Below are 57,316 nucleotides of genomic sequence, written 5' to 3' on the forward strand. Positions count from 1 at the left end.
CGCGTCGGTCGCCGTGTGCGTCACCACCACGAGCACGGCGTCGTTGCCGCGCCCGGACTGCTTCACCGTCGAGATGCTCACGCCGTGCCTGGCGAACACCCCGGCCACGGCGGCCAGGACACCGGCCTTGTCCGCCACGTCCAGGCTGATGTGGTACCGCGTGACGATCTCGCCCATCGGCTGGATGCGCAGGTCGGCATAGCTGGACTCGCTGCGCGCGCTGACCCCGGCGATCCGGTTGCGCGCGACGGCCACGATGTCACCGAGCACCGCCGACGCGGTCGGCGCGCCACCCGCGCCCCGGCCGTAGAACATGAGCTGCCCGGCGGCCTCGGCCTCGACGAAGACGGCGTTGAACGCGTCGCCCACGCTCGCGAGCGGGTGCGTCGAGGGGATCATGGCCGGGTGGACGCGGACGGCGACGCCGTTCTCGGTGCGGTCGGCGATGCAGAGCAGCTTGACGACACAGCCCATCGCGGCGGCGCTGGCCACGTCGGCTGCCGTGACCTCGGTGATGCCCTCGCGGTACACGTCGGCGCCGGTCACGCGGGTGTGGAAGGCCAGGCTGGCCAGGATCGCGGCCTTCGCGGCGGCGTCGAAGCCCTCGACGTCGGCCGTCGGGTCGGCCTCGGCGTACCCGAGGGCTGTGGCCTCGTCGAGCGCCTCGGAGAAGCCGGCGCCGGTCGCGCACATCTTCGACAGGATGTAGTTGGTCGTGCCGTTCACGATGCCGGTGACGCGGGTGATCGTGTCGCCGTGGAGGGACTCGCGGAGCGGGCGGAGCAGCGGGATGGCTCCGGCCACGGCAGCCTCGTAGTACAGGTCGGCGCCGCTCTCGGCCGCCGCGTCGTGCAGGGTCGCGCCGTCCTCGGCGAGCAGGGCCTTGTTGGCCGTCACGACGCTCTTGCCGGAACGGAGGGCCTCGGTCAGCCAGGTACGCGCTGGTTCGATGCCGCCGACCACCTCGACGACGATGTCGACGTCGTCGCGCTTGACCAGGGCGAGCGGGTCGGTCGTGAAGATGCTGTCCGGTACCGGGAGCTCGCCACGGTTGCGGCCGGGGCGGCGGACGGCGATGCCCGCCAGCTCCAGCGGGGCACCGATCCGGGCTGTGAGGTCCTCGGCCTGCTCGTGCAGCAGCCGGACGACCTCGCCGCCGACCACGCCGCAGCCCAGCAGCGCCACCTTGAGGGGCTTGTTCCCGCGATTGCTCATCCCACGTCCAGCCGTAGTAGGTCGTCCTCGGTCTCCCGCCGGACGATCACCCTGGAGGACCCGTCCCTGACCGCGATCACCGGCGGCCGGGGGGCGTGGTTGTAGTTGCTCGCCAGGCTCCGGCAGTACGCGCCGGTGCCGGGGACGGCGAGAAGATCTCCCGGGGTGATGTCGGATGGCAGGAATTCATCCTTCACCACGATATCCCCGGACTCACAATGCTTTCCCACAACGCGGGCGAGCATGGGCGGTGCGGTCGAGGTACGCGAGGCGAGAGTAGCGCTATACGCGGCGTCGTAGAGAGCGGGGCGGATGTTGTCGCTCATGCCGCCGTCGACGGAGACGTATGTCCGGATTCCGTCGACGTCCTTGATCGTGCCAACTTCGTACAAAGTGCACATCGCCGGGCCGATCAGCGCCCGGCCGGGCTCGATCGACAGGTGCGGGACGGCCAGGCCGAAGCCGGCGCACTCGTGCTCGACGATCTTGCGCATGTTGGTGGCGAGCTCGTCCGGCGGCAGCGGGTCGTCCTGCGAGGTGTACGCGATGCCGAAGCCGCCGCCGAGGTCCACCTCCGGCAGTTCGACGCCGTGCGCGGCGCGGATCTCCGCCACCAGGCCCAGCAGCCGCTTCGCCGACACCTCGAAACCCGACGTGTCGAAGATCTGCGAGCCGATGTGGGCGTGCAGGCCGCGCAGGTCGAGTACACCGTCATTAATGATCTTGTCTGCGGCGGCGCGGGCGGCGCCACCGGACAGCGAGAAACCGAATTTCTGGTCCTCGTGGGCCGTCGAGATGTACTCGTGCGTGTGCGCCTCGACGCCCACCGTGACCCGGACCAGGACGCGGGGCCGGACGCCGCGCGCACGGGCGATCTCGGTCAGCCGGTCGATCTCGAAGAAGGAGTCGACGACGATCCGGCCCACGCCGGCCTCGACGGCCCGCTCCAGATCCGGCACCGACTTGTTGTTGCCGTGCAGGCCTATCCGGGCGGGAGGCATGCCGGCCGCGAGCGCCACGGCCAGCTCACCGGGCGAGCACACGTCCATGCACAGGCCCTCCTCCGCCACGATCCGGACCACGGCCTTGGAGCAGAAGGCCTTGCCGGCGTAGTACACGTCGGCGTCGTGGAAGGCCGTCCTGAAGGCCCGGCAGCGTTCCCGGAAGTCATGCTCGTCGAAGAGGTACGCGGGGGTGCCGTGCTCGGCGGCCAGCTTGCGGACGTCGACCCCGCCGAAGCTCAGCGAGCCCTCGTCCGTGCGGTGCACAGTGGCGGACCAGAGCTTGCCGAGCAGCGCGTTGACGTCCTCCGGCTCGCGGAGCCATTCCGGCCCCTGACGGCCAGCCTCGGCGTGCAGTGCACCGGCCTCGTGGGCGCGCATCGTCGCTTACATCCTCTCGGGAGCTGAGACGCCGAGCAGGCCGAGGCCGTTGGCGATGACGGTACGGGTCGCGTCGGTGAGCCAGAGCCGCGCGCGGTTGAGCTCGGTGAACGGCTCGTCGCCCATCGGCAGTACCCGGCAGCTGTCGTAGAACCGGTGGAAGGCCGGGGCGAGCTCCTCCAGGTACGTGGCGACGCGGTGCGGCTCGCGGAACGCTGCGGCGGTCGCGACGACCTCGGGATAGTCGCCGAGCGCCTTGAGCAGCTCGTGCTCCTTCGGGTGGCTGAGCAGCGCGGGATCGAAGTCCTCGCCGCGGCTCAGGCCGAGGTCCGCGGCGTTGCGGGCGATGCTGGCCGTCCGGGCCGCGACGTACTGCACGCGGTACAGCGGGTTCTCGTTCTTCGCGCGCGTCCACAGCTCGATGTCGAGGTCGATGTTCGAGTGGGAGCTGTACCGGGCCAGCGCGTACCGGGACGCGTCGACGCCGATCGCCTCGACCATGTCCTCGAGGGTGATGATCGTGCCGGCCCGCTTCGACATCTTCATCGGCTGGCCGTCCCGCACCAGGTTCACCATCTGGCCGATAAGCACCTCGAGCGTCTGGGCCGGGTCGTCGCCGAAGCAGGAGACCATCGCCTTGAGGCGGCCGACGTAGCCGTGGTGGTCGGCGCCCAGCATGATGACGACCTTGTCGAAGCCGCGCTCACGCTTGTCGAGGTAGTAGGCGCAGTCGGCGGCGAAGTACGTCCAGTCGCCGTCGGACTTGCGGATGACCCGGTCCTTGTCGTCGCCGTACTCGGACGTCCTCACCCAGAGGGCGCCGTCGCGCTCGAACACGTTGCCCTGGTCGGACAGCCGCTTCAGCGCCGAGTCGAGCTCGCCCTTGTCGTGGAGGTCCTTCTCGTTGAAGTACACGTCGAAGTCGACGCCGAAGTCGGCCAGCGACTGCCGGATCTCGGCGAACATCAGCTCGACGCCGTGCACGCGGAACGACTCGACGTCGTCGGCGGCCGGGTGCTCGGCCTTGACCCGGGCGGCGATGTCGGTGATGTAGTCGCCGGCGTAGCCGTCCTCGGGAGCCTCCTCGCCCCGGGACGCGGCCAGGAGAGAACGGGCGAACCGGTCGATCTGGGAGCCGGCGTCGTTGAAGTAGTACTCCTTCGTGACGTCGGCACCGGTCGCCTTGAGCAGCCGGGCCATCGCGTCACCGACGGCCGCCCACCGGACGCCGCCGATGTGCACGGGGCCGGTCGGGTTCGCGGATACGAACTCGAGGTTGATCTTCAGGCCGGCGAGTTTGCCCGTCTCGCCGTAGCAGGGGCCCGCGGTCACGATCGTGCGGGCCAGCTCGCCAGCGGCGGCGGCGTCGAGCCGGATGTTGATGAACCCGGGACCGGCGATCTCGGCACTGGTGATGCCGGGCGTCTTGGCCAGCTCTGCCGCCAGGTCGGTCGCGAGGTCACGCGGGTTGACCCCGGCCTTCTTGGCGACCTGGAGCGCGAGATTCGACGCGTAGTCGCCGTGCTCGGGGCTCCTCGGTCGCTCCACGGTCGCGCTGTCCGGCAGCAGGGACGCATCCAGGCCACGGGCCGCGAAGACGGCGTGGGCGGCGGACAGAACAACAGCGGCTAGCTTTGCGGGAGTCACCCGGACATGATACGGGGGGTAAGCTCGGAGCCTCGACGGCGACCTATCCAGGTATTCCACCTGGTGAGACCGCCGAGGGTCACCCCAGCGACCTCGCACACGACCCTGCACTGGCCACCCCTTCGACCCCCACACGAGGCCCTCGATGAGTTTTTCCACGCCCTCCGGAGCCGAACGCGAGCCGGGCAAGAACCTGTCCTCGACGCAGGGCGAGCCCGCGAAGTCGTCCGGCGGATCGGGTGACGGCGACACTCCGCCGAAGAAGAACACCCCGCCCCGCCGCTCGGCTGGCGCGCCGAAGAAGAACAGCCCCCAGGGCGGCGGCAAGGCCGGTACCGCTGGCAAGGCCGGTGTCACGGGCACGGGTAAGGCCGGCGGCGGCAAGAAGGGCGCCAAGGGCCGCCCGGTCGCTCCCGTCAGGGTCGCGCAGACCCGCAACTGGGGCAGCATCGCCATGTTCACCGTCGTCGGTGTCCTGTTCGCCGGGATCGTCGGCTACGGCGGCTGGAAGGCGATCGAGGGCAGCAAGACCTTCGAGGACCGGGCCGAGGAGATCTCCGGCGTGGTGAACTTCCGCAAGAGCCAGGAGAAGGTCCTCGCCGAGGGCAACGGCGACCACGTGCAGGGCAAGGTGCAGTACTTCAGCACCCCGCCGTCCGGCGGCAAGCACAACGGGCGCTGGCAGACCTGCATGGGCAACGTCTACGCCGGCCCGATCCCGAACGAGCACGCCGTGCACAGCATGGAACACGGTGCCGTGTGGATCACCTACGACCCGGCCAAGGCCTCCCAGGCCGACATCGCCGAGCTGACCAAGAAGGTCCAGGGCGCCGGCGACTACATCATGATGAGCCAGTACCCCGACCAGGGCAGCCCGATCTCGCTGCAGGCCTGGGGCTTCCAGCTCAAGGTCGACAAGGCCTCCGACGAGCGGGTCGACGAGTTCATCAAGACGCTCCGCAAGACGGCCTCGGTGGAGGCTGGCGCCACCTGCGCCGGCGGTAACGAGAAGACCGGTACCGAGGTCGAGCAGCCCAAGCCGCAGCCCTCGCCGAGCACCAGCGGCTCGGTCCCGCCGGCCTCCGCTCCGGCCCCGGCGCCTTCGGCTTCCAGCTGACGGCTGGTTCGAGACGGCCGGGTTGAGGCCGTTGGTTTGGGAAAGGAGTCGTACGGGCCGGTTGGCCTGTGCGGCTCCTTTCTGTTTGAGGTACTCCTTGGGGAGTGTGGCTGGCTCGTGGGTGGGTAACCTTGCGGACGGTTCTGTCTGGGTGACGTTCTTCGGACGTTCTTCGACCGGTGGTGACGAGAGATGTTCGGATCGGTGCGGTCCTGGTGGCTCGCCGTCGTGGCGGTGCTCGCGCTCGTCGCGGGGTTCGCGCTCGCCCAGTTCTGGCCGGGCGCGCCGGGTGACGACTCGGCCGAGGCCGGGTTCGCCCGCGACATGTCCAGTCACCACGCGCAGGCCGTCGAGATGGCGATGCTCGGCTACACCAAGGCGGAGAACCCGCGGCTGCGCACACTCGGCTACGACATCGCGCTGACCCAGCAGGCCCAGATCGGCATGATGGACGCCTGGCTGGCCGAGTGGAACCTGAGGCCGACCGGCAGCCAGCCGAAGATGGCCTGGATGCCGGACGGCAAGAAGACGCTGAGCCCCGAGGGGCTGATGCCCGGCATGGCCAGCCCGGCCGAGCTGGAACGGCTGCGCGCCGCCACCGGCAGGGACTTCGACATCCTGTTCAGCCAGCTCATGCTGCGCCACCACCTCGGCGGCATCCACATGGTCGACGCCGTCGTGGACCAGGCGGACGACAAGGCGGTCGCCGACTTCGCCGGCAGCATGAAGGCCGCCCAGCAGAAGGAAATCGCGATCTTCAACGGGCTGCTGACGGAGATGGGCGCCAAGCCGTTGTAGGGCTTTTTGCTGGTACTGGGGCCTTTGGTACCGGGTGCTTTCGTTGTACCGGTGTCTTCGGCGCGCTGGTTGCTGGGCGCTTTCCGGGTGTGACAGGTGCCGTTGCGCTCAGCGCTGTTTGGTTGCCGGGGCTGTGTGTTGTGGCGTGTACCGGGTCTGGCTGGGCGTCAGCGTCAGCCGAAGCGGCGGGCGTCGGAGCGCCGGGCCGCGCGGACGATGTCGGGTTCCGCGACGGGGGCTGGGGCAGCAGCCGGGGCTGGTACCGGGTTGCCGGTATGAGTGTGCGCGCCGGTTGCCCGGTTGTGCGGCAGGGTGGTTTGAGGGTGCGGCTCTGCTGATACCGGGGCGGGGCTGGGCTGGGCTGCCGGGTTCGCTGGGGTGGTTTCGCCGCGGTTGAGCATGGCGTCGAGCGCGTCGGTACCGGTGAGGACGGGTGGCCCTGTCCGGGCGTGGGGCGTCGGGCGGGGACGGGACGCCCCGGCGATCATGTCGTTCACCTTGACCACGGCCGCGACGGCCCCCGGCAGCACGAGAACCGCCCACCAGGTCACCAGCTCGGCCATCGCCAGCAGCAGTGACAGCAGGATCGAGCCCTCCAGGAACAGGAAGCACAGCAGGCTCCCCGGCCGGACGTACCGGAGGTCGAGCAGCCGGGCGTACAGCGGGCGCCGGTCGGCGCGCGGGCTGGCCGCGCGGGTACGGGCGGCGCGCTGGCGGGCGGCAGCCATCATCGGTTACCCCTGCGAGCCCTGGCGACAGCGAGCACGGCCCGCTCCAGGGCGTAGGCCCGATCCTCAGCCCCGCCCTTCACGGCCGCGTTGACCTCGGCGGCGGCGTGCATGGCCGTCACCAGGCCCTCGGGCGTCCAGCCCCTGGCCTGGCGCTGGGCCCGCTCCACCTTCCACGGCGGCATGCCGAGCGAACTGGCGAGCTGATAGCCGCTACCTGTCGTGCCGGCCACCCTGGCGACCGAGCGCACCCCGTCGGCGAGCGCGTCAGCGATGGGCACAGGATCGACGCCGACCGCGAGCGCCCAGCGCAGGGCCTCCAGCGCGCCGGGGACGTCGCCGATCACCGCGGCGTCCGCGACCGTGAAGCCGCTCACCTCGGCCCGGCCCCGGTAGTACCGCTGCACGACCTCGATCGTGATCTTGCCGCCGGTGTCCGTGACGAGCTGCGAACAGGCTGCGGACAGCTCACGCAGGTCGTTCCCCACGGCGGAGATGAGCGCGTCGGCCGTGTCCTCGGAGCAGCTGCCGCCGAGGCGGCGGATCTCGTCCCGGACGAAGGCCGTGCGCTCCCGGGCCTTGGTGATCTTCGCAGCTGGGATGATCTCCGCGCCGGCCGCACGCAGCCCGTCGGACAGCGCCTTGCCCTTCGCGCCGCCAGCATGCGCGACGACCAGGCTGACCTCGGGGTCGGGCGCCTTGGCATAGGCCAGCAGCACGGTGATCAGGTCCTTCTTCGCGTCCTGGCCGGCCCGCAGCACCAGCAGCCGCTGCCCGCCGAAGAGCGAGGGGCTGACGGCCTCGGCGAGCGCACCAGACACCAGGTCACCCGCGTCGAACTCACGAATGTCCGCACCCGGATCAGCGGCCTTCGCCGCCCTGATCGCCGAGGACACCGCACGGGCCGAAAGGAACTCGTCGTCGCCGAGAATCAGGCGCAAAGGTGCCGGTGTGGTGCTCACCCCGCCATAATCCCATGCCTGGTACCCGGCTGCCGAGCGTCGCCGGCGTAGTTCTTTCGGCTTTTGGCGGTGTCGCGGAGGCGCCCCGTGTTGGCCCGGCTCCCCACTGGGCCATACGCCCGCCGATCCCCTGGGGTGCCCCTCCGGGCCCGGGCCCGTCTGGTGCGCCTTTTTCCGCCTTAGTTCCAGCCGGGGGCGGGTGGCAGCGGCCAGCTGGGTACGGGCGGGAGTGGAAGGTCTGAGGTGAGCGGGGCGTTGGGGGCTCGGCCGCTGAGCCAACCGAGGAGCGCGTGACCGGGACCGGTGATGGCGGGACCGGACGGCGAAAGCACCCAGGTTCGGCCCAGGTCGGGGGCGGCGATTCGAGTGACGGGAAAGTCTCGTGCGTTCAACGCTGCGATTGTGTCGTCCAGTGCCCACGTCACGTACGTGGCGGGCCAGTCGGTGGTGCGGTAGCCGAGATTCAGGTCGACGTGATGCGTTTCGACCTCGCGCCAGCAGCGGTAGAGCGTGTACCAGGCCGGGTGCTTCCACCCCGCCAGTGCTGTAACCAGGGCGTCCCAGGTACCAGCGGGCATCAGCACAGCGTCTTCGCGGAGGCGCGCGAGACTGGTGCGCAGGTCGGCCGCGAGGTCGGGAGCTGGCCGGGCGGCGGCCTCCGCCAGGTCACGGGCGAGTGCCGCGGCGTCGGCGCGGGGAGCGGGCTCCGTGCCGGTGCGGGCCACGGCCAGCAGCCGCACGTATGCGTCCGCACTGCGGGCCACGTGGGTGATGACGTGGCCGCGGGTCCAGCCGGAAAGCAGCGAGGGTGCTCGCACGTCCGCCTCGGTCAGTGCGGCGACGGTGGCGGAGAGCCGGGCACCGGACCGGGCGATCTCCTCAAGGATGCCGAGCATGGCCGCACTGTAACGTCAGAGTTGGTCGCGAAGATCATCCACCTCGTTAGCGCACCGCGTGCCGGTAGTTCAGGTTTGGTGGCGGCTGGTCGTGGCGAGCAGGCCGCCGGTGCTTTCCGTGATGGCGATGTCGCCGGACTGGTCGGTGCGGAGTACCCGGGCGCCTTGGCGGTGCAGGTCAGCGATCAGTGCCGGGCTCGGGTGCCCGTACGAGTTGCCGGCACCGACGGAGATAACGGCGATGGCTGGGGCGACGGCGGAGAGGAACGCCCGGTCCTGGTACGCGGAGCCGTGGTGGGCGACTTTGAGCACCTCGGCCCGGAGGTCGCCCTGGCTGCCTGCCAGGGACTCCTGCGCTGCCGTCTCGGCGTCACCTGCCAGGAGTACCCGGAACCCGGGGACCGTGGCCCTGACGATGAGTGAGTTCTCGTTGGGATCGGAGCGGGTACCCGTGAAACGGTGCACCGGGCCGAGAACGTCCAGCCGGACCTCACCAGCCTGGTACGTGGCTCCCGCCTGGGCAGTCAGCACCTGCGCACCGGTCCGGCGGGCTGCGGCAGCGACCTGGGCGTGGCCGCCCGCGGGTTCCGGGAAGCCGGGTACCAGGATCGCGCCCGCCTGCCTGCCGTGGAAAACGCCGTCGATGCCCCCGATGTGGTCGGCGTGGTAGTGACTGATCACCAGGATCGGAACGGCTTGGATTCCGAGCCGGTTCAGGCAATCGTCCACAGAGGTCGGTTCGGGGCCGGTGTCGATGACGACAGCGGAGCCTTGGCCCGCCGCGAGTACGAGGGCGTCGCCCTGTCCCACATCGCAGGCCACAAAGGACCATGTGGGCGGTGGCCAGCCCGGGGCGAGCAGCCGGACGGGGGCGAAGCCGAGGACACAGGCCAGCGCGAGGGCACTGATGATGCGGCGGATGGCTTTGCGTCGCGCCGACCAGAGCAGCAGGACGGTGAGGAGGCCCAGGAGGGCAGCGCCGGGGAGGCCGCCGGGCCAGGGTACTTCTGCGGTGGGCAGAGCGGCTCCGGTCTCCGCGACCATGACGAGCCAGCGCGCCGCCCAGCCGCCGAGCCAGGCCAGGCCGGCCGCGCCGTCCGGCCAGATCGGTGAGAGTACTGCGGCTCCGACGCCGAGCACTGTCGCGGGAGCCACTGCCGGGCCGGCCAGCAGGTTCGCCGGGATCGCGACCAGGCTCACTGAGGCCGAGAGGGCGGCGATGAGCGGGGCGCAGGCGGCTTGGGCCGCAGCGGGTACGGCGAGGGCTTCGGCGAGTCCGCTGGGCACTCCCCTGGCTCGCAGGGCGTCCCGCCATCGGGGTGCCAGGAGCAGCAGCCCGGCCGTGGCGGAGACGGACAGCACGAAGCCGGGGTCGCCAGCGAGTTCGGGATCGGCGGCGAGCAGCAGGAGCGTGCCTGCTGACAGGGCGGGCATCGCTGCCGCCGGCCGGGCGGACGCTAGGCCGGCCAGCCCGATCATGCCCATCGCTGCGGCGCGCAGCACGCTGGGCGATGGCCGGGCGAGCAGCACGAACCCGACGAGCGCGACTCCGCCGAGGATCGCGGTCAGCACCGGCCCCGCCCGGCTCCAGCGCGCGGCGAAGAGGACGCAGCCGAGCACGATCGCGCAGTTGGCTCCGGATACGGCGACCAGGTGCGTCATGCCGGTGGTACGGAAGTCGGCTGCCAGGCCGGGCTCGAGGCGGCTGGTATCGCCGATCACGAGCCCTGGCAGCAGCCCGCCTGCCGGGCCGGTGATCGTGCCGCTGGCGGTTTGCAGGCCGGAGCGGAGGGTGCCAAGGCCCTGCTGGTACCAGGGTGGCTCGCCGTGGCGCTCTGGCGGCCCCTGAACGGAGAGCGTGGCTGCCCGGAGGTCACCACCGCGCGGCGCGCCGAACCTGGCGTTGGCCGTCACCCGCTGACCGGGCAGCAGGTGAGCCCAGGCCGGATCGGTCGCGAGGACAGTGACACGGACATCGAGTTCCGTGCCGGCAGGATGGGGAGTAGTGCGATTACCTGAAGCCGGCTCCCGGGGCTGAGCCCTTGTCAGGTCTGCGGGGATCACGTAGCCCTTGCCGTTCCGGAAGAGCTTCGGATCGCCGGTGATGGTGAGCTCGGCACGCACGACGGCCCGGCTGCCGCTGAGATCGGTGATGGCTGGGGCATCCCGGGCGAACGTGTGCCCGGCAGTGGCTACCGACCCGCAGACGATGCCTAAAAGCGTCATGGCAATAGCCGGCCGCAAAGACGGCCGGCTTCCGTCCTTAGTGGAGCTAGTTGCTGCGGATGCCTTCCGGTTGAAGAAGTACGTGATGGTCGCGGCCAGGAGCGCTGTGGCTGCGAGCAGGACGGCTTGGAACGGGCCGACGTGGAGGGCGGTCAGCGCTCCGGCCCACGTCCCAAGGGCTGCTCCCGTCAGGCGGAGGTCGTGGCTCACACCGTCACCAGGTCTTTGATCTGCTCGTACTTCGAGTCACCGATCCCCTCGACCTGCCGGAGATCGGTGACGGCACGGTAGCCGCCGATCCGGGTGCGGTGGTCGATGATGCGCTGTGCGGTGACCGGCCCGACGCCGGGGAGCACGTCGAGTTCGGCGGCTGTGGCGGTGTTCAGGTTGACCTTGCCGGGCTGGCCTGCGGGTACCGGACCGCCGGGGGCCGCGCTCCCCGCGGGGAGTCCGATGAGGACCAGCTCGCCGTCGGTGACTTTGCGGGCGAGGTTCAGCTGGCTGAGGTCCGTCTCGGGGAGCGCGCCGCCCGCCGCTTCGATGACGTCGGCGATCCGGGCTCCGGCTGGGACGCGGACCAGGCCCGGTTTGCGGACCTTGCCGGCTACAGCGACGACGAGCCCCGCGCCGCTGCCAGCGGAGCCTGCGGGGGTGGCGGCGATGCTGGCTGAGGCTGGGGTGCGGACCTCGGCGGGTACGGGGCGGGACCACCAGGCGATGGCTGCCGCCACCACGGCCACGATCACGACGACGGCCGCGAGGACCCGGACGCCCGGCCAGCCCGGATCGAGGCGGAACGCTATCCGGCGCGGGCCGGAGACGTCGTCTGGGCCTGACGCCTGGGGCACCTTGTGGTTGGCGGGCGGGGATCCGGGGGCGTGAGGGGGCACGGATGAGGAGGTGGTCGCAGGCGTGGGCAAGGAGTCGAACGCCGGCAGAGGGCCGGGCACAGGGTTGAGAGCCAGCGCGGGGGCTGAGACGGCCGCAGGAGCGAAGGTTCGCGCAGGGGTGCGGGCATCAGAGGGAGAGAATCCTGACTGCGGCTCGGAACTGACAAGCCGTGGCGGTGACGGTGAGGCGAGGATCTCCAGGGTGGCTCGGCGCGGGGGCTGCCGGTCGAGGGCTGACCAGTGGCCGGTTGGGGTGGCGTGCGGATTCGCTGGCCGGGCGTCAGGGGTGGTGAACGGGCGCGGGGCGGCCGGGAGGGCCAGGCGGTCGAGGCGGGACTGGACGGTCTCAGTCCACACGGGAGGGTCGGCTGTCACGGCTGGAACGTATGGCCGCGAGGGTGCCGGAAGAGGCGCGCCTGTGGACAGAGCCGGGGCTGTGGATAACCCTGTGGGTACGAGGCCCAGCTAGAGCGGGGGTGCGTGCACGGAAGCCGTTAGTCGCGTGGGTGTACGACAACGCCGATCAAGCCGGGGCCGACGTGTGCGGCGACGACCGCGCCGACCTCCGTCGTGTACATGTCGCCCAGACGGTCGCCGAGCCGTTCGCGGAGCAGGCCGGCGACGTTCGCAGCCGTGTCCTCCGCCGCGAGGTGGTGCACGGCGATGTCGACGGGGCCGTCCACGCTGGACGCCGCGAGTTCGACGAGGCGGGCGAGGGCGCGGGACGAGGTACGGACCCGCTCGGCGATCACGACCTGGCCCTCGGAGACGTGGAGGATCGGCTTGACGGCGAGCGCGGTACCGAGCAGCGCCGACGCGGCTCCGATCCGGCCACCGCGCCGGAGGAACTCCAGGGTGTCGACGTAGAACAACGTCTGGGTGCGGCTGGCTGTGGACTCCGCCGCCGCGCGTACACCATCGAGGTCCTGACCTTCGGCGGCTGACCTGGCGGCGGCCATCGCGGCGAAACCCAGGCCCATGCCGGTGCTGCGGCCGTCGACGACCGCCACCCGGTCGCCGAACTCGCGTGCCGCGACCAGGGCGGAGTCGTAGGTGCCGGACAGCTTGGCCGAGAGGTGGACCGAGACCACGCCTGGGGCCCCGCCGTCGAGGAGCCGCCGGTAGACCTGGGCGAACTCCTCCGGGTTGGGGCGGGAGGTGCTCGGGGTGTAGCGCCGGGCGTTCAGGGCGGCGGCGATGTCGCGGGAGGTCACGTCGATGCCTTCACGGCCCTCCACGCCACCGATCAGCACGGTCAGCGGGACGACTTCGAGCCGGTGCCTGCGGGCCACCGTCTCGGGGACGCAGCCGGTGGAGTCGGTGACTACGGCGACGCGGCGGCGCGGCATGGGGCTCCTCAGAGATGGGCTCCCCCTAGGCTAGCCCCGGCTGAACGCCGGGTGACGGGAGGCTGGCCACCACGATTCAGCTCGCGGGCCTGACCTCCGCCACCTGGAACGGCACGCCCTGCTGGCACGTGGTGAGCAGGTCGGGCTTCGCCGTGCCGCGCACCGTGATCCTGGCGCCCTCACGGATGTGGGTGCGGTCACCGCCGAGCAGGAGATAGGTCTCGAAAGATGTCTTGAGCAGCGTGCAGCCCTGCTCGACGCCGGCCTCGACCGTGCCGGTGATCGTCTTCTCACCCTTCGGCGGGGGCGGGGTGACCCCGGGGGCGACCGTCGCGGCCGGGGGCTTGGACGGGGTCGCGCCCGGCGCAGAGGGCTTCGGCGACGAGGAGGACGGAGACGAGGGGGATGCGCTGGACGTCACTGTGACCGCCGTGGTGGGTGAGGCCGAGGGTGGCGTGGAGGACGCGGAGCAGCCAGCCACCGGCAGCAGCAGGAGCGTGGCGGTGGCGAGCAGCCGCAGAGGGTTGTTCATAGTCCCTCAGACGCTACTAGCCGATCATTGGTTCCGGGCTGCCGATCAGGGCAGATCGATCCTGGGTCAGGCGGCGACGTTGTAGCCGGAGATGCGCCATTCGCCCTTGCTCAGCCGCAGGTCGGCCCAGTGGCAGTTGCCGAGGACGTCGAAACGCCCCTCGAAGCCCTGCGCGGCGAGCAGCAGGTCGATGCCCCGGCGGATCGAACCACCGTGGCCCGTCACCACCACGACGCCCTCGGCGCCCTCGACCGCGTCCAGCAGCGCGGACAGCATGCGGGTGCCGACCTCGTCCCACGACTCGATGCCGTGGCCGGTCAGCGGCTTGCCCGCCATCCAGAGCGCCCAGGAGTCCGGGTACTTCTCGGCCACTTCCACCCGGCGCATGGCCTCCCACTCGCCGAACCCGCGCTCACGCAGGCGCTTGTCGGAGGCGACCGGCAGGCCGGTGCGCTCGCCGAGGTAGCTGGCGGTGTCGAAGGCGCGGCGGAGGTCGCTGGCCACGATCCGGGACGGCTCAAGCCGGGCGAGGACCTCGGCGGCTGCCGCGGCCTGCGCCCGGCCGGTCGCGTCCAGGGCGATGTCGGTCTGACCCTGCATGCGGCCGCTGGAGTTCCACTCCGTCTGGCCGTGCCGCCAGAGGATCAGCCTGGTCATCGCGGGGTTACTGCTGTTCGGCTGGCTCGGCGGGGACGAGGTCGCGGTCCACGAACTCGATCTGCGGGCAGTCCTTCCACAGGTTGTCCAGGCCGTAGAACTCGCGCTCCTCGGCGTGCTGGACGTGCACGACGATGTCGAGGTAGTCGAGGAGGACCCAGCGGCCACCTCCGCGCTCGCCCTCCCGGCGGACCGGCTTGGCCTTCTCCGGGAGCGCGACCAGCGCTTCCTCGATCGCGTCGACGATGGCGAGGACCTGCCGCTCGTTCGGGGCGGAAGCGATCATGAAGGCGTCTGTGATGACCAGGTGATCGCTCACGTCGATGATCGCGATGTCCTCGGCCTTCTTGTCCGCTGCGGCTTGAGCTGCGGCGAGCGCGAGCTCCACGGCGCGGTCAGATGCAGTCACAATTCTCCCTTTTTATCGCATTAGCCACCCTCTGCCAGGGCGTACCCACCAGTCTTGCACGGGCGGGCCGTTTACTCCCACTCGTAAAGCCGGCGTTTGGCGATGTACTGCACCACACCGTCAGGCACCAGATACCAGACAGGTTTGCCCACCGCGACCCTCGCCCGGCAGTCCGTCGACGAGATCGCCATCGCCGGTACCTCGACCAGGCTGACCGAGTCGGCGGGGAGGTGGTCGGCGGTCAGCGGGTAGCCCGGACGGGTCACGCCGATGAAGTGCGCCAGGGAGAACATCTCCGTCGTGTCCTTCCACGACAGGATCTTCCCCAGCGCGTCGGCACCCGTGATGAAGAACAGGTCCACGTCCTGGCCGTACGCCGCGCGCAGGTCACGCAGGGTGTCGACCGTGTAGGTGGGGCCACGGCGGTCCACGTCGACCCGGCTGACGTGGAAGCGCGGGTTGGAGGCGGTGGCGATCACCGTCATCAGGTACCGGTCCTCGGCGGCGCTGACCGGGGCACCCGACTTCTGCCACGGCTGGCCGGTCGGGACGAAGACCACCTCGTCCAGCGCGTACCGGTCGGCCACCTCGCTGGCCGCCACCAGATGACCGTGATGGATCGGGTCGAAGGTCCCGCCCATGATCCCGATCCGTTTCTTCACCAGCCCATGATCTCACCGGCCGGCGGGCTGCCTGGTCCGGCAGCCGATTTTCCGGTACCGGCGACGGGGCGGCCGCGTTCGCGGCGCGCCCCGTGCACCGGCCGGTGAGACGGCTAGAGCTTGAGGGCCTCGATCGAGCGGCGCAGGTCGTCCGTGCGGTCGACCACGGCCCGGCGGACCGAAGGCTCGATGTCGTCGCGGCTCAGCAGCGTCGCGGTGTGGCGGAGGGTCTCCCGGTCGAGCTCGTACCTCGGGTACAGGTACACGGCGAGGGTCTCGGTGACCTGGAAGCTGCGGAGCTTGCCGGTCGCCGGGAGCTCGGTGAAGTAGCGCTCGACGTACGGGCGGGTCAGCTCGCGCTGCTCCGGCTGCCAGAAGCCCCTGGCCAGGTTCCAGACGGCGTAGTTGGACAGCTGGCCGTCCGTCATGATCGACTCCCAGGCCTTCGCCTTGGCCTCGGCGGCCGGCGTGGCGGCCGAGCACAGCGCCGTGTACTCCTGGCCCTGCGCGCTCTGGTCGGCGGCCGAGGCCTCCGCCAGCTCCCCGGCGGTCAGCGAGCCGAGAATCGCCAGCCGGTACCTGACCTGCCACGCCCGCTCGATGTCCATGCTGAGCCCGGCCGGGACGTTCTCGCCGGCGAGCCAGCCGCGAAGCTCGGCGACGTCAGCCGTGGACTCGATCAGCGCCCGGAACAGCGCCAGCGCCCGGCCGCTGCCCGGCTCGGCCGCCGCCAGGAACTCGCGGTAGCTGGATGCCACCCTGGCCAGCGCGGCGGCGTGCTCGGCCGGCGCCACGTACGTGTCGATGATGAACCACTTGATGCTCTTCAGCACCTCGGTGAGCGTGGCGATCTGGGTTTCCGAGCCCAGCGTCCGCACGGCGACGTCCACGTACGAGGTGCCCGGCAGCTCGCCGTCCCTGACGGCCTGGAGCAGCGCGTTCCACACCATCGCCCGGTTGAGGGAGTCGAGGCCGGGGAGGAAGTCCGGGAGTACGGCCAGCGAAGCCTCGTCGAAACGGATCTTCGCGAAGGCGAGGTCACCGTCGTTGAGCAGCAGGAACTCCGGCGCGGGCTTGCCCACCAGCTCCGGGAGGCTCGTGAGCTCGCCGTCGATGTCGACGCGGACTGTCTCCTGGCCGCCAGCGCCGTACAGGCCGACGTTGAGGGTGTGCGGGCGGAGCGTCGGGTGGGTCGGCTCTGCCGTCTGGCGGATGGCCGCCGTGGCGATCCGGCCGTCCGCGACGGTGATCTCCGGGTACAGCGTGTTCACGTTGGCCTCGCGCAGCCACTTCTGCGCCCAGCCGCTCAGGTCGGTACCCGCCGCGTTCCCCAGGACCTCCAGGAAGTCCTTCAGCTCCGCGTTGCCGTAGGAGTAGCGGGCGAAATACTCGCGCAGGCCAGCCAGCAGCGCCTCGTCGCCGATCCGGGCGACCAGCTGGCGGAGGACGGAAGCACCCTTCGCGTACGAGATGCCGTCGAAGTTCAGCAGGCCGGCCATCGCGTCCGGGACGTCCGCCGAGATCGGGTGGGTCGAGGCGCGCTGGTCTGCGGCGTAGCCACGCGGCTTGTTCTCGACGGCGAAGGCCGTCCACGCCTCGGAGAACCGGGTCGCGTCGGCGGTCACCCGGTGACCCATGTAGTCGGCGAACGACTCGTTCAGCCACAGGTCGTCCCACCAGCGCATGGTGACCAGGTCACCGAACCACATGTGCGCCATCTCGTGCGCCACGACCATCGCCCGCAAGCCACGCTCGGCATCGGTCACGGCCGAGCGGTAGATGAACTGGTCGCGGAAGGTCACCACACCCGGGTTCTCCATCGCGCCGGCGTTGAACTCCGGGCAGAACACCTGGTCGTACTTGCCGAACGGGTACTTCATGCCGAACAGGCGCTTGTACTCGTCGAGGCACTGGCTTGTCACCTCGAACAGCTCGGCGGCGTCGGCGTCCAGGTACTCGGCGAGGGACTGCCGGGCGAACAGGCCGAGCGGGATGCCGTCGTGCTCGGAGTACACGGCGTGGTACGGGCCGGCCATGACGACGGCGAAGTAGGTGGAGAGGGGTTTGGTCTCCTCGGTACGCCAGAGCCCGTCAGCACCCTTGGCAGCCGGGGCGTTGCCCAGCACGAGCCAGTCCTCCGGCGCCTTCACCGTGAAGGTGTACGTGGACTTGAGGTCCGGCTGGTCGAAGCACGCGAAGACGCGGGGGGCGGCGTCGAGGAACGTGTGGCCGTAGAGGTAGACGTTGCCGTCGGCCGGGTCCACGTACCGGTGCAGGCCCTCACCGTCGTGCGAGTACAGCATGTCGGCGACGACGACCAGCTCGTTGGACGGCTGGAGGCCGGTCAGCGTCATGCGCTCGTCGGCGAACCCGGCGAGGTCCAGCGCCACGCCGTTCAGCGTCACGGAGTGCAGAGTGGCCGGTTTGATATCGATAAATGTCCGGTCGCCGGACGCGTCGAAGCTGAGCCGGGTGACGGAGTGGAACTCGGTCTCGCTCCCCGTGGTCAAGTCCAGCTCGACGGACGTGGTCCGGACAGTGATCGTGGAGGCGCGTTCCGCGGCCTCGTGACGAGTCAGGCTAGGCATGCCGCCACCCTAGCTGCTACCGTCGGCACATGCGGATGCTTAGTGTTCGGAACTGGTGGCTGCCCTGACGGGCGGTCCACCTGCGCATCCCAATCAGTCGCGGCCGCCCCTGCCGGGGGCGGCTTTTTCGTGTCTCCGGACGGGCAGGCCCCACGCCAACCCTTCGAGGAGACTCAATGTCCCGCCTGCTCACGGGCTTCAAGCCCACCGGCCACATGCACCTCGGTAACCTGCTCGGCGCGATCAGGCCGATCGTCGCCCGCCAGGACGGCAACCGCACGACCGTGATGATCGTCGACCTGCACGCGATGACGGTCCCGCACACGCCGGCCACGCTCAGAGAACTGTCGATGGAAGTGGCCGGGCTGCTGCTGGCCAGCGGGGTCGACGCCAGCCAGTTCTACCTCCAGTCCCAGGTACCGGAGCACACCGAGCTGCACTACCTGCTCGAATGCGTCACCAGCTACGGCGAGGCGCACCGCATGATCCAGTTCAAGGAGAAGGGTGGCAGCGGGTCGCGCCTGGCCCTGCTGACCTACCCCGTCCTGATGGCCGCCGACATCCTGCTCCACGACACCGACGAGGTACCCGTGGGCGAGGACCAGCTCCAGCACATCGAGCTGACCCGGAGCGTCGCCCAGCGCTTCAACAACCTGTACGGCACCACTTTCGCCGTACCCAAGGGTGTCAGCCCGCTCTTCGCGGCGCGCGTGATGGACCTCAGCGACCCGGCGCGCAAGATGGGCAAGACCGGCTCGACGGACACGGGCAGCATCCGGCTGCTCGACGAGCCGGAAGTCATCCGCCGCAAGGTGATGCGCGCGGTGACCGACACGCTGTCCACAGTGCACTACGACCCCGCCGAACAGCCCGGAGTGTCGAACCTGCTGTCCATCCTGGCTGGTTGTACCGGGCGGACACCGGGCGGGCTGGCCGGGCAGTTCACGACGTACGGCGGGCTGAAGGAGGCGGTGGCGGACGCCGTCGTCGAGGTCGTCCGGCCGATCCAGGAACGGTACGCGGAACTCGACCCCGGCCAGGTCCGCAAGGAACTCGCGGCAGGAGCCGAGCAGGCACGCGAAGTGGCGTCGGTGACGGTCCGGCGAGCCAAGCAGGCGATCGGGCTGGTGATGGGATGAAGAGAACCCGGCCGCACCACCCCTGAGTCCTCTGTACCCAGTCCAGGACCTCGGCACCCTGGCCGGGCAGGCCCCCGCCGTTTCAGCCCGGGGCCACCCGGCAGCCCGGCCGGGTGCCTTACCCGGCCGGAAGCTGTGGCCTGAATGCTTGCCCCGCTCTCACCACGAGAGCAAGGCAGCCGCACGCGAAGCGCTGGCGGCTGTCAGCCCTCGCTCGGCTAGAAGTCGCCGGCCGTGTCGCCCTCCGGCCGGACCCGCCGGGCCTTGCGGGCCGCGAGGCGGTCCTTGGCCTGCGGGCGGTCCGAGCCCTGGAACCGGACGTCGGTCCCGCGGTGGCCGACCGGTTCGACGTCGAGGCCGGCGTGGACCGTCGGCTCCCAGTCGAACTCCATCGTGCCGATCCGGACCGGGGCTCCCGGCTCCGCGCCGGCCTTCGCCAGCGCGTCCTCGACGCCCAGGCGGGCCAGGCGGTCGGCCAGGTAACCGATGGCTTCCTCGTTCTGGAAGTCGGTCTGGCGGACCCAGCGCTCCGGCTTGCCGCCCCTGACGACGTACACGCCTTCCTCGTCCTGCTCGATCGTGAAGCCCGAGTCGTCGACGGCCTTCGGGCGCAGGACGATCCGGGTCGCCTCCGGTACCGGCTGGCTCGCCCAGTGCTCGGCGACGATGTCACCCAGGGCGTAGGTCAGCTCCCGCAGGCCCTCACGGGACGCGGCGCTCACCGCGAACACCCGCAGCCCGCGCGCCTCGATGTCGGGGCGGACGATCTCGGCGAGGTCCCTGGCGTCCGGTACGTCGATCTTGTTCAGCACGACGACGCGCGGCCGGTCGGCCAGCCCGCCGTACTCCGCCAGCTCGTGCTCCAGCGCGTCGATGTCCGACAGCGGGTCACGGCCCGGCTCCAGGGTCGCGCAGTCGATCACGTGCACCAGCACTGCGGTCCGCTCGATGTGCCGCAGGAACTCCAGGCCCAGGCCCTTGCCCTGCGCGGCGCCCGGGATCAGCCCCGGCACGTCGGCCATCGTGAACGTCTTGTCGTCGAGGCGGATCACCCCGAGGTTCGGCACGAGGGTCGTGAACGGGTAGTCAGCGATCTTCGGCCGGGCCGCCGACAGGGCCGCGATCAGCGAGGACTTGCCGGCGCTCGGGTAGCCGACCAGGCCGACGTCCGCGACGCTCTTGAGTTCCAGGACGACGTCCAGGACCTCGCCCGGCTCGCCCAGCTCGGAGAAGCCCGGTGCCTTGCGCTTGCTGGTCGCCAGCGCGGCGTTGCCCCGGCCACCCCGGCCGCCCATCGCCGCCATGTACTCGGTGCCCGCGCCGACCAGGTCGACGATGACCTCGCCGTCCTTGTCGTGCACGACGGTGCCGTCCGGCACCCGGAGCACCAGGTCGGCGCCGTTGGCCCCGTCCCGGTTGCCACCCTGGCCCGGCGTGCCGTTGCCGGCCTTGGCGTGCGGCTTGTAGTGGAAGTCGAGCAACGTGTGCACCTGCGGGTCCACGACGAGGAGGACGTTGCCGCCGTGCCCGCCGTTGCCGCCATCCGGCCCGCCGAGCGGCTTGAACTTCTCGCGGTGGATCGACGTGCAGCCGTGCCCGCCGTTACCGGCCGCCACGTGCAGCACAACCCGGTCAACGAACGTGGCCACGCGTCCTCCTCCTGCTGGTTCGTCTACATACTTCCACCTGGGGCGGCTTCGCCCGCAGGTTTACCTCAGCCAGCCCGGTCCTGACCCGCTCACCCATATGGGTAACCCGGGACCAGCCTCCCGGTTTCCCGTCCGGCACCGTGATCTGGCAGACACTCCAGCCACCCGGCCCGGGTGCCGCGCCCGGCCGGGGGCCTGGCAGCGGGTACGAGGAAAGAAAAAAGAGGCTGGGCAAAAGCAAACGGCGCGGCGGCCTGGGGACTAAAGCCCCGGCCACCGCGCCGTAAGCGGAGACTGCTGGTTAGTTCGCCGCGACCGGAACGATGTTCACGGTCTTGCGGCCACGCCGCGTGCCGAACAGCACGTGACCGGAGGACAGCGCGAACAGCGTGTCGTCGCCGCCACGGCCGACCAGGTCACCCGGGTGGAACTTGGTGCCACGCTGGCGGACGAGGATCTCGCCCGCGTTCACGAGCTGACCGCCGAACCGCTTGACGCCGAGCCGCTGGGCTGCGGACTCCCGGCCGTTCCGCGAGCTGGACGCACCCTTTTTATGTGCCATCTCGACGCCTACTTCCCGCTCTTGATGCCGGTGACCTTGACCTGGGTCAGCGGCTGACGGTGACCCTGCCGCTTGTGGTAACCAGACTTGTTCTTGAACTTGTGGATCCGGATCTTCGGGCCCTTGGTGTGGGCGACAAGCTCGGCGGTCACGGCCACGCCGGACAGCTTCGCGGCGTCGGTCACCACGGACTCGCCGTCGACCAGGAGCACCGCGGGCAGCGTCACCGTGTCGCCCGGCTCACCCAGGAGCTTCTCGACCTCGATCACGTCGCCCTCAGCGACCTTGTACTGCTTGCCGCCGGTCTTGACGATCGCGTACATGACGCAGGTCTCCTCGCTGGTGGCAGCCGGTGTCACGGAGAGACACAGCGGCGCTTCGGACATGAATCGCGCGTCGCGCTGACTCGCTGGGCTACCGGACGAACCGGGGTGCCGTGCACGCAACGCGAACGGGGCGCATCGAAATGCGCCGTAGGCAAGGGTACTTCACGTGTCCCCGTGCCCTCAAATCGGCCCCGTGTGGGCCGGGTCACCAGGCAAAACGCGCTGCTGACCCGGCCAAGGGTACCCGATGGCGCCGTGGCTGCCGCGCGCGGTGGCCGCCTGGCGCCCCGCCGCTTACGACGCTCCGGCGAAGGTCGTGCCGCAGGTCTTGTCGATCTGGGCGACGACCGGGTCCATGTTCGGGTCGTTCGGGAGCTGGTCGGGGTCCGTGGCCTTGGCCATCGCGTCGGCCTGGGCCTTGAGCCCGCCGGCGAAGTCCGTGACGGCCTTCTTCAGCGCCGGGTCGGCGACGGTCTTCGACAGCTCCTGCGTCGAGGTCGCGATCTCGGCGTAGGACTTGCCGTACTTCTGCATCAGACCCTTGATCGCGGACTCGTCGCCGGTCGTCGCCACGGTGATCAGTTCCTTGGCCATGTCCCCGGCCACCTTGCGGAACTTCTCCTCGGTGGTCTTCAGCTTGGCGCACGTCTCCTTGGTGTTGGCAGCCACGTCCGCGCCACCGCCGCCACCGGTACCCGGGGTGCTCGTGCCCTTGCCCGCGCCGGCCGACGCGCCAGCGGACGGGGTCGAGCCGGCCGCGGCCGTCGGCGAACCCGTGCTCTTGTTGTCGCCAGCGGTGTCCTTCTTCGATTCGCTGCCGCACCCGGCTGCGAGGATCGTCACCATAGCCGCCACGGCCATGCCCCGTACCAAACGCATCTCGTCGCTCCCGACTCGCTCTTGCATGAAGGGGTGTTCCCGCGCCGGCCTCCGGTCAGGCTGGCCCGCGCGGACAGAACCCGTGGACGATACCCCGGACAGCGAACCGGCCGGGATGGATATCCCGGCCGGTTCACGAACTGTTACCCAGAGCTGCGCGTACCTGCAGCCGAGCGCGTTACTTGCCGCGCCGCCTGCTGGACCTGCGGCGCCGGCGCCCCGGCTCCTCGGAGTGCTCGTCCTCGCTCGCGGCGTCCGGGTCGTCGTCGCTGGCCCGCACGGTGATCGACGGCTGCGAGGGTGCCGCCGCCGCGACCGTGACGGCCCCGGCGAGTACCGGCTCACGGTCGTCGTCGGCGGGCTCGGCCTGCGGGGTGTCCTCGGACTCCTCGTCCCGGGCACCGCCACGGCGGCGCTTGCGCTTGCTCTTGCCCTCGGCAGGCTTGTCCTCGGACTGCTGGGCCTGCTGCTTCGGCTTGGCCGCTCCCGGCTCCAGTACCGGCTCCGGGTGGATGATCAGGCCACGGCCCTTGCAGCAGTCACAGGTCTCGCTGAACGCCTCCAGCAGGCCCTGGCCCATCCGCTTGCGGGTCATCTGGACCAGGCCGAGCGAGGTGATCTCGGTGACCTGGTGCTTGGTCCGGTCCCGGCCCAGGCACTCGGTCAGGCGGCGCAGCACCAGTTCCCGGTTGCTCTCCAGCACCATGTCGATGAAGTCGACGACGATGATGCCGCCGATGTCACGCAGCCGGAGCTGGCGGACGATCTCCTCCGCGGCCTCCAGGTTGTTCTTGGTGACCGTTTCCTCGAGGTTGCCGCCGTGCCCAATGAACTTTCCGGTGTTCACGTCGATGACGGTCATCGCCTCGGTCCGGTCGATGACCAGCGAGCCGCCAGAGGGCAGGAAGACCTTGCGGTCCAGCGCCTTCATGATCTGCTCGTCGATCCGCATCGCCTGGAAGACGTCGACCACACCGGAGTACCGGCTCAGGCGGCCGACCAGGTCCGGCGAGACGTGCTCCAGGTACGGCTCGACCTGGTCCCACGCGTCGTCGCCCTGGATGATCAGCTCGCGGAAGTCCTCGTTGAACAGGTCGCGGACCACCCGGATGACCAGGTCGGGCTCCTCGTACAGCGCGACGGGCGCGCTACCGGACTTCGACTTGGCCTCGATCGCCTCCCACTGGGCCTGGAGCCGGGTGACGTCGCGCTCCAGTTCCTCGGTGCTCGCGCCCTCGGCGGCCGTGCGGACGATCACGCCGGCCTCGTCCGGGACGAGCTGCTTGAGGATGTCGCGCAGCCGCTTGCGCTCGGTGTCGGAGAGCTTGCGGCTGATGCCACTGGCGTTGCCGTGCGGCACGTACACGAGGTGACGGCCGGAGAGCGCGATGTGGCTGGTCAGGCGGGCACCCTTGTGCCCGACCGGGTCCTTGGTGACCTGGACGAGCACCGAGTCGCCCGGCTTCAGGGCCTGCTCGATCGAGCGGCCACGGCCGGACAGGCCCACGGCGTCCCAGTTGACCTCGCCGGCGTAGAGGACGGCGTTACGGCCACGGCCGATGTCGACGAAGGCCGCCTCCATGCTGGGCAGCACGTTCTGGACCCGGCCGAGGTACACGTTGCCGACCATCGTCGACTGCGAGGCGCGGGCAACGTAGTGCTCGACCAGGACACCGTCCTCCAGGACGGCGGTCTGGGTACGGTCGCCGAGCTGGCGGACCACCATCACCCGGTCGACGGCCTCGCGCCGGGCCAGGAACTCGGCCTCGGTGAGGATCGGCGGGCGGGTCCGGCGCTGCTCGCGGCCGTCCCGGCGGCGCTGGCGCTTGGCCTCCAGCCGGGTCGAGCCGGACACGCCCTGCACCTCGTCGGCCGCGGCGCGCGGCTCACGGATCTTGACGACGACGTTGGGGTCGTCGCTGGTCTCCTCGCCGGAGCCCCGGCGGCGGCGCGAGCGGCGACGGCGGCGGATCGAGCCGTCGCCATCGACCTCGGTGTCCTCCCCGTCCTCGGCCTCGGCGGTCTCCTCCTCCGCGTCCTCCGGCTCCTCCTCGTCGGAGTCGGAGTCGGCCTCGGCGGTCTCGTCGTCGGAGTCCTCGGCACCGCCCTTGCCCCGGCCACGGCCACGGCGGCCACGGCGGCGGCGGGAACGGCGGCCCTCGGGGGCGTCGTCGTCCTCGTCGTCGGCTTCCTCGGCGTCCTCGGCCTCGGTGACCTCCTCGGCCACCACCTCCTCGGCGCGGTCCCGGCGGGAACGGCGGCGGCGGACGGAGCTGATCTCCTCCTGCTGCTCGGCGGCCTCCGGCTCCGGGGTCTCCGGCGGGGTGAACGGCGTGACGAGCGCGGGCATCAGCGACGGCGCGCCGAACGGCGACGCGGGCGTCTGGGCCGATGGCACAGTGAACGGCGAGGTCACAGCGCCCATCACCGCGACCGGCTTCACCGGCTCCGGCGGCATGAAGACGACGGTGGCAGCCAGGCCGCCCTTACGGCGGCGCGAGGGCTTCTCGACGGGCGCGTGCTCCTCTTCGGCCTCAGCCTCAAGCTCTTCGGCGGCTTCCTCAGTGGCCTCGTCCGCAGCGTCGGCTTCGGTGGCCTCGACGGCCTCCGGCTCTGCTGCTTCTTCACTGATTTCGGCAGTTTCTTCCGCTTCTGCGGTTTCTGCTACCTCTGCCTTTTTCTTACGGGTACGCGTGGCCTTGGGGGCGTCTGCGGCTTTCTTCCGGGTACGGCGAGCCTTGGGGGCTTCATCCGTTTCCCCCTCGGAAGCCGCGGAACCCTCAGCGGCCGCAGGGCTCTCAGCTGCCTCGGCTGGCGGCGCGGTGGCCGCAGCGCGCTTACGAGGCGCCCGCTTACGGACAGGCGCCGTGGTTTCAGTGTCAGGGGCGGTACCGGTGGCAGGCTCAGTGCCAGCCTCCGTGCCGCCCGTCGGCTCGTTGTCGAGCATCCGGGTGTTCTCCAGTTCTGCCAGATCCCGGGCGCGAGAACGCAGCCACGCAGGATCGGACGCTGATCACGGCGCTCCGAGGGGCGGAACGCCGAAGTCTGGCCAACCAGGCCGGCAACTCCGGCCTGGCCCGTCACGGTTGACGGCTCATGCGGCGCTACGCGGAGACGGTCTCCGCGCCGCGCTCACCGGCGATGGCCTCGCGATCCGCGTCCAGCGGGTCACTGATGCGGCCCTGCTCTGTCAGCGCGCCCTGCGCCAGCCGGAGCGCGCGAGGCGGCACCGGTGGCTCCAGGCCGGCCAGCACACGCAGGCCACTGAGCACATCGTCGGGTCGGACGGACGGTGTTACATGCCGCACGACGAGTTCGATTATCACACACGGTGCGGGGTCAACCTCGCTGACCTGCGAGACCGTGGCGGACACGACCGGCTGGCGGGCGTCCAGCTTGCGCATACCCTGCTTCATCAGCCGCTCTACCTCGACAGTCTCAGCCGCGAGGAACGCTGTGACGGCCGCCTCCACCTCGGCGAGCGCCAGGCCGGGCAGGTCGATCCGCCAGTGCGAGGCGTCGATCCGGTCGGCGAGGGAGGTACCGGGCAGGGCCGTCACGGCCTCCACCACGTCGATCCCCGGCGACAGCACCTCGTCGAGCCGCTTGGCCAGCTCTGCGGGGTCGGCGAGGGTCTGGAGGCCCAGCTCCAGGTACTCGGCCTCGCTGGCCACGCCGGTCGGGGCCGCCGAGGCGTAGGAGATCTTCGGGTGGGGGCTGAAGCCCTGCGAGTACGCCATCGGGACCTCGGCGCGGCGCAGCGCCCGCTCGAAGGCCCGGGCGAAGTCGCGGTGCGAGATGAAGCGCAGCGGGCCGCGCTTGGCGTACCGGAGCCGGACCTTCTGGACGACCGGCGCCTGCGGGTTGTCGGGCTGACGGCGCTTGCTCATGACTTCACCACGCTCAGGGGCAGCATCTTCTTGCCCGTCGGGCCGATCTGGATCTCGGTGTCCATCGCCGGGCACACGCCGCAGTCGAAGCACGGGGTCCAGCGGCAGTCGTCCAGCTCGACGGCGTTCAGGGCGTCCTGCCAGTCGGACCAGAGCCAGTCCTTGTCGAGGCCGGAGTCGAGGTGGTCCCAGGGCAGCACCTCGGTCTCGCCGCGCTCGCGCAGGGTGTACCAGTCGAGGTCCACGCCGAATCCGGGCAGCACGTCCGCGGCAGCGTCCACCCACGCCTGGTAGGAGAAGTGCTCCGACCAGCCGTCGAAGCGGCCGCCGCCCTCCCAGACCTTGCGGATCACGGCACCGACGCGCCGGTCACCGCGCGACAGCAGGCCTTCGACGACCGAGGGCTCGCCGTCGTGGTACCGGACGCCGACCGACCGGCCCAGCGACTTGTCGGCCATCACGGCGGCCTTGAGCGACTTCAGCCGGCGGGTGACGGTCTCCACGTCGGCCTGCGAGGCCCACTGGAACGGGGTGTGCGGCTTCGGCACGAAGGCACCGATCGACACCGTGCACTTGATGTCCTTGGTGCCGGTGGCTGCCCGGCCGGCCTTGATGACCTCGTGCGCGAGCCGGGCGATCTGGAGCACGTCGTCGTCGGTCTCGGTGGGCAGGCCGCACATGAAGTACAGCTTCACCTGGCGCCAGCCGGCCGTGTAGGCGGTGACGACCGTGCGGATCAGGTCCTCCTCGGAGACCATCTTGTTGATGACCTTGCGGATCCGCTCGGAGCCGCCCTCGGGGGCGAAGGTCAGGCCGGAGCGCTTGCCGCCACGGGTCAGCTCGTTGGCCAGGTCGATGTTGAAGGCGTCGACCCGGGTCGACGGCAGCGACAGGCCGATGTTCTGGCCCTCGTACCGGTCGGCCAGCCCGCGCGCCGTCTCGGCGATCTCGGTGTGGTCGGCGCTGGACAGCGAGAGCAGGCCCACCTCGGAGAACCCGGACTCCTTGAGCCCGTTCTCCACCATGTCGCCGATCGTCGTGATGCTGCGCTCCCGCACCGGCCGCGTGATCATGCCGGCCTGGCAGAACCGGCAGCCACGGGTACAGCCACGGAAGATCTCGACCGCGTAGCGCTCGTGCACGGTCTCGGCCAGCGGGACCAGCGGCTTCTTCGGGTACGGCCAGGCGTCGAGGTCCATCGTCGTGCGCTTGTGCACCCGGAACGGCACGTCAGCCCGGTTCGGCACGACGCGCTGGATCCGGCCGTCCGGGAGGTAGTCGACGTCGTAGAAGCGCGGGACGTAGACGCTCTCGGTGCGGGCCAGGCGCAGCAGCAGCTCGTCGCGGCCACCCGGGCGGCCCTCGGCCTTCCAGGACCTGACGATCTCGGTGATCTCCAGGACGGCTTCCTCGCCGTCGCCGAGCACCGCGGCGTCGATGAAGTCGGCGATCGGCTCCGGGTTGAACGCGGCGTGCCCGCCGGCGATCAGCACCGGGTGCGACTCGTCCCGGTCCTTGCTCTCGATCGGGATGCCGGCCAGGTCGAGGGCCGTGAGCAGGTTGGTGTAGCCCAGCTCGGTCGAGAAGGAGACCCCGAACAGGTCGAACTCCCTGACCGGGCGGTGCGCGTCGACTGTGAACTGCGGCACATCGTGCTCGCGCATCAGCTTCTCGAGGTCTGGCCACACGGAGTACGTCCGCTCGGCCAGCACGTCCGGCAGCTCGTTGAGCACCTCGTAGAGGATCTGGACGCCCTGGTTGGGCTGGCCGACCTCGTAGGCGTCCGGGTACATCAGCGCCCAGCGGACCACTGCGGCGTCCCAGTCCTTCACGACGGCGTTGAGCTCGCCGCCCACGTACTGGATCGGCTTCTGGACCTTCGGCAGCAGGGCCTCGAGCCGGGGAAAGACACTAGGAACGCTCATAACGATCCAGTGTATGGGGCGGCCCCGGTCACACCCTTGCGCGGGCCGTGCAGAATGTGGGCTGACGAGCGGATGCGGCACGGGCGTCGATACGACACAATCAGGCCCGCTACGCATGATCGGCCCCGGAAGGACCCAGCGTGACCACACCCCAGTACGGCCCTGGGTGGCAGCCCCAGAACGATGGGCAGCAGCCGGGCTACGACCCCTACGCCGTCCCGCAGCAGCCCGGCCAGTACGACCAGCAGCAGCCGGTCCAGTACGAGCAGCCGTACACGGCACCGGGGTACGACCCGTACGCACAGCCCCAGCAGGGCTACGACCCCTACGGCCAGCCCCAGCAGTACGACCAGTACGGCCAGCCGATGTCGGCGCCGCCCGTCACGGGCGTGCCCTACCAGCAGCAGGGCCCGTACGACCAGACCTACATCGCCCCGCCGCCCGCCAAGAAGTCGTCCAGCAAGGTCGGCTGGATCGTCGGCGGCATCGTGATCGCGCTCGTGCTGGTCGCGGGCTGCGGCGCCGGCGTGTGGTTCCTCACCCGTGAGACGGTGAAGAGCACCACGGGCACCGGCGGCGGTTCCGGTGGCGGCGGCAGCACCGACGGCAAGTACAAGTACACGTCCGACCTGTGCCAGAAGATCAGCACGACGGACGTGCAGAGCGTGCTGGGCACGGTGGACGGCACGCCGGAGCACCGCGCCGCCGACTACGGCTCCTCGCTGTACAAGACGACCTCGTGCTCGATCAAGTTCAAGTCGGAGAAGAACAACTCCGCGAACCTGAGCATCGACGTGAAGCTGAACAACACGCCGACGAAGGCCAAGGAGACGTACGCCTCGCAGAAGAAGTACGACGACGGCCGCAGCGAGAGCAACCGGACGCAGAGCGCCGTCTCCGACCTCGGCGAGCAGGCCTACCAGGTCGTGACGAAGCGCGACTACTCGTCCTTCAAGAGCGTGACCTACGAGGTCACCATCCAGGACAGCAACCTGGTGATCGGCCTGCGGATGAACGGCACGTTCAACTCCTACGACGAGGCCACGCTCACCACGAAGCTGAAAGCCCTCGCCAAAGCCACAATGGACGGGTTGAAGTAACGTCCTGCGAAACAGCCCAGCTCACGGTTGTGAGCTGGGCTGTTTTTGATTTTTGTACCTGCGGCGGAGTCCTCATTCGCCGCCGGTGTCACCCTTGCTGGTGTTGCGCGGGGCGTAGCGGTCGACGTACTCCTGCCCGGTCAGCCGGCGGATCTCGTCCATCACCTGGTCGGTGACGGCGCGGACGATGTGCTTGTCGCGTTCCATGCCCTCGTACCGGCCGAAGTAGAGCGGCTTGCCGATCTTGATAATGACCTCGGCGCGCGGGTCCGGCATCGCCTTGCCGATCGGCTGGGCCACGTCGGTGCCGATCAGGCCGATCGGGATCACCGGCACCTTGGCCTCCAGTGCCAGGCGGGCCACGCCGGTCCGGCCCTTGTAGAGGCGGCCGTCGGGCGAGCGGGTGCCCTCGGGGAAGATGCCGTGCAGGCCGCCGTTCTGGAGGACGGGCAGCGCGCGCTTGAGGGCGTCCACACCGGCCCGGCCGCCGGAGCGGTCCACCGCGATCTGGCCCATGCCCTTGATCAGCGCGCCACGGGCCCAGCCCTTGATGCCCGGCTGCATGAAGTACTCGGCCTTGGCCATGAAGGCGATCGGCCGGGGTACGACGAGCGGCAGGTAGAGGTGGTCCGACACCGACAGGTGGTTGCAGGCGAGGATCGCCGGACCCGAGCGCGGGATGTTCTCCAGGCCCTCGGCACGCGGGCGGAGCACGCCTCTCAGCGGGGCCCCGACAACCACCTTCGCCATCCTGTACAGCGCCGTCACTCAAACCTCCCAGGTCACCGTGCCCCGACCACTCTAGGCAGCGGATGTTTCCTGATTGCTTCGGCCCCGTGCGACGTGGGACCCCTCATGTCGCTGTCACGACGTGAGGGGTCCCACGATCACTTACGCCCGGGTGGCGGCGACCTTCACGTGGATGGTCTCCTCGCCGGCCTCACCGGCGAAGCCGCCGGCGGCCTCACCGAGCGCGACCTCGGTCGCCAGGGTCTCCGAGGCGATGAAGTCCCGGTGGGCCTTCACGGCGTTGGAGACGACCTCGGAGGCCTGCACGACCAGGCTGATCCGGTCGGACACGGCCAGGTCGGCCTCACGGCGGGCCTGCTGCACGACGCGGACGACGTCGCGGGCCAGGCCCTCAGCTGCCAGCTCCGGCGTGACGTGCACGTCGAGGACGACCACGCCGTCGGCCAGCGGCGCCGAGTGCTCGGCGTCGGCGGCCACCAGCTTCAGCTCGTACTCACCCTCCAGCAGCTCGACCCCGCCGGCGGTGACGGTCTCGCCGGACACGGACCACTCCCCTGCCTTGACGGCCTTGATCACGCGCTGGACGTCCTTGCCGAGGCGCGGGCCGAGTGCCTTCGGGACCAGGCTCAGCACCTGCTCGCAGTAGGCGCCGAGCTCCGGGGTGAAGACGACCTCCTTCACGTTGACCTCGTCGGCGACCAGGTCGGCGAAGGGCCGCAGTGCCCCGGCGCGCGGCGTGGCCACGGTGAGCGTCTGGAGCGGCAGCCGGACCCGCAGGCCGGTGGCCTTGCGCAGCGACAGCGCCGCCGAGCAGACCTCACGGACCGAGTCCATCGCGGACGCCAGGGCCGCGTCGGCCGGGTACTTCGCGGCGTCCGGCCAGTCGGCCAGGTGCACGGAGCGCCCGCCGGTCAGGCCCTTCCAGATCTCCTCCGTCACGTACGGGGCGAGCGGAGCCATGACCCGGGTCAGCGTCTCCAGCACCGTGTACAGCGTGTCGAAGGCGTCGGCCTCGCCCTCCCAGAACCGGTTGCGGGACCGGCGGACGTACCAGTTCGTCAGCGCGTCCAGGTACGTGCGGACGGTGCCGCACGCGCCGGAGACGTCGTTGGCGTTCATCTGGGCCGTGACGGTGTCCACGAGGTCACGCGTCTTGGCGAGCACGTACCGGTCGAGCAGGTTCTCCGAGTCCGTCCGCCAGGTCGCCTCGTAGCCGGAGGCGTTGGCGTACAGCGAGAAGAAGTACCAGGTGCTCCACAGGGGCAGGAGGACCTGCCGCACGGAGTCCCTGATCCCGCTCTCGGTCACCGACATGTCGCCGCCGCGCAGCACCGGGGACGACATGAGGAACCAGCGCATCGCGTCCGAGCCGTACTGGTCGAACATCTTGTAGACGTCCGGGTAGTTGCGCAGGCTCTTGGACATCTTGCGCCCGTCCTCGCCGAGGAGGGTGCCGTGCACGACGGCGCTGCGGAACGACGGCCGGTCGAACAGCGCCGTGGCGAGCACGTGCATCGTGTAGAACCAGCCACGCGTCTGCGCGGTGTACTCCACGATGAAGTCACCCGGGTAGTGCGACTCGAACCAGTCGGCGTTCTCGAACGGGTAGTGCACCTGGGCGAACGGCATCGAGCCGGACTCGAACCAGCAGTCCAGCACGTCGCTCGTCCGGCGCATCACCGACTGGCCGGTCGGGTCGTCCGGGTTGGGCCGGGTCAGCTCGTCGATGAACGGCCGGTGCAGGTCGGTGACCTTGACGCCGAAGTCGTGCTCCAGCTCGGCGAGCGAGCCGTACACGTCCAGGCGCGGGTAGTCGGGGTTGTCCGACTTCCACACCGGGATCGGCGAGCCCCAGAACCGGCTGCGGCTGATCGACCAGTCCCGCGCACCCTCCAGCCACTTGCCGAACTGGCCGTCCTTGATGTGCTCCGGCACCCAGGTGATCTCGCGGTTCAGTTCGAGCATCCGCTCCTTCACCTTGGTGACGGCCACGAACCAGCTCGACACGCCCTTGTAGACCAGCGGGGTGTCGCAGCGCCAGCAGTGCGGGTAGGAGTGCACGTAGGAGTCGTGCCGGAGCACGGCGCCACGGGACTTGAGCTCGGCGATGATCGGCTTGTTGGCCTCGAAGACCTGCAGGCCCTGGTAGTCGGGGACGAGCGAGGTGAACTTGGTGTGGTCGTCCACCGTCATCACGGTCGGGATGCCCGCCGCGGTACACACGGCCTGGTCGTCCTCACCGAAGGCCGGGGCCTGGTGCACGACACCGGTACCGTCCTCCGCCGACACGTAGTCGGCCGCCAGCACCTGGAACGCGTTGCGGCCACCGGCCTCGACCAGGTACGGGAACATCGGCTCGTAGCGCAGGCCTGCCAGGTCGCGGCCCTTGACCATGGTGACGGGCTCGGCGTCGGCCAGCTCCTTGGCGTAGGCGCCGAGGCGGTCCTTGCCCAGCACGTACCGCTCGCCGCCGAGGGAGACGACGACGTAGTCCAGCTCGGGGCCGACCGCCAGCGCCAGGTTCGACGGGAGGGTCCACGGGGTCGTCGTCCAGACCAGCATCTTCGCGCCGTCCAGCTCGTGGCCGGGTGCGGTCAGGGTGAAGGAGACGGTGAGGGCCGGGTCCTGGCGGTCCCGGTACACGTCGTCCATCTTGGTCTCGGTGTTCGACAGCGGGGTCTCACAGCGCCAGCAGTAGGCCAGCACGCGGTAGCCCTCGTAGACCAGGCCCTTCTCGTACAGGGTCTTGAAGGCCCACATGACGCTTTCCATGTAGTTCAGGTCGAGCGTCTTGTAGTCGTTGGCGAAGTCCACCCAGCGGGCCTGCCGGTTGACGTAGCGCTCCCACTCGCTGGTGTACTTCAGCACCGAGGCCTTGGTCGCCTCGTTGAACTTGTCGATGCCCAGCGCGAGGATCTCGGCCTTCGTGGTGATGCCGAGCTGCTTTTCCGCCTCGACCTCCGCGGGCAGGCCGTGGCAGTCCCAGCCGAACCGGCGCTCGACGCGCTTGCCGAGCATCGTCTGGTAGCGCGGCACGACGTCCTTGACGTACCCGGTCAGCAGGTGACCGTAGTGCGGCAGGCCGTTGGCGAAGGGCGGCCCGTCGTAGAAGACGAACTCGTCGTCAGCCGGACGCGCGTCGATGCTCGCCTGGAAGGTCTTGTCGGCCCCCCAGAAGTCGAGGATGCGCTCCTCCACCTGTGGCAGGGCGGGGCTGGCTGGGACGTTCTGTCCGTCCTTGGGGTACATGTCCATACCTCTCGCATGGGCCGTCAGCTCCGATGCGAGGACGCGGTCACCCGCGCGGTACCACCCCGCTTGGCGACCCCGGCCGGATGGCTGGCGACGCCCGCTCGTTCTTCGGCTGTGACGGGCCGGCCCCGTCCGGTTCTACTGGGGGACCAGGGTCCCTGTTCTTCCGGAGGCTCGCCGGTGATGGCCGGGTCAAAGCCTGTACGGCAATGGTAACGGCAGGCCCAAGTTCTTAACGTCAGCGGTACCGCCAGCTGGTCAGCGCCAGCCCGTGACCGTCGGGATCCTTGAACGAGACCGACCACAGCTCGAGCATCGCGGTGCTGGCGACGGCGCGCGGGCGCTGGAGGAACCGGACACCCTTCCCGCGCAGGTCGTTGTACACCGTCTCGACGTCATCGACCTCAAGGTTGACGTGGGCGAGGCGCGGGCCTTCCGGCTTGGCGTCGTCGAGCTGGCGGAGGAGCAGCTTGGCGTCGCCGGCGGCCAGGATCGCGGCGCCACCGCCGGAGTCGAGTTCGGTGAAGCCCAGCTTGTCGCGGTAGAACTCCAGCGAGCGGGGCAGGTCGGAGACCATCAGGCTCACGCCGACGCCCTGGATCGCGGCCGGCCCGGGGAGGAACAGGTCCTCGTCCTCGTCCCCGCCCTCGCCTGTCTCGTCCTCGGCGAGGGTGGCCTCGTAGCTGGCCCGGCCGGCGGTGAGCACGCCCGGGTGGAGCAGCCGGCCGGCCAGCCCGACCGGCTCACCGTCCTCGTCCTCCACCGGCTGGCCCCAGCGAGCCTGGTCGAGGGGCCGGGGCTCCCGCCTCGGCAACGGCAGCTTCGCGGCGTCGGGCTCGTCCTTCCCGGGCGGCTCGGCCTTCTTGCTGTCCAGCCCCGGCCCGCTGTCCGGCTCGGGCCCGCGCGGCTCCGGCACGGTCACCGCCGGGGCAGGCGGGGCCAGAGGCGGGGTCACGAAGTCCGCGAGGTCGAACTCCGGCAGGTCGAGCGGCGTGAACTCCGGTAACACGAAGGGCGGGATGATCGGCGGCGCGGGCTCGTCCGGTAAGCCAGCCTTGCCGGAAGGCCCCCCGGCACCCGGGCGCTCGGCCGGAGGCGGTGCCGCTGCCGGAGACGAAGACGGGGACGCGGCCGGGCGCTCCGGCGCGGGCGGGAACTCCTCCAGCGGCTCGCTCTTCCGGGGCGCCGAGGGCGCGCTGGCCCGGGAGGAGGCCGGTGGGGCGCTCATCGGCTTGGCTGGCCCCATTTCCTGGGGGTCCACTGTGGCCGTCTCGACTGGACTGAAGAGTTCCTCCAGGTAGGAGCCTAGTTCGTCGTCGCGCTGCCGGGACTTCGCCGCCTCCTGCGCCCGGCTGGTCAGCCGCGTGACGAACTCCGCGTCGGCCACGGCTCCGGCCCCGGGCAGCTTGTCCCAGCGGATCGTCACCTGGCGCGGGTCGGACCGCAGGACGTGCACGGGCAGCTTGTCGCCCTTGGCCGGCCACTTGGCGGTGGGGACGTTCTGCGCGTACACAGTCTGGCGGGTCGACGGCATGCCCGGCGCCTCGATGACCACCTGGAGCTCGCACCGCCCGGTCGTGTGCCCGGCAGGCGCGGTACTGGCGCTGATCACCCGGGCGCTGCCCTCGACCACCCGCCGGCCGCCGGACGGGGCGATCGAGTTCATCAGGTGGTAGGCGATCGCGCCCACCGCGAGAGCGACACCGGCCCAGAGCACGGCCTCGCTGCCCGTCCCCGCGCTCGCCGCCAGCACGAAGACGGCCGCCAGCGGCAGGCCCACCCCGATCAGGCTGCGCGCATGGGACGAGTGAGAGGAGCCATCCGACACTTTCGGCCTCCTGGAGTCTTGAAGACCAGGCTAGGGGCGTAGGTCTCTTTTCGGAAGGTCGTGACCGGCGGAACATGTGACACCTGATTGATCGGGGCCGCTGCCAGCGGTGCCCTCACCCACAGTTACCCTGCATCCGGAAAGCCGTACTTTCTTCCAGGAGGTCTGCCGTGTCCGAGCGCACGCTCGTACTCATCAAGCCCGACGCGGTCCGCCGCGGCCTGATCGGTGAGGTGCTGGCGCGCTTCGAGCGCAAGGGCCTGACCGTCGAGGCGATGGAACTGCGCACTATGGACGCCGAGCTGGCGGACGCGCACTACGCAGAGCACGTCGCCCGCGACTTCTACCCGCCGCTCAAGGCCTTCATGACCGGCGGCCCGCTGGTCGCGCTGATCCTGGCCGGCGACCAGGCGATCTCGGTGGTCCGCGCGCTGACCGGCGCGACCGACGGCCGGGCGGCCGCTGGAGGCACCATCCGGGGCGACCTGTCGCTGTCCAACCGGGAGAACCTGGTGCACGCCTCCGACTCCGAGGACTCGGCCAAGCGTGAGATCGCGTTGTGGTTCCCGGGGCTGTAGTTCCCAGCCACTGAGCGTCACAGTCTCTCAACGACTGACGGCCCGGACATCGCGTCCGGGCCGTCAGTCTTTTTCACAACCCTGATTTTGTACTGGTGAGCACTCAGCCCCCCAGCACCGTCTTCCGGACGTGCAGCACGTACAGCCACAGGCCCAGGAACAGCACCCCGACGACGGCCACGCTCCACTGGAACAGGCCGCAGGCGATCACGAGCACCTGGAGCACGGTACCGGCGTGCCAGCCCCACGGCTTGCGGAGCGTTCCACAGAGGACGAAGCTGAGCAGCGACAGGACCAGCATCGCCGCCACACCGCCCGAGCTGAGCGAGCCGCCCATCGTCTTGATCGGCATGATCGCGAGGAGCAGGACGATGCCCTCGATCACCAGGGTGCCCGCGCCGACGCCACGGACGGCGGCACCCGGGTTCCGTAAACCGGAGGGCTGCTCTTCCGTCTCCATCGGCTCTTCCCCGGTCACGGCTTCTTCCTCACCAGGAGCTTGCGGGCGTCGGCGACCGTCATCACCGAGCCGGTGATGATCAGGCCGATCGCGCCGAGGGAGACGTCCTCGCGGGACTCGGCCTCGGCGATGGCCACCTCGATCGCGTCGGCCAGGTGCGGCGCGGTCTGGACCCGTTCCGCCCCGAAGATCTCCTCGGCGATCGGCTGGATCTTACTCACCGGCATCGCCCGATCGGAGCTGTTCACGGTGAGGACGATGGCGTCACAGACCGGCTCCAGCAGTTCGAGCATGCCGGACACGTCCTTGTCGCCGAGCGCGGCGAACACGGCCACCAGCCGGCCGAAGTCGAACTCCTCGGCCAGGGCCTGCGTGGTCGCTGCCATGCCCGCCGGGTTGTGCGCGGCGTCGAGCAGGATCGCCGGCGCGTTGCGGACCTTCTCCAGCCGGCCGGGCGACGTCACCTGGGCGAAGCCCTCGCGGACCACCTCGATGTCCAGCGGGCCCTTGTCCTTGCCAGCCCCGAGGAAGGCTTCCACTGTGGCCAGTGCGAGCGCGGCGTTCTGCGCCTGGTGCGCGCCGTGCAGCGGCAGGTAGATCTGGTCGTACACCCCGCCGAGGCCCTGGACCTGGAGGACCTGGCCGCCGACGGCGAGGCCGCGCTGCGCCACGTAGAACTCGTGACCCTCCCTGGCGACCGTCGCGCCGACCTCGGCGCAGTGCTCCAGGATGGCCTCCATCGCCTCCTCGGGCTGCTGGGCGCAGACCAGCGTCGCACCCTCCTGGACGATCGCGACCTTCTCCCAGGCGATGTCGGCGACGGTGTCGCCCAGCCACTCGGTGTGGTCGAGGCCGATCGGCGTGATCACGCACGTACCGGCGTCGAGCACGTTCGTCGAGTCCGAAGCCCCGCCCAGCCCGACCTCGACCACGGCCACGTCGACCGGCGCGTCGGCGAACCCGGCCAGCGCCAGCGCCGTCGTCATGTCGAAGTACGTCATGGTCTCGGGGTGCCGGGCGTCGATCAGCGCCGCGAGCGGGGCCACGTCGTCGTAGATCTCGACGAAGCGTTCCTCGGAGACCATCTCGCCGTCGATCGTGATCCGCTCGCGCACGGTCTCCAGGTGCGGGCTGGTGTAGCGGCCCGTCCGCAGCCCGTGCGCCCGGAGCAGCGACTCGACCATGCGCGCCGTGGACGTCTTGCCGTTCGTGCCGGTCAGGTGCACCGACCGGTACGCCTTCTCCGGGTTGCCGAGCGCGTCGAGCAGCTCCCGGAGCTTCGACCGGTCGAACACCATCCGGGAGAAGCCCCGGGCCAGCAGCTCTGCGTCGACCTCGGCGAACCGCTCGGAAGGCTTCACAGCCCGCTGGGCGTCGGCGAACTCCATCCCGGCTCGCAGGATCCTCTTGCGTTCGTCGTCACTCACCAGACTGCTGCCTTCCGAACTGCTCGCATCGTTGTCACGCTCACGCAGCGCTGGGCTGCTCTTCCTCTTCCTCGCCGTTCTCCTGGTGCACGCCGGTGGCGTTGGCGGCACCATCAGCCACCGGCCCGCTGACGAAGGACGCGACCTCGCTCACGAGGTCGGCCGCACCCCGCACCACGCCGCCGACGACGTCGGCTACCGCTTCGGCCAGATCATCGATCAACTCAGCTTCTCCAATGCCGCCGCGATCCGGGCCAGCTCGGCCTCCGCCGCCGCAAGCCTGGACTTGATCTTGTCAACCACATGGTCGGGCGCCTTGCCGAGGAACTCGGCATTGCCCAGCTTGGCCCGGCACTGCGCAGCTTCCTTCTCGGCGGCCGCCTGGTCCTTGACCAGCCGGGCCCGCTCGGCCGCCACGTCAATAGTGCCCCGGGTGTCGATCTCCGCCGACAGCCCGCCGGTCAGGCTCAGTGTGGCGCTGGCCTCGAAGTCCTCGCCGGGCACGTCGAGCTTGGCGAGGTTACGGATCAGCGGCTCGTGCTCGGTGACGTTCACCCGGGCCGCCACCCGCTGGCTGGGCTTGAGGCCCTGGTCCGAACGGAACCGGCGGACCTCGGTCACGACGTACTGGAGCGTGGCCACGCTGGCCTCGGCAGCCGGGTTCGCGAGCTTCGGCTCGTGGGCCGGCCACGGGGCCGTCACGACGGTGTCCACGCCGGTCAGCGCCGTCCACAGTTCCTCGGTGACGAACGGGATGACCGGGTGCAGCAGGCGGAGCAGGGTGTCGAGGACCTCGCCCAGTACCCGCTTGGTGGCCTCGGCCTCCGGGCCCTCGGCGAAGAGCACCGGCTTGGCCAGCTCCAGGTACCAATCGCAGACGTCGTCCCACGCGAAGTGGTACAGCGCGTCGCAGGCCTTGGCGAACTCGTACGTGTCGAAGGCGGTGTCGACGGCCGCGACGGTGGCGTGCAGCCGGGACAGGATCCAGGCGTCCACAGTCGACAGCTCGGCCGGCAGGTCACCCTCGACGTGCGCGCCGTTCATCAGGGCGAAGCGGGTCGCGTTCCACAGCTTGTTGCAGAAGTTCCGCGAGCCGGCCGCCCACTCGTCGCTGACCGCCACGTCGGCACCGGGGTTGGCGCCGCGGGCCAGGGTGAAGCGGGTCGCGTCGGCGCCGTACCGCTCGACCCAGTCCAGCGGGTCGACCACGTTGCCGAAGGACTTCGACATCTTCTTGCCGAACTGGTCGCGGACCATGCCGTGCAGGGCGATGGTGCCGAACGGCGGGGTGCCGTCCATCGCGTACAGGCCGAACATCATCATCCGGGCGACCCAGAAGAAGAGGATGTCGTAGCCGGTGACCAGCACGCTGGTCGGGTAGAACTTCTCCAGGTCGGCGGTGCGGTCCGGCCAGCCCAGCGTCGAAAACGGCCACAGGGCGCTGGAGAACCAGGTGTCGAGGACGTCGGTGTCCTGCGTGTACCCGGCCGGGGGCTGCTCGTCCGGCCCCACGCACACCACGTCGCCGTCCGGGCCGTAGTAGACCGGGATGCGGTGGCCCCACCACAGCTGGCGGGAGATGCACCAGTCGTGCATGTTGTCGACCCAGGCGAAGTACCGCTTGGACAGCTCGGCAGGCTCGATCTTCACCCGGCCGTCGCGCACCGCGTCGCCGGCGGCCTGGGCCAGCGGGCCCGTCTTCACGAACCACTGGAGCGACAGGCGGGGCTCCACAGTGGTGCCACACCGCGAGCAGTGCCCGACGGAGTGGTTGTACGGCCGGACCTCCTTGACGATCCGGCCCTGCTCGCGCAGCGCGGCCACGACGGCCGGGCGCGCCTCGTACCGGTCGAGGCCGAGGAACGGGCCGTGCGCCGTGATGATGGCGCGCTCGTCCATGATCGTGATCGACGGCAGGCCGTGCCGCTGGCCGATCTCGAAGTCGTTGGGGTCGTGCGCCGGGGTGACCTTCACACAGCCGGTACCGAAGGACGGGTCCACGTGCTCGTCGGCGACGATCGGGATCTTCCGGCCGGTCAGCGGCAGCTCGACCTCGGTGCCGACCAGGTGCCTGTACCGCTCGTCCTCCGGGTTCACCGCGACGGCGGTGTCGCCCAGCATGGTCTCCGCCCGGGTGGTCGCGACGACGATCTCGTCGCTGTACCGGATGTAGACCAGCTCGCCGTCCTTGTCGGAGTGCTCGACCTCGATGTCGGACAGCGCGGTCAGGCAGCGCGGGCACCAGTTGATGATGCGGTTGGCCCGGTAGATCAGGCCGTCGTCGAAGAGACGCTTGAAGATGGTCTGCACAGCCCGCGACAGGCCCGCGTCCATCGTGAACCGCTCACGCGACCAGTCGACGGAGTCACCGAGCCGCTTCATCTGGCCCAGGATCGCGCCGCCGGACTCGGCCTTCCACTCCCACACCTTCTCCAGGAACTTCTCCCGGCCCAGGTCGTGGCGGCTCAGGCCCTCGGCGGCCAGCTTGCGCTCGACGACGTTCTGGGTGGCGATGCCCGCGTGGTCCATGCCGGGCAGCCACAGGGCCTCGTAGCCCTGCATGCGGCGGCGGCGGATCAGGGTGTCCTGGATGGTGTGGTCCAGCGCGTGCCCCATGTGCAGGACACCGGTCACGTTCGGCGGGGGGATGACGATGGCGTACGGCGGCTTCTCACTGCTCGCGTCCGCTTCGAACAACCGATCGTGTACCCACTGCGCGTACCGGCGCGCCTCGACGTCTGCTGGCGGGTACTGGGCTGGCAATTCCTTCGTCACCTTGGAGAGTTTACGGAGTGCTAGAGTCACCGATTCCGGCCCCACCCCTTACCCACACACCCCTTGGGAGCCTCGCGATGAGCCAGCCCGGCCAGTACCCGCAGCCAGGCCAGCCGTACGGTCAGCCACAGCAGCAGCCATACGACCCCGCTCAGGGCTACCAGCAGCCGGGGTACGCCCAGCAGCCGGAGTTCGGGCAGCCGCAGCCGGGGTACGGCCAGCAGCCAGCCTACGGCGGCTACGACGCCCCGGCCGGCGCTCCGCAGTACGACCAGCCGGCCTTCGGCGGGCCGGAGCAGCCGCCGCTGAGCTTCACCCCGCCGCTGCCGCCGAAGAAGCGCAGCACCGGCAAGATCGTGCTGATCGTCCTCCTCGTCCTGTTCGTGGTCTGCGGTGGCCTGGGTGCCGTCTTCGCGCTGCCGGTGATCAGCCAGCAGGGCGCGACGATCGCGCTGCCGGACAAGGTGGCCGGCCTGTCCATCCAGAAGGACGCCAACTCGCAGAAGATCACCGACGCGGCGGTCAAGTCGATGGAGAAGTCGGTCGGCGGGCACAAGAGCGTCGCGGCCCTCTACAACGGTGGCGGCGGTAACACCGACCTGGTCATCTTCATCGGCGCCACCGGCATGAACCTGTTCGTGTCCAGCCAGCTCGACGACGCGTTCAAGGAGATCAACGCGACGGACATCGAGACGTACAAGCCGACCGGCGACCCGGCCAGCGAGATCCGGTGCGGCAACACGAGCGTGACCGGCAGCAAGGGCTCGGTCTGCATCTGGGCCGACCACGGCAGCCTCGGCTTCGCGATCTTCATGGCGAAGGACAAGGCGAAGGCCGCTCCGGCGTTCCTCGAGATGCACAAGACGATGCTCAAGCGGTAACACCTGAACGTTCACCGGCCCGGGACCACCACTGGTCCCGGGCCGGTTCCGTCTCCGGCCACCGCCGGCCGGGTTATGCTGCCGCGATGGTGAACGACGAGGGTGCCGAGCCGGAGCGCCCGGCGCTCCAGGTCAAGAAGGTCGCGCTGATCGCCGGCGGCGTCTTCGCCGTGATCGTGCTGATCAGCGGGATCATCTGGGGCCCGACCGCGTGGCGCATCCTCCAGGAGAAGGACCCGGAACTGTCCACTCCCGACACCGCCGCCGGGCTGACCCTCGACACCACACCCCCGGGCAAGGCCACCGCCGCTGACATCCAGGCAGCGCTGTCGGCCCCGGTCCAGTTCGACAAGACCATCGGCGGCGTGTACCGCGAACCAGGCTCCACCACGCGATCAGTGATCGTCATGGCCGGGCAGGCCATCTTCTCCGACCCGGCCGAGCCGCTCGACAAGCTCTTCGCCGTCATCACCGACACGGCCGGCGGCGTCTCGGCCAAGCGCGACGTCGATCCCGGCCCGCTGGGCGGCGAGGCCCGGTGCGGCGTCACCCAGATCGACGCGGCCGCCGTACCCGTCTGCGGCTGGGCCGACCACGGCAGCGCCGGCCTCCTCCTCTTCCCCGGCCACACCCCCGAAGAGGCGCCCGCGAAGTTCGCCGCACTTCGCTCAGCCATCCAGCACCGATAAGTGATCGTGGGACCCCTCATGCTGCTATAGCGACATGAGGGGTCCCACGATCATGGTGAGCAGGAGTTACAGCGTGAGCCTGCGGTTGGCGAGGCTTGGAAGCTCGGCGCGCACCTGGTCCAGGCGGGCCCGGTCGATGTCGGCCACCGTCACGCCCACGACGTCCGGGGCCTGGGCCACCACCGTGCCCCACGGGTCGATGATCATGCTGCGGCCGAAGCAGGTCCGGCCCGGGTCGTGGTCGCCGATCTGGCCGGCCGCGATCACGTAGGACTGGGACTCGATCGCCCGGGCGCGCAGCAGCACCTCCCAGTGGTCGCGCCCGGTGTGCAGCATGAAGGCCGCCGGCACGACGATGACGTTCGCGCCCTGGTCGGTCAGCCGCCGGTACAGCTCGGGGAACCGCAGGTCGTAGCAGATCGACAGGCCGAGCGTCGCGCCCTCAACCTTGGCCGTGACGACCTCGGTGCCCGGGGCGACGGACTTCGACTCGTGATAGGACACCCGGCCGGGAAGCTCCACATCGTAGAGATGGATCTTCCGGTACGCGGCGGCCAGGTTGCCCGAGCGGTCGAACAGCAGCGACGTGTTGTACGTGTGCTCGGCGTCCGGCCCGGTCTCGTGGAAGCTGCCGGCGTGCACCCACATGCCGAGCTCGCGGGCCGCGTCGGCGAAGAACTGGCCGAACGACCCGTCGACCGGCTCCGGCTTCGGCGGGTTGTGCCCGAGATGGTCGACGTACTCGGGCAGCACGGCGAGGTCGGCACCCCGGTCCGCGGCGTTCTCCAGGAGCCGCCGGGCGACCGTCAGGTTTGCTTCCCGATCGTCACGGGAGTTGAGCTGGCACACTGCGATCCGCATACCGCCGATCCTATGCCGCCGCGAGCCGGTGGGCCGAGACTCCGAACGCTCACATTCGGGCCACGACCACCGTCGCGTCCCGCTCCTCGCAGTGCAGGACCTCGGTGGTCATGCCCTGGCTGGCGAAGACCTCAGCCGTACCCGGTGCCTGCCCCTGACTTGTCTCGATCAGCACGTGTCCCCCGCTGGCCAGCCACGCGCGTGCTCCGGCCGCGACCCGGCGCTGGACGGCGTACCCGTCGGCACCGCCGTCGAGCGCCTCCCTGGCCTCGTGCAGGCGGGCCTCCGGCGGGAGCAGGCTGATCGCTTCCGTCGGCACGTACGGGGCGTTGACGACGAGGATGTCCACGCGGCCGTGGAGTGTGGACGGGAGGGGCTCGTACAGGTCACCGCAGTAGACCCGTCCACCGCGGACGTTACGGGCCGCGCAGGCCACGGCGGCCGGGTCGATGTCGGCGGCGTGGACGTCGAGCCCCGGGACGGCTTCGGCGAGCGCCGCGCTCAGCGCCCCGGTACCGCAGCACAGGTCGAGAACCACCGCACCGGGCCTGGCCAGCGCGACCGCGCACCCCGCCAGGAACTCCGTCCGCCAGCGCGGCACGAACACGCCCGGGTCGACCTCGATCCGCAGCCCGCAGAACTCGGCCCAGCCGAGCACGTGCTCCAGTGGCTGCCCGGCGACCCGGCGGGCCACGAGCCGTTCGAGCTCGTCAGGTACGGGAGCGGCGGCGATCAGCAGGGCGGCCTCGTCCTCGGCGAACACACAGCCGGCGGCGCGCAGCCGGGCGACGACACCGGCCTCGGCGAGCGGAGAAAACGACGCGGCCTCAGGGAAGGAGGAACGAACCGCGGAAGGAAGAACGGGAGTAACAAGCATGGAGAACCTCCGGAGAACCGAGGGTGCTCCCGCGGCCACCTATCCCCGGTGCGCCGCCAGACCGTGAAGGGAGAGCACCCGGCCAGCTACAGCGGTAATGGGTCTCACCTCCCCGGTCCGGGTCCCCGGCAAACGGGAACCACATGGTGCACGACATGTCCCCCGGATCACCGGAGAACTCACGCCAGGCTTTCCGATCTTGCGGAGAACTCATGGCACGCGGACGCTACCCGAACCCGCCCGCGCGCCGCAACTACCGTTCTGCCGCTGGCTCAGGCCGACTTGTCCCTGCGGACCGTCGTCGGCCCGGCGTTGCGCAGGTCACGCGGGATGATCGTCGGATTCACGTTCTCCCGGACGACGGCCCTGGTGATCTCGACCCGGGCGACGTCGGAGCGGCTGGGCACCTCGTACATCACGGGGAGCAGGACTTCCTCCATGATCGCGCGGAGGCCGCGGGCACCCGTGCCGCGCAGCAGCGCCTGGTCGGCGATCGCCTCCAGCGACTCCTGGTCGAAGGTCAGCTCGACGCCGTCCAGCTCGAACAGCCGCTGGTACTGCTTGACGAAGGCGTTCTTCGGCTCGCTCAGGATCTTGATCAGGGCGGTCCGGTCGAGGTTGCGCACGTTGGTGATCACAGGCAGCCGGCCGATGAACTCGGGGATCAGCCCGAACTTCAGCAGGTCGTCGGGCATGACCTGGTTGAAGATGTCGTCGGCTGACACCTCGTCCTTCGACCGGATCTGGGCGCCGAAGCCGAGGCCCTTCTTGCCGATCCGCTGCTCGATGATCTTGTCCAGCCCCGCGAAGGCACCACCGCAGATGAACAGGACGTTCGTCGTGTCGATCTGGATGAACTCCTGGTGCGGGTGCTTGCGGCCGCCCTGCGGCGGGACGTTGGCCGTCGTGCCTTCCAGCATCTTCAGCAGGGCCTGCTGGACGCCCTCGCCCGACACGTCGCGGGTGATCGACGGGTTCTCGCTCTTGCGGGCGACCTTGTCGATCTCGTCGATGTACACGATGCCGGTCTCGGCGCGCTTCACGTCGTAGTCGGCGGCCTGGATCAGCTTGAGCAGGATGTTCTCGACGTCCTCGCCGACATAGCCGGCCTCGGTCAGCGCCGTGGCGTCCGCGATGGCGAACGGCACGTTGAGCATCCGGGCCAGGGTCTGGGCGAGGTGTGTCTTACCGCACCCGGTCGGGCCGATCATGAGGATGTTGGACTTGGCCAGCTCGACGGTCTCGCCACCCGGCCGGTTACCGGTTGCCTCGGCCTGGATCCGCTTGTAGTGGTTGTACACGGCCACGGCCAGGGCCCGCTTGGCCTGCTCCTGCCCCACCACGTACGCGTCGAGGAACTCGGAGATCTCCTTCGGCTTCGGCAGCTCGTCGAACTTGACGTCGCCGGCCTCGGACAGCTCTTCCTCGATGATCTCGTTGCACAGGTCGATGCACTCGTCACAGATGTACACGCCTGGGCCGGCGATGAGCTTCTTGACCTGCTTCTGCGACTTGCCGCAGAAGGAGCACTTGAGGAGGTCACCGCCGTCACCGATTCGAGGTGCCACCTGCGTCACGCTCCCTGCGCTCAAGGTCTGCTACTGGCCCGGTCGGCGTCCGCGCCGCCCCGGTCGAGCTCTGCTGCTGGTCTCGCGGCTGGCCGGGGTGTGTCGCTGAGGGCTCCGGCCCGCCTTCGTTCGACGGTACCTGGTCGGGGGCACCAACCGTGCCCCCAAACCAGCAATAACTAGCTCACAGCCCGGACGGCCGCGCTCTTCTTGCGCGGGGCCTGGACGGTGTCCACCAGGCCGTACGCCTGAGCCTCGTCCGCCGTCAGGATCTTGTCCCGGTCGATGTCCCGGCGAACCTGCTCGACCTCCTGGCCGGAGTGCTTGGCGATCAGCTCCTCGAGGAGCGAGCGCATCCGCATGATCTCCTTGGCCTGGATCTCGATGTCCGAACCCTGGCCGTAGCCACCCTCGGTGGAGGGCTGGTGGATCAGGACCCGCGAGTTCGGCAGGGCCATCCGCTTGCCCGGCGTACCGGCCGCGAGCAGCACCGCTGCGGCCGACGCGGCCTGGCCGAGGCACATGGTCGCGATGTCGGGGCGGACGAACTGCATCGTGTCATAGATGGCCGTCATCGCGGTGAACGACCCGCCGGGCGAGTTGATGTACATCGTGATGTCGCGGTCCGGGTCAGCGGCCTCGAGGACCAGGAGCTGGGCCATCACGTCGTTCGCCGAGGCGTCGTCGATCTGCACGCCGAGGAAGATGATCCGCTCCTCGAACATCTTGTTGTACGGGTTGGACTCCTTGATCCCGTACGAGGTGCGCTCGACGAACGAGGGCAGGATGTAGCGGTTCTGCACGGGGGCGAACCCGGACGGCAGGTGAAGGTCCGACATGCTCATACCCCTCAGTTGGTCGTGCCAGCGCCGGCCGGCACCTGGGCCGCCCCGGTGATGACCTTGTCGATGAAGCCGTATTCCTTCGCCTGCTCCGCCGTGAACCAGCGGTCCCGGTCGGAGTCGGCGGCGATCTGCTCGATGGTCTGCCCCGTGTGGTGGGCGATCCGCTCGTGCATGAGGTGCTTCGTGTACACCATCTGCTCGGCCTGGATCGCGATGTCGGCAGCCGTGCCGCCGATGCCGCCGGAGGCCTGGTGCATCATGATCCGGGCGTGCGGCAGCGCGAACCGCTTGCCCCTGGTGCCGGCGCACAGCAGCATCTGGCCCATCGAGGCCGCCATGCCCATCGCCACGGTGGCGACGTCGTTCTTGATGAACTGCATGGTGTCGTAGATCGCCATGCCAGAGTAGACAGAGCCGCCGGGCGAGTTGATGTAGAGCCAGATGTCGCGCTCCGCGTCCTCAGCGGCGAGCAGCAGGAGCTGGGCGCAGATCCGGTTGGCGGACTGGTCCGTCACCTCGCTGCCGAGGAAAACGATCCGCTCCTTGAGCAACCGGTTGTAGACCGAGTCGTCCAGATTGCCGAGCGCCTCGGCCCCGCGTGCGACCGGGGAATGCAAGTCGGTCATGGCAGCCCTTCGCCGTTCGAGGGTTTTCTCTTGTACTAGCCGACCCTAGCCGGTGGCGCGGCCAAACCCGGGCCACGGAGGCTCGTTTTCGCTCGGCGCTGAAAAGCCGGAAACGACGCGGCGCGCGACCTGCGAAGAGGCCACGCGCCGCGTCTGACGCACACAGAATCCGGTTGTTACTCGGCCTCGGACTCGCCGGCCGTGGTACCGCGCAGGTCGTCGACCGTCAGCACGGCACCGGTCGAGTCGGTGATCTTGATGCCCTCGACGACCTGGGCCAGGGCCTTGCCCCGCCGCACGTCGCCATAGACGGCACCGGCCACGCCGGCCCGGACGAGCTGGTCGTAGTACGCCTGCGGGGCCTGGCCGGCCTGCTGGGCGCGGTGCACGATCTCCTGGCCGAACTCGTCGTCGGAGACCTCGACGTTGTTCGCGTCGGCGAGCGCGTCGAGCAGGAGCTGGATCCGGACGGCCTTGGTGGCCGACTCGGTCAGCTCGGCGTTCAGGCCCTCCTCGGTCTGCTCCTCGGAGGCGAGGTACTGCTCCAGGTCCGCGCCGACCCGCTCAAGCTGGCTGAGCATCGACTCCTTGCGGTGCTCGACCTCCTCGGCGACGACCGACTCGGGGGTCGGCACGTCGACGGCCTCGAGCAGCGCGTCGATCGCCTTGTCCCGGGCAGCCATGAGCTGCTCCATCTTCTTCACCCGGGTGAGCCGGGTGCGCAGGTCTGCCTTCAGCTCGTCGAGAGTGTCGAACTCGCTGGCCAGGCCGGCGAAGTCGTCGTCGAGCTCCGGGAGCTCCTTCTCCTTGACCTGGCCGATGGTGACGGCCACGTCGGCGTCACGGCCGGCGAACTCGCCGCCGACCAGCGCGGTGCTGAAGGTGGCCGACTCGCCGGCCGACAGGCCGACAACGGCCTCGTCGAGACCCGGGAGGAGCTGGCCGCTGCCGACCTCGTGGGAGATGCCGGTGGCCGAGCCGCCCTCGACGTCCTTGCCGTCGACGGTGGCGTGCAGGTCGAGGGTGACGTAGTCACCGTCCTGGACGGCCCGCTCGACACCCTTGAGGGTGGCGAACCGGTCACGGAGGCTGCCGACCTGCTCGTCGACCTGCTCGTCGGTGACCTGGAGCTCGTCGATCTCGACGGAGATCGAACCGAGGTCCGGGAGGGTCAGCTCCGGGCGGACGTCCACCTCGGCGGTGAACTTCAGCGGCTCACCGTCGGCGAGCTCCTCGACGTCGATCTCGGGGCGGCCGATCGTCTTGACCTCGTGCTCACGGACGGCTGCCATGTACTGCTCCGGCAGCGCCTCCTGCACGGCCTCGCTGAGCACCGCTCCCCGCCCGATCCGCTGGTCGATCACCGCAGCCGGAACCTTGCCCTTGCGGAACCCCGGGATGGAGATCTGCTGGGCCAGCGTCCGGTATGCCTTCTTCAGGCTCGGCTCGAGCTCAGCGAAGGGCACCTCGATGGACAGCTTCACCCGAGTCGGGCTCAGGGTCTCCACGGTGCTCTGCACTGGCGTACTCCTCAATTGATTGCTGTTGAGAGGGCTGACCGTCCGAGTTTAGACAGCAGCCGGGGACCACTCCCCGTCCGGGCACCCCGGACGGGGATAGATCACACGATGAGTCGGGATGACAGGATTTGAACCTGCGACCCCTCGCTCCCAAAGCGAGTGCGCTACCAAGCTGCGCCACATCCCGGCCGACCGGGGACGGAGCGCGGAGCACCAACCCGGTCGAACTTCCGGGAGTCTACCCGCTAAGCTTGGGGCGCGCTGCGGCGCATGCGGGCGTAGCTCAATGGTAGAGCCTCAGTCTTCCAAACTGATTACGCGAGTTCGATTCTCGTCGCCCGCTCACACAGCTCAGGCCCAGGTCAGGGAACATCTCCCCCGTACCTGGGCCTGAGTCGTCTGGTCACTGATCCGATCATCGGGATGTGCGCGGGCAGAGCCGGTCCTCCAGCGCCCTGGGCAGCGGGTAGACCCGTTCCGGGGGCAGCAGCCGCTGGGCCTCGGCGGCCCGGCCGCCCTGCGTCAGCGTCGCGGCCTTGCGGACCTGCGGCGTCAGGTCGGTGAGCCCGACGATCCACTCGTCGGTGAACGTGCGGATCAGCTGCCGGCTCACGCCGACCTGGATGCTGTAGTGGTTCAGGGCCGCGCCGCGCGCCGAACGCTCCGGGTCCCACTGCACGTGCACGGCCGCCTTGGCCACGAGCGCCGGGTCCGAGGTGGTCAGCACGGCCCGGGACAGGGCCTCCTCCCAGCCCTCGCGGGTGATGCGTACAGCGAGCACGCGTTCCTGTCCGGGCTTGCGGGCCCAGTTGCTGCGGTGCATCAGCCACAGGAACGAGGGCTTGATCCAGGTCATCCGGTGGAACGAGAACGGCTCGACGAACCGGCCAGCCCGCAGGGCCGCTTCGGCGATGGCCGGCGGGTACGCCTGGTAGACCACGATCGTGCGGGCGTCGTGGTCGGCACGGATCTGATACTGGGGCGCCATCCGCCGCACCCTGCCAGCCGTGCCGGAGCGCGGCGAGCCAATTTGCGCGCGCCCGGTTCCCGGGGTGCAAGGCGCCAAGATCAAGATCGTTTTCCTGTACCTGCTGCGCGGCTGGCGGCGTGCCCGGCTGTTGCTCGGATGGCGGGCGGCTCTGGCTGGATCGCAGCGGTCACCCCAGGGGCGCCGGAGCACCCGGGCTGCGTGAGGCTGGCCGTTGGCTGGTGCGCTGCTGGCCGGGGAGGGTGGTGCGCCGCTAGCCCGGGAGGGCGGTGAGCGTAGCGAACAGAGCCCGGCGGGACTCTTCCGGCAGGACGGAGTAGGACGGGGCGTCGAGGCGGTTCGTCTCGGCCTCGACGGACTCGCGTTCGGGGCCGGGTTCCAGGGCGCGGATGGACTGGGCGGTGTGGCCGGCCGCTGCCCAGGCCTGGGCGTGCAGGTCGGCGCGCCGGTACCTGAACGCGCCCATGCGGGTGGTGACCTGCGTCGCGAGGGTGGCGTCCGGCGGCAGGTACGGGCGGCGGGCCGCTTCGAAGGCTGGCCCGCCGGGCACAGTCAGCAGGGTCGCGAGGGTGTCGTTCAGGGCTGGCAGGAGGGCGGCGGAGGCGGCCCAGAGCTCTGCGGCCCCGGTACCGAGGGCCGCCTGGAAGCCGAGCGCGAAGTCCCGGCCGAGATCGGTGAGGTGGATGGCGTTTCCGTCCACTGTGAACACACCCATGTGGACGTGGTCGGCGAGGGCCTGCTCCCGCGCCTCGGGTTCCCAGTACCTGGTCAGGGCTTCCAGGGCCGGGAGGGTGACCGGGCCGGCCAGGAAGACGTGGTACACGTCGATCAGCAGGCCGGGGCGGATGCCGCCGTACCTGGCGAGGACCGCCCGGCCCTGCGTGCGCGTACCGGCCCGGAAGGCCTGGTAGACCCGGTCGAGTTCCGTTCGGAGATCAGCGGCGAAGGATGCTGTCATCCGGCAACCATATGCGCGCGGAGCGAACGGATGGTGCCCTCCGGTACACCGATGGAGGCGGCGAACCGGGCGACACTGCCGTGCCGGGCGCGCAGGTCTGCGAGGAAGGCGAGGATCGCCTCTGGCGGGCAGGCCGAGAAGGGCGGCGGGGCACCCTGGAAGCCGTACGCCTGGTGGAGGTGGGCCGTGACCAGGTGCGAGGTCTCCGCGGTGCGCGCGTAGTCGGCGGCGATCGCCTCGTCGCCGATGCCCACGAGGGAAAGGATCAGGGCAGCCATCACGCCCGTACGGTCCTTGCCACCCGCGCAGTGCAGGACGGCCGGCGCGTGGTCGGCCTCGGCGAGGAGCCGCAGCGCCGTGGCGATCTCACCGGCGCCGTCCTCGGTGATCTCCAGGTACCGGTCGGCGAGGTAGCGGGCGACGCCGACCGAGTCGTCGTACGTGGCCGTGTCCCACATCCGCCGCATGATGCTCAGGTTGTGGTAGTCCTGCCCGGCGGCGGCCCTGACCCGGCCGTGTGTGCTCACCTCCTCCGGCAGGCGGAGGTCGACCACTGTGCGCACGCGTAAGGAACGGAACTTGTTCCAGTCCGTGTCGTCGAAGCGGGCCAAGGAATCGGAGCGGTACACCCGGCCCGGCTTGAGCCGGTGACTGTCCGCTGTGGATAGATCCCGGAAGTTGTACACATTGGTGAACACCGACCGAGCGTAAGCATGACGGTGCGCGCCCAGCCACAGCCGAGCGCGCACATTTGTCAGCACTAATTCCCGGTACCGTCAGTCACCGTGATGTGACAGAACTCAGCCGAACAGGTTACTGAGCCAGCCGGTCTTGCCCAGGTACTCCAGGCCGGCGAAGACCAGGAAGACGCCGGACGCGACGTGGGACAGCCGGGCGCTGCGCCTGGTCCTGCCCAGCCAGCGGACGAGGACCAGCAGGCCGAGCAGGCGGCACAGAGCGAACATCCCGGCCGCGATGACCAGGACGAAGAGAAACGCACCGAACCGGGCCGCGAGTCCCGGCGAGCCCCCGACGAAGGCCCAGATCCCCCAGCAGACGAAGGCGAAGGACGCCCCGGCGGCGCTCAGCTCCCAGCCCCTGGCGAGCAGCCGGGCCCGTTCGGCCGGCGGGAGCTTCGGCTCACTGTGAACGACCCGCTCGTGCGGGAGCTGGAGGTCGGGCGCGGTGTCCGGCTCCGGCTGGCGGGGGACGCTGGCCCGGCCGGGGCTGTTCGGGCTGTTCGGCTCGCGGGCAGGCTGCGGGGGCGCGACGCGGGTCGGGTCGTAGGGCGGGGGCGCCGGGGGGTACTGGTGGGCCGGCGGCGAGTACATCCGGGTCTGCGGCATCTGCGCGGCCGGCGGGACGGCGTAGGCGGGTGCCGCGGTCGGCACGGCTGGCTTGGCGAGGACCTCGCGCAGCTTGACCAGCTCGCGCTCCAGCTTCTCGATCCGGTCGAAGGCACCGGACTCCGTGCCGGCGACGGCTGGCCGCTTGGCCGGCACCGACGCCCGCCCGACCGTTCTGGACGTCTCGGCCCACTCGACACCCAGGTCCGGAGTGCCGCCAGCCCGGACGAGCTCTGCCAGGTCGGCGACCCAGCCGGGCAGGTCGAGGGTCTTCGGCCGGTCCACCGGGTTGTCGGCGAGGGGCGCGAGCAGGTGATGGCGGAGCTTGGGGTAGCCGTCGAGCATCGGGTGCACGCGCAGGCCGGTGTGCTCCGAGCGCGGGAAGGCCCCGGTGACCAGGAAGTACGCCACGGCGCCGAAGCCGTGCACGTCATAGGCCGGGCCGACCTTGCCGCTCAGCGCCTCCGGCCCGCCGGCCTCGCTGGTGTATGCGATCTGGGTGATGTGGTCGGCGCGGTGGTACCGGGCGCCGGTGAAGTCGATCAGGCGGATCTCGCCGCTCGGCAGCACCATCACGTTGGACGGCTTGATGTCCATGTGCAGGACGGGGCAGGCGGCCGGGTCGGCCGGGTTGTGCAGGTCCCGGAGGATGCGGGCCAGGAAGGCCAGCGCGCCTGCCGCGTTGAGCCGCCGTCCGTCACCCTGGGGGCGCAACTGCACGTACTCGCGGAGGTTCAGCCCCGGCAGGTAGTCGTACACCTGGATCGGCACGGCGTCACCGGGCGGCGGGAGCTGGCCGGGCGGGTGCGGCGGCGGGCCCCAGAAACCGTCGGCCCGGCGGCAGATGCCGGGCACGCCACGGTTGTTCAGGTCCATCAGGGCCGCGTCGCCCTTGTCCCAGGAACGCAGCTCGTCGGCGATCGGGCGCTGCGGATCGACCCGGAAGACCTTGACGGTCATCGGCGCGGAGCTGACCCCGCTGCACACCCGGACGGCCCGGTAGACCTCCGCCTGCCCGCCGGAGCCCAGGTGCTGCACGAGCCGGTACCGCTGATGGGTTTCGGGAAGCGGCCCTGCCGGGCCGCAGACCAGATCGAGAAGGGCGGTCACTTTGCGAGAATAGCCGCCTTGAACTGCGCCACGTAGTCACCGAGTGACCACTTCGGCGACCAGCCCAGGTCACGGGCCTTGTCGGAGTCGGCAGCACCGCGGACCCGCTCGCCGCGCAGAGCCGGGATCATGGTGATGTTCCCGGAGAACAGCTTCGCCGCGTCGAGCAGCGACCACTCGTTGTTCGCCCCGAGCAGGTAACCGTCGCCCTTCCCGTGCTCGTAGCAGGTCAGGATGCCGGAGACGATGTCCTCGACGTGGGTGAAGTCGCGGGTCTGGGTGCCGGGTGACACGACGGTCAGCGGCTCGCCCTTCTCGAACTGCGCCTCGAAGATGCCGATCACGGTCGCGTACTTGCCGGTCTTGATGTGCCCGGGGCCGTACACGTTGTAGAAGTAGGTGATCACGTGGTCGAGGCCGTACCACTCGGCGAAGTTCTTGATGTACTCGACGTTCTTCGCCTTGGTCCACGCGTACGGGTTCAGGTTCTCGTCCTGCCCGTCGTTGCCGAACTTCGAGCTGGAGCCGGCGTAGACCAGCCTGGCCCCCTGCTGGTGGCAGTACCTGACGACCTGCTTGGTGCCCTGGAGGTTGTACTCCCACACCCGGTCGACCTCGTCGAAGGACTGCACGATCCGCGAGTACTCGCCGAGGTGGAACACCGCCTTCGGGGCCGGCAGGCCGAGGTCGGAGATCTCCGAGGTGCTGCCGTAGACGTACGTGACCCGGTCGTCGGCGACGTGGTTGTCGCGCGTGCCGGTGAAGTAGTTGTCGAGCGAGACGATCCGCGCCTGCGGGTACTTGTCCAGCAGGCCCTTGATCAGGTGACTGCCGACAAAGCCGGCCCCGCCAGTTACCAGATACGTCGCTGCACCATCTACGTTCATGCTGTCTACGCTACCGTCACCGATATGACAGACGCGCACCCCCGCCGGGGCGTCGACCGGCCCCGCGAGGACTCCCGCCGCAGGTCAGGCCCGCCGAGGCCCGCAGAGGAAGACAGTGCGGAGAAGGGGCTGCGGGGGCTGGTCGGGCCCGGTTCGTCCCAGGTGAGCGTTTCGGCGGCGCTGCGGGCGCGCGACGCGAACCGGCCGACGGCAGAGGAGATGGCGTACGCCGAGGAGCACACGCAGGTGGTCCGCCGGAACTGGGTGCCGCCGGAGCAGCTCGGTTAGCGGTTGCGAGAATGCCGTCATGCGCGTTTACCTGGGAGCCGACCACGCCGGCTACGAACTGAAGACCCACCTGGCCACCGTCCTCGCCTCCGAGGGCCACGAGGTGGTGGACTGCGGGCCGTTCGAGTACGACGCCGAGGACGACTACCCGCCGTTCTGCATCGAGGCCGGCGAGCGGGTCGTCGCCGACCCGGGCAGCCTGGGCATCGTGATCGGCGGTTCGGGCAACGGCGAGCAGATCGCCGCGAACAAGGTCACGGGTGTCCGGGCCGCGCTGGCGTGGAGCACGGAGACCGCGCAGCTCGCCCGCGAGCACAACGACGCGAACGTGATCGGCCTCGGCGCCCGGATGCACACCCTCGACGAGGCGACCGAGATCGCGCGGACCTTCCTCAGCACGCCGTTCTCCGGCGTGGAGCGCCACGTCCGCCGGATCGGCCTGATCTCGGACTACGAAGCCAAGTAACCCTGGTGTGCGAAAGGCCCCGGATCCACTCCGGGGCCTTTCGCGTGTACTGGTTACTTGGGCAGCTCGGTCAGCACCAGCCCGCCGCGCGCCTTCGGGGTGAACCACGTGCTCTTGCGGGGCAGCTTGAGCCGGGACAGGTTCACGGCGACGAAGTCGTCCACTGTGACCGGTGCGACGAGGATGGCGGCGGTCGCCCGGCCCTCGTCCACTTCGGACTGGAGGTACGCGGCCGAGTAGTCGCCGCCGACGTAGTTGATGCGCTTGTCGCCGGCGTCGAGACCCAGGAGCTCGTTGAAGATGACGCGCTCGACGAGGGCGTGGTCCAGCCGCTGGACCAGCTCCGCACCGGGGCCGGACGGGAGGGTGACGCTGTGGGCTTTGCCCTCGGCGTACAAAACAATGGATCCGCCCGTGGCAGGGACGGTGATCGGCGTTTCGGCCGGGACCACCTCCGCGCCCAGCGCCCTGAGCTTGTCGATGTCGATGACCGGGCCGAGCAGCAGCCGGTTGTACGGCTGGATCGCGATGGACTCCGGGGTCGTGACGACCGCGAGGAACTTGGGCAGCCCGCCGGTCTGGGCTGCGAGGGAACGGTGGTTGCCGTCGGCGACGATCAGCTCGCCGCCGCCGGCCAGCGCCAGCACCTCGTCCTGGTCCGGGCCGGGGCCGAGGACCCAGACCGCGTGCTCACGGCCGTTCTGGTCGGTGTCGGTGACGGCCGGGGAGCCCATGTTGCCGGTCAGCTCCTCCAGGAGGGCGTGCAGCTCGGCGCCCTTGCCGCTCTGGAGCAGGAGGACCGGCGAGAGCAGGTGGCCGACGCTCTCGGCGAGGGCGACGCGCTCACGGACCTTCTCGATGAAGACGTCCTCGTTGCGGATGACCAGGCCGGGCTCGTCGGCGTTCGTCGAGATCTGGTCGGTGCCGACCAGGCAGAACACGCCGTAGGAACCGGGGCCGAGCCGGTAGATCGCCACCACGTCCTCGTGGGGCCTGAACGAGGTCCTCAGCGTGTCCTGGAGCCGGGAGGCCGCGTCAGGCAACGCTTCGATAAAGGTTTTCCCGAGGCTGGCCGGGGCCAGGTGCGGCATCTCCACGGCCAGGGCACTCACCGGATTCCGCGCGATGATCTCGGTGATCTCGCGATCCTCGGCGAACTCGTCGTAGTTCTGCGCTCCGGTGTGCCCCGTGGAGATCCACGCCCGGTTGATGGGGTACGCGACCGTCATGGGGCAAACCCTACCGTCCCCCTTACCGTCCCAGGCCGTACGCACTACCTGTGAACATGCAAGACTCGCACTATTGTCCTGCTCGTCACCGTGGATGGAGGAGTAAGCCAGGTGGCTGGTACTCGTAACCTTGCCCAGACCGAGGCGATCGAACGCGCCCGACTGCTCGAGGTGCATTCGTACGACATCGCGCTGGATCTCACGGACGGCGGAGGCAAGCCGGGCGAGCGCACCTTCCGCTCCCGCTCCGAGATCCACTTCACCTGCACCGAACCCGGTGCGTCGACCTTCATCGAGGTCGCAGCCGACACCATCGAGTCGGCGACCCTGAACGGCGCCGAGCTCGACACGAGCGCGTGGACCGCCGAGACCGGGCTGACCGTGCCCGGCCTCGCCGCCGACAACGTCCTCGTCGTGACCGGCCAGTTCCTCTACTCGAACTCCGGCATGGGCCTGCACCGCTTCGTCGACCCGGTCGACGGCGAGGTGTACCTGTACTCGCAGTTCGAGACGGCCGACGCCCAGCGCACGTACGCCTGCTTCGACCAGCCGGACCTCAAGTCCGTGGCGACCTGGCACGTGACGGCCCCCCAGCACTGGAAGGTCATCTCCAACGCGCTCGTGGCCTCTGTGGAGGACCACGAGACCGGCGCGAAGGTCACGCACTTCGAGCCGGGCGTGAAGATGAGCACGTATATCAACGCGTTGTGCGCCGGGCCGTACCACGAGGTGACCAGCGAGCACGACGGCATCGCCCTCGGGCTCTACTGCCGGTCCTCGCTGGCCGAGCACTTCGACCCGGATGACATCTTCCTGATCACCCGGCAGGGCTTCGACTTCTTCCACGAGCAGTTCGGGGTGCGCTACCCGCTGCCGAAGTACGACCAGATCTTCGTGCCGGAGTACAACGCGGGCGCGATGGAGAACTTCGGCTGCGTCACGTTCGCCGAGGACTCCTACGTGTTCCGCTCGACGGTCACCGACTTCGAGTACGAGCAGCGGTCGAACACGATCCTGCACGAGATGGCCCACATGTGGTTCGGTGACCTGGTCACCATGCAGTGGTGGGACGACCTGTGGCTGAACGAGTCGTTCGCCGAGTGGGCGGCGCACTGGGCCAACGCCAAGGCGACCCGGTTCACCGACGCGTGGACGACGTTCCTGTCCGCCCGGAAGAACTGGGGCTACCGGCAGGACCAGCTGTCCAGCACCCACCCGGTGTACTGCGACACGCCGGACGTGGAGACCGTCGAGGTCAACTTCGACGGCATCACCTACGCCAAGGGCGCCTCGGTCCTCAAGCAGCTCGTCGCGTACGTCGGCGAGGAGGCCTTCGTGGCCGGCCTGCGCGAGTACTTCCGCAAGCACGCCTGGGGCAACACCGTCTTCGGTGACCTGCTCGCGGCCCTGGAGGAGACGTCGGGCCGCAAGCTCGGCGAGTTCGCCGCGCAGTGGCTGGAGACCGCGCAGGTCAACACGCTCCGCCCCCGGGTGACCGTGGCCGCCGACGGCACCTACGAGTCCGTCGTCATCGAGCAGGAGGCGCCGGAGGACTACCCGACGCTCCGCCAGCACCGGA

50 protein-coding genes and 2 tRNA genes (2 of these 52 only partly in view) are annotated in these 57,316 nt (G+C 69.9%); 11 read left to right on the plus strand and 41 right to left on the minus strand.

The window, feature by feature from the left end; genetic code table 11:
* The 3 genes in view from A3G1_RS0120055 to argS are tightly spaced (at most 6 nt apart) and all read right to left on the minus strand, a layout consistent with a single transcriptional unit that may run on beyond the window.
* Positions 1-1,215 carry the 5' portion of a homoserine dehydrogenase gene (locus A3G1_RS0120055; protein ID WP_018351273.1) on the minus strand. It extends 81 nt beyond the left edge of the window, so the window shows 1,215 of its 1,296 coding nt (coding positions 1-1,215); its start codon is at positions 1,213-1,215; its stop codon lies off the left edge, out of view.
* Positions 1,212-2,597 (minus strand): diaminopimelate decarboxylase, encoded by a 1,386-nt coding sequence (gene lysA / locus A3G1_RS0120060; RefSeq protein ID WP_018351274.1) that lies wholly within the window; start codon positions 2,595-2,597, stop codon positions 1,212-1,214. Before lysA ends, A3G1_RS0120055 begins: the two co-directional genes overlap by 4 nt.
* Positions 2,598-2,603: 6 nt before the next feature.
* Entirely contained in the window at positions 2,604-4,244 is a 1,641-nt protein-coding gene (argS, locus tag A3G1_RS0120065; RefSeq protein WP_026212314.1) for an arginine--tRNA ligase, read from the minus strand.
* Between the two features lie 145 nt (positions 4,245-4,389).
* Here argS and A3G1_RS35755 point away from each other — a divergent pair, with 145 nt between their 5' ends.
* Both A3G1_RS35755 and A3G1_RS35760 read left to right on the plus strand, forming a co-directional pair.
* On the plus strand, positions 4,390-5,361 hold the full coding sequence (locus A3G1_RS35755) for a thioredoxin-like domain-containing protein (protein WP_018351276.1): 972 nt from the start codon (positions 4,390-4,392) through the stop codon (positions 5,359-5,361).
* A gap of 192 nt (positions 5,362-5,553) precedes the next feature.
* The gene (locus tag A3G1_RS35760) at positions 5,554-6,159 is read left to right on the plus strand and encodes a DUF305 domain-containing protein (protein WP_018351277.1); all 606 of its coding nucleotides are present in this window, start codon (positions 5,554-5,556) and stop codon (positions 6,157-6,159) included.
* A gap of 173 nt (positions 6,160-6,332) precedes the next feature.
* Here the strand turns inward: A3G1_RS35760 and A3G1_RS41475 are convergent, their stop codons facing one another.
* The 11 genes from A3G1_RS41475 to pepN (A3G1_RS0120130) all read right to left on the minus strand — a co-directional run bounded on the left by A3G1_RS41475 (position 6,333) and on the right by pepN (A3G1_RS0120130) (position 18,058).
* Positions 6,333-6,887 carry a hypothetical protein gene (locus A3G1_RS41475; RefSeq protein WP_245563544.1) on the minus strand — a complete coding sequence of 185 codons (555 nt, stop codon included), beginning with the start codon at positions 6,885-6,887 and terminating at the stop codon, positions 6,333-6,335.
* Positions 6,887-7,849: a DNA polymerase III subunit delta gene (gene holA, locus A3G1_RS0120085; protein WP_040478855.1), complete on the minus strand. Its 963-nt coding sequence runs from the start codon at positions 7,847-7,849 to the stop codon at positions 6,887-6,889. Before holA ends, A3G1_RS41475 begins: the two co-directional genes overlap by 1 nt.
* Before the next feature lie 179 nt (positions 7,850-8,028).
* Complete coding sequence (locus tag A3G1_RS0120090) at positions 8,029-8,745, minus strand: maleylpyruvate isomerase family mycothiol-dependent enzyme (RefSeq protein ID WP_018351279.1); 717 nt, start codon at positions 8,743-8,745, stop codon at positions 8,029-8,031.
* A gap of 69 nt (positions 8,746-8,814) precedes the next feature.
* Complete coding sequence (locus A3G1_RS0120095; RefSeq protein WP_040478858.1) at positions 8,815-11,181, minus strand: ComEC/Rec2 family competence protein; 2,367 nt, start codon at positions 11,179-11,181, stop codon at positions 8,815-8,817.
* The gene (locus A3G1_RS0120100) at positions 11,178-11,819 is read right to left on the minus strand and encodes a ComEA family DNA-binding protein (protein WP_018351281.1); all 642 of its coding nucleotides are present in this window, start codon (positions 11,817-11,819) and stop codon (positions 11,178-11,180) included. Before A3G1_RS0120100 ends, A3G1_RS0120095 begins: the two co-directional genes overlap by 4 nt.
* 536 nt (positions 11,820-12,355) lie before the next feature.
* On the minus strand, positions 12,356-13,210 hold the full coding sequence (locus A3G1_RS0120105; RefSeq protein ID WP_018351282.1) for a DegV family protein: 855 nt from the start codon (positions 13,208-13,210) through the stop codon (positions 12,356-12,358).
* Positions 13,211-13,286: 76 nt separating this feature from the next.
* Positions 13,287-13,742 (minus strand): hypothetical protein, encoded by a 456-nt coding sequence (locus tag A3G1_RS0120110; protein ID WP_018351283.1) that lies wholly within the window; start codon positions 13,740-13,742, stop codon positions 13,287-13,289.
* A 66-nt stretch (positions 13,743-13,808) separates the two neighbouring features.
* A complete protein-coding gene (locus A3G1_RS35770; protein ID WP_018351284.1) occupies positions 13,809-14,399 on the minus strand; it encodes a histidine phosphatase family protein in 591 nt (196 codons plus the stop codon).
* A 7-nt stretch (positions 14,400-14,406) separates the two neighbouring features.
* On the minus strand, positions 14,407-14,808 hold the full coding sequence (rsfS, locus tag A3G1_RS0120120) for a ribosome silencing factor (protein ID WP_026212316.1): 402 nt from the start codon (positions 14,806-14,808) through the stop codon (positions 14,407-14,409).
* A gap of 71 nt (positions 14,809-14,879) precedes the next feature.
* On the minus strand, positions 14,880-15,470 hold the full coding sequence (gene nadD, locus A3G1_RS0120125) for a nicotinate-nucleotide adenylyltransferase (RefSeq protein ID WP_018351286.1): 591 nt from the start codon (positions 15,468-15,470) through the stop codon (positions 14,880-14,882).
* A gap of 113 nt (positions 15,471-15,583) precedes the next feature.
* Complete coding sequence (gene pepN, locus A3G1_RS0120130; RefSeq protein ID WP_018351287.1) at positions 15,584-18,058, minus strand: aminopeptidase N; 2,475 nt, start codon at positions 18,056-18,058, stop codon at positions 15,584-15,586.
* A 176-nt stretch (positions 18,059-18,234) separates the two neighbouring features.
* Between pepN (A3G1_RS0120130) and trpS the strand changes: the two genes are divergently transcribed.
* On the plus strand, positions 18,235-19,197 hold the full coding sequence (trpS, locus tag A3G1_RS0120135) for a tryptophan--tRNA ligase (protein ID WP_018351288.1): 963 nt from the start codon (positions 18,235-18,237) through the stop codon (positions 19,195-19,197).
* 218 nt (positions 19,198-19,415) lie between these two features.
* On the opposite strand, the gene obgE is transcribed toward trpS, so the two are convergent.
* The 7 genes from obgE to A3G1_RS0120170 all read right to left on the minus strand — a co-directional run bounded on the left by obgE (position 19,416) and on the right by A3G1_RS0120170 (position 28,428).
* Positions 19,416-20,846, minus strand: a complete 1,431-nt coding sequence (gene obgE, locus A3G1_RS0120140; protein WP_018351289.1) for a GTPase ObgE — start codon at positions 20,844-20,846, stop codon at positions 19,416-19,418.
* 301 nt (positions 20,847-21,147) lie between these two features.
* Positions 21,148-21,408, minus strand: a complete 261-nt coding sequence (rpmA, locus tag A3G1_RS0120145; RefSeq protein WP_018351290.1) for a 50S ribosomal protein L27 — start codon at positions 21,406-21,408, stop codon at positions 21,148-21,150.
* A gap of 8 nt (positions 21,409-21,416) precedes the next feature.
* Positions 21,417-21,731: a 50S ribosomal protein L21 gene (gene rplU, locus A3G1_RS0120150; RefSeq protein WP_026212318.1), complete on the minus strand. Its 315-nt coding sequence runs from the start codon at positions 21,729-21,731 to the stop codon at positions 21,417-21,419.
* A 297-nt stretch (positions 21,732-22,028) separates the two neighbouring features.
* On the minus strand, positions 22,029-22,613 hold the full coding sequence (locus A3G1_RS0120155; protein WP_157641234.1) for a hypothetical protein: 585 nt from the start codon (positions 22,611-22,613) through the stop codon (positions 22,029-22,031).
* 178 nt (positions 22,614-22,791) lie between these two features.
* Entirely contained in the window at positions 22,792-25,560 is a 2,769-nt protein-coding gene (locus A3G1_RS0120160; RefSeq protein WP_018351293.1) for an Rne/Rng family ribonuclease, read from the minus strand.
* 157 nt (positions 25,561-25,717) lie between these two features.
* Positions 25,718-26,503, minus strand: coding sequence for a TIGR03936 family radical SAM-associated protein (locus A3G1_RS0120165; RefSeq protein WP_018351294.1), 786 nt, complete (start codon positions 26,501-26,503; stop codon positions 25,718-25,720).
* On the minus strand, positions 26,500-28,428 hold the full coding sequence (locus A3G1_RS0120170) for a TIGR03960 family B12-binding radical SAM protein (RefSeq protein WP_018351295.1): 1,929 nt from the start codon (positions 28,426-28,428) through the stop codon (positions 26,500-26,502). The genes A3G1_RS0120165 and A3G1_RS0120170 overlap by 4 nt, the downstream gene beginning before the upstream one ends.
* Before the next feature lie 140 nt (positions 28,429-28,568).
* Here A3G1_RS0120170 and A3G1_RS0120175 point away from each other — a divergent pair, with 140 nt between their 5' ends.
* Complete coding sequence (locus A3G1_RS0120175; protein WP_018351296.1) at positions 28,569-29,528, plus strand: hypothetical protein; 960 nt, start codon at positions 28,569-28,571, stop codon at positions 29,526-29,528.
* A gap of 72 nt (positions 29,529-29,600) precedes the next feature.
* Here the strand turns inward: A3G1_RS0120175 and A3G1_RS0120180 are convergent, their stop codons facing one another.
* The 3 genes from A3G1_RS0120180 to A3G1_RS42120 all read right to left on the minus strand — a co-directional run bounded on the left by A3G1_RS0120180 (position 29,601) and on the right by A3G1_RS42120 (position 35,310).
* Positions 29,601-30,278, minus strand: coding sequence for a lysophospholipid acyltransferase family protein (locus A3G1_RS0120180; RefSeq protein ID WP_040479012.1), 678 nt, complete (start codon positions 30,276-30,278; stop codon positions 29,601-29,603).
* Positions 30,279-30,419: 141 nt separating this feature from the next.
* On the minus strand, positions 30,420-33,533 hold the full coding sequence (ileS, locus tag A3G1_RS0120185; RefSeq protein ID WP_018351298.1) for an isoleucine--tRNA ligase: 3,114 nt from the start codon (positions 33,531-33,533) through the stop codon (positions 30,420-30,422).
* Positions 33,534-33,768: 235 nt separating this feature from the next.
* Positions 33,769-35,310: a VOC family protein gene (locus A3G1_RS42120; protein WP_018351299.1), complete on the minus strand. Its 1,542-nt coding sequence runs from the start codon at positions 35,308-35,310 to the stop codon at positions 33,769-33,771.
* Positions 35,311-35,528: 218 nt separating this feature from the next.
* Here A3G1_RS42120 and ndk point away from each other — a divergent pair, with 218 nt between their 5' ends.
* Positions 35,529-35,936, plus strand: coding sequence for a nucleoside-diphosphate kinase (gene ndk, locus A3G1_RS0120195; protein ID WP_018351300.1), 408 nt, complete (start codon positions 35,529-35,531; stop codon positions 35,934-35,936).
* A gap of 103 nt (positions 35,937-36,039) precedes the next feature.
* On the opposite strand, the gene A3G1_RS0120200 is transcribed toward ndk, so the two are convergent.
* From A3G1_RS0120200 to A3G1_RS0120215, 4 genes are all read right to left on the minus strand, one after another.
* The gene (locus A3G1_RS0120200; RefSeq protein WP_018351301.1) at positions 36,040-36,414 is read right to left on the minus strand and encodes a DUF4233 domain-containing protein; all 375 of its coding nucleotides are present in this window, start codon (positions 36,412-36,414) and stop codon (positions 36,040-36,042) included.
* Positions 36,411-37,784, minus strand: a complete 1,374-nt coding sequence (locus tag A3G1_RS0120205) for a bifunctional folylpolyglutamate synthase/dihydrofolate synthase (RefSeq protein ID WP_018351302.1) — start codon at positions 37,782-37,784, stop codon at positions 36,411-36,413. The genes A3G1_RS0120200 and A3G1_RS0120205 overlap by 4 nt, the downstream gene beginning before the upstream one ends.
* Before the next feature lie 79 nt (positions 37,785-37,863).
* Positions 37,864-38,046 (minus strand): hypothetical protein, encoded by a 183-nt coding sequence (locus A3G1_RS0120210; RefSeq protein WP_018351303.1) that lies wholly within the window; start codon positions 38,044-38,046, stop codon positions 37,864-37,866.
* The gene (locus tag A3G1_RS0120215; protein ID WP_018351304.1) at positions 38,043-40,598 is read right to left on the minus strand and encodes a valine--tRNA ligase; all 2,556 of its coding nucleotides are present in this window, start codon (positions 40,596-40,598) and stop codon (positions 38,043-38,045) included. The genes A3G1_RS0120210 and A3G1_RS0120215 overlap by 4 nt, the downstream gene beginning before the upstream one ends.
* A 77-nt stretch (positions 40,599-40,675) precedes the next feature.
* Here A3G1_RS0120215 and A3G1_RS41480 point away from each other — a divergent pair, with 77 nt between their 5' ends.
* Together A3G1_RS41480 and A3G1_RS35780 are read left to right on the plus strand one after the other, a co-directional pair.
* Positions 40,676-41,479 carry a hypothetical protein gene (locus A3G1_RS41480; RefSeq protein WP_018351305.1) on the plus strand — a complete coding sequence of 268 codons (804 nt, stop codon included), beginning with the start codon at positions 40,676-40,678 and terminating at the stop codon, positions 41,477-41,479.
* 86 nt (positions 41,480-41,565) lie between these two features.
* Positions 41,566-42,168 carry a hypothetical protein gene (locus tag A3G1_RS35780; protein ID WP_018351306.1) on the plus strand — a complete coding sequence of 201 codons (603 nt, stop codon included), beginning with the start codon at positions 41,566-41,568 and terminating at the stop codon, positions 42,166-42,168.
* Positions 42,169-42,234: 66 nt separating this feature from the next.
* Here A3G1_RS35780 and A3G1_RS0120230 read toward each other — a convergent pair whose 3' ends face one another.
* The 7 genes from A3G1_RS0120230 to A3G1_RS0120260 all read right to left on the minus strand — a co-directional run bounded on the left by A3G1_RS0120230 (position 42,235) and on the right by A3G1_RS0120260 (position 48,652).
* The gene (locus tag A3G1_RS0120230; RefSeq protein WP_018351307.1) at positions 42,235-43,029 is read right to left on the minus strand and encodes a carbon-nitrogen hydrolase family protein; all 795 of its coding nucleotides are present in this window, start codon (positions 43,027-43,029) and stop codon (positions 42,235-42,237) included.
* A 49-nt stretch (positions 43,030-43,078) separates the two neighbouring features.
* Positions 43,079-43,906, minus strand: coding sequence for a putative protein N(5)-glutamine methyltransferase (locus A3G1_RS0120235; protein ID WP_051110592.1), 828 nt, complete (start codon positions 43,904-43,906; stop codon positions 43,079-43,081).
* A 272-nt stretch (positions 43,907-44,178) separates the two neighbouring features.
* Positions 44,179-45,483 (minus strand): ATP-dependent Clp protease ATP-binding subunit ClpX, encoded by a 1,305-nt coding sequence (gene clpX, locus A3G1_RS0120240; protein ID WP_018351309.1) that lies wholly within the window; start codon positions 45,481-45,483, stop codon positions 44,179-44,181.
* 170 nt (positions 45,484-45,653) lie between these two features.
* A complete protein-coding gene (locus A3G1_RS0120245) occupies positions 45,654-46,313 on the minus strand; it encodes an ATP-dependent Clp protease proteolytic subunit (protein WP_026212323.1) in 660 nt (219 codons plus the stop codon).
* Between the two features lie 11 nt (positions 46,314-46,324).
* Complete coding sequence (locus A3G1_RS0120250) at positions 46,325-46,945, minus strand: ATP-dependent Clp protease proteolytic subunit (RefSeq protein ID WP_018351311.1); 621 nt, start codon at positions 46,943-46,945, stop codon at positions 46,325-46,327.
* Positions 46,946-47,121: 176 nt separating this feature from the next.
* Positions 47,122-48,465, minus strand: coding sequence for a trigger factor (gene tig, locus A3G1_RS0120255; RefSeq protein WP_018351312.1), 1,344 nt, complete (start codon positions 48,463-48,465; stop codon positions 47,122-47,124).
* Between the two features lie 113 nt (positions 48,466-48,578).
* Positions 48,579-48,652: transfer RNA gene (locus A3G1_RS0120260), tRNA-Pro, on the minus strand.
* Between the two features lie 85 nt (positions 48,653-48,737).
* Between A3G1_RS0120260 and A3G1_RS0120265 the strand changes: the two genes are divergently transcribed.
* Positions 48,738-48,808 (plus strand) — tRNA-Gly (locus A3G1_RS0120265).
* 72 nt (positions 48,809-48,880) lie between these two features.
* Here A3G1_RS0120265 and A3G1_RS0120270 read toward each other — a convergent pair.
* The 5 genes from A3G1_RS0120270 to A3G1_RS0120290 form a co-directional block, all read right to left on the minus strand.
* Entirely contained in the window at positions 48,881-49,453 is a 573-nt protein-coding gene (locus tag A3G1_RS0120270) for a DUF4291 domain-containing protein (RefSeq protein ID WP_018351313.1), read from the minus strand.
* 253 nt (positions 49,454-49,706) lie between these two features.
* Complete coding sequence (locus A3G1_RS0120275; RefSeq protein WP_018351314.1) at positions 49,707-50,411, minus strand: hypothetical protein; 705 nt, start codon at positions 50,409-50,411, stop codon at positions 49,707-49,709.
* Positions 50,408-51,109, minus strand: coding sequence for a tyrosine-protein phosphatase (locus tag A3G1_RS0120280; RefSeq protein ID WP_018351315.1), 702 nt, complete (start codon positions 51,107-51,109; stop codon positions 50,408-50,410). Before A3G1_RS0120280 ends, A3G1_RS0120275 begins: the two co-directional genes overlap by 4 nt.
* Before the next feature lie 102 nt (positions 51,110-51,211).
* Complete coding sequence (locus A3G1_RS38785) at positions 51,212-52,867, minus strand: protein kinase domain-containing protein (protein ID WP_051110593.1); 1,656 nt, start codon at positions 52,865-52,867, stop codon at positions 51,212-51,214.
* Positions 52,864-53,754 carry an NAD-dependent epimerase/dehydratase family protein gene (locus A3G1_RS0120290; RefSeq protein WP_018351316.1) on the minus strand — a complete coding sequence of 297 codons (891 nt, stop codon included), beginning with the start codon at positions 53,752-53,754 and terminating at the stop codon, positions 52,864-52,866. Before A3G1_RS0120290 ends, A3G1_RS38785 begins: the two co-directional genes overlap by 4 nt.
* Positions 53,755-53,778: 24 nt before the next feature.
* Between A3G1_RS0120290 and A3G1_RS39715 the strand changes: the two genes are divergently transcribed.
* The gene (locus A3G1_RS39715; RefSeq protein ID WP_083937002.1) at positions 53,779-54,042 is read left to right on the plus strand and encodes a hypothetical protein; all 264 of its coding nucleotides are present in this window, start codon (positions 53,779-53,781) and stop codon (positions 54,040-54,042) included.
* Positions 54,043-54,061: 19 nt separating this feature from the next.
* A complete protein-coding gene (locus A3G1_RS35795; protein ID WP_018351318.1) occupies positions 54,062-54,508 on the plus strand; it encodes a ribose-5-phosphate isomerase in 447 nt (148 codons plus the stop codon).
* Between the two features lie 53 nt (positions 54,509-54,561).
* Here A3G1_RS35795 and A3G1_RS0120305 read toward each other — a convergent pair whose 3' ends face one another.
* Entirely contained in the window at positions 54,562-55,737 is a 1,176-nt protein-coding gene (locus A3G1_RS0120305; RefSeq protein ID WP_018351319.1) for a DUF1015 family protein, read from the minus strand.
* A gap of 111 nt (positions 55,738-55,848) precedes the next feature.
* Here A3G1_RS0120305 and pepN (A3G1_RS0120310) point away from each other — a divergent pair, with 111 nt between their 5' ends.
* On the plus strand, positions 55,849-57,316 hold the 5' portion of the coding sequence (gene pepN, locus A3G1_RS0120310) for an aminopeptidase N (protein ID WP_018351320.1). Its footprint extends 1,085 nt past the window's final position; only the first 1,468 of its 2,553 coding nucleotides appear in the window; it begins with the start codon at positions 55,849-55,851; its stop codon lies beyond the right edge, outside the window.

This window comes from Longispora albida DSM 44784 (genome assembly GCF_000379825.1).
Classification (GTDB): Bacteria; Actinomycetota; Actinomycetes; order Mycobacteriales; family Micromonosporaceae; genus Longispora; species Longispora albida.

Coding starts and splice junctions, on each gene's coding strand:
- A3G1_RS0120180 (WP_040479012.1), bottom strand. CDS start 30,278: ATGGCGAAGGTGGTTGTCGGGGCCCCGCTGAGAGGCGTGCTCCGCCCG.
- A3G1_RS0120165 (WP_018351294.1), bottom strand. CDS start 26,503: ATGAGCAAGCGCCGTCAGCCCGACAACCCGCAGGCGCCGGTCGTCCAG.
- A3G1_RS0120090 (WP_018351279.1), bottom strand. CDS start 8,745: ATGCTCGGCATCCTTGAGGAGATCGCCCGGTCCGGTGCCCGGCTCTCC.
- A3G1_RS0120275 (WP_018351314.1), bottom strand. CDS start 50,411: ATGACAGCATCCTTCGCCGCTGATCTCCGAACGGAACTCGACCGGGTC.
- rpmA (WP_018351290.1), bottom strand. CDS start 21,408: ATGGCACATAAAAAGGGTGCGTCCAGCTCGCGGAACGGCCGGGAGTCC.
- A3G1_RS41475 (WP_245563544.1), bottom strand. CDS start 6,887: ATGGCTGCCGCCCGCCAGCGCGCCGCCCGTACCCGCGCGGCCAGCCCG.
- A3G1_RS0120270 (WP_018351313.1), bottom strand. CDS start 49,453: ATGGCGCCCCAGTATCAGATCCGTGCCGACCACGACGCCCGCACGATC.
- A3G1_RS35755 (WP_018351276.1), top strand. CDS start 4,390: ATGAGTTTTTCCACGCCCTCCGGAGCCGAACGCGAGCCGGGCAAGAAC.
- A3G1_RS41480 (WP_018351305.1), top strand. CDS start 40,676: ATGAGCCAGCCCGGCCAGTACCCGCAGCCAGGCCAGCCGTACGGTCAG.
- A3G1_RS0120305 (WP_018351319.1), bottom strand. CDS start 55,737: ATGACGGTCGCGTACCCCATCAACCGGGCGTGGATCTCCACGGGGCAC.
- A3G1_RS39715 (WP_083937002.1), top strand. CDS start 53,779: ATGACAGACGCGCACCCCCGCCGGGGCGTCGACCGGCCCCGCGAGGAC.
- A3G1_RS0120110 (WP_018351283.1), bottom strand. CDS start 13,742: ATGAACAACCCTCTGCGGCTGCTCGCCACCGCCACGCTCCTGCTGCTG.
- A3G1_RS0120230 (WP_018351307.1), bottom strand. CDS start 43,029: ATGCGGATCGCAGTGTGCCAGCTCAACTCCCGTGACGATCGGGAAGCA.
- A3G1_RS0120205 (WP_018351302.1), bottom strand. CDS start 37,784: ATGGAGTTCGCCGACGCCCAGCGGGCTGTGAAGCCTTCCGAGCGGTTC.
- trpS (WP_018351288.1), top strand. CDS start 18,235: ATGTCCCGCCTGCTCACGGGCTTCAAGCCCACCGGCCACATGCACCTC.
- lysA (WP_018351274.1), bottom strand. CDS start 2,597: ATGCGCGCCCACGAGGCCGGTGCACTGCACGCCGAGGCTGGCCGTCAG.
- pepN (WP_018351287.1), bottom strand. CDS start 18,058: ATGCCTAGCCTGACTCGTCACGAGGCCGCGGAACGCGCCTCCACGATC.
- A3G1_RS35760 (WP_018351277.1), top strand. CDS start 5,554: ATGTTCGGATCGGTGCGGTCCTGGTGGCTCGCCGTCGTGGCGGTGCTC.
- ileS (WP_018351298.1), bottom strand. CDS start 33,533: ATGGACATGTACCCCAAGGACGGACAGAACGTCCCAGCCAGCCCCGCC.
- rplU (WP_026212318.1), bottom strand. CDS start 21,731: ATGTACGCGATCGTCAAGACCGGCGGCAAGCAGTACAAGGTCGCTGAG.
- A3G1_RS0120290 (WP_018351316.1), bottom strand. CDS start 53,754: ATGAACGTAGATGGTGCAGCGACGTATCTGGTAACTGGCGGGGCCGGC.
- A3G1_RS0120155 (WP_157641234.1), bottom strand. CDS start 22,613: ATGCGTTTGGTACGGGGCATGGCCGTGGCGGCTATGGTGACGATCCTC.
- A3G1_RS0120160 (WP_018351293.1), bottom strand. CDS start 25,560: ATGCTCGACAACGAGCCGACGGGCGGCACGGAGGCTGGCACTGAGCCT.
- A3G1_RS35770 (WP_018351284.1), bottom strand. CDS start 14,399: ATGACCAGGCTGATCCTCTGGCGGCACGGCCAGACGGAGTGGAACTCC.
- A3G1_RS0120235 (WP_051110592.1), bottom strand. CDS start 43,906: ATGCTTGTTACTCCCGTTCTTCCTTCCGCGGTTCGTTCCTCCTTCCCT.
- A3G1_RS0120245 (WP_026212323.1), bottom strand. CDS start 46,313: ATGTCGGACCTTCACCTGCCGTCCGGGTTCGCCCCCGTGCAGAACCGC.
- A3G1_RS0120170 (WP_018351295.1), bottom strand. CDS start 28,428: ATGAGCGTTCCTAGTGTCTTTCCCCGGCTCGAGGCCCTGCTGCCGAAG.
- A3G1_RS0120105 (WP_018351282.1), bottom strand. CDS start 13,210: ATGCCGCGCCGCCGCGTCGCCGTAGTCACCGACTCCACCGGCTGCGTC.
- A3G1_RS0120250 (WP_018351311.1), bottom strand. CDS start 46,945: ATGACCGACTTGCATTCCCCGGTCGCACGCGGGGCCGAGGCGCTCGGC.
- A3G1_RS35780 (WP_018351306.1), top strand. CDS start 41,566: ATGGTGAACGACGAGGGTGCCGAGCCGGAGCGCCCGGCGCTCCAGGTC.
- A3G1_RS35795 (WP_018351318.1), top strand. CDS start 54,062: ATGCGCGTTTACCTGGGAGCCGACCACGCCGGCTACGAACTGAAGACC.